Below are 55,626 nucleotides of genomic sequence, written 5' to 3'. Positions count from 1 at the left end.
ACGGACGAGGGCACCGAGTCCCCGGCCGAGTAGCGCGAGGAGAGAGTCGTGAGTGGAGCCACGGGCGCCGGATCCGCCGCAAAGAGTGGAACCGGCAAGGAAAGTGCCCGTGGCTCCGCCACAGACGCACCCGACTCGCATGAGTCTCATGGATCCCAGGGGGGGACTGTGACGGACACCCGAGGCCGAGCGGGTTCGGGCACGGACACCGAAGGCGGGGCCTCCGGCGCGCTGCCCGACGACGGTCTCTCCGGTGCGCTGCCCGGCGAGCGGCAGCCCCAGCAGAACAGCAGCCAGCCGTACCACCCGCCGCAGGCCTACCAGGCGGCGCCCGCGGGCGCGGTCCGGCGCCCGCGCACCGGGGCGCGCACCACCCCGCGCACGCGCAAGGCGCGGCTGCGGGTGTCCAAGGCCGACCCCTGGTCGGTGATGAAGGTCAGCTTCCTGCTCTCCATCGCGCTCGGCATCTGCACGATCGTCGCGGCGGCCGTGCTGTGGATGGTCATGGACGCGATGGGCGTCTTCTCCACCGTCGGCGGCACGATCTCCGAGGCCACGGGCTCGAACGAGTCCAACGGCTTCGACCTGCAGGCGTTCCTCTCGCTGCCGCGCGTGCTGTTGTTCACGTCGATCATCGCGGTCATCGACGTCGTCCTCGCGACGGCTCTCGCGACGCTCGGCGCGTTCATCTACAACCTCTCGGCGGGCTTTGTGGGCGGCATCGAGCTGACGCTGGCGGAGGACGAGTAGCGACTGCGCGTCGCGGCGTCTGAGGGGTTCCAGTGGCTGCTCGGTGGGTTATCGGGCAGCCACTCAGTAGGTGACCAGACAGGTGCCGAGTGCGTGCCGCGGGCCCGCGTAGACCCTCCGGAACTATCGATTTTGGGACTGGCCCGGACGTGCGCTAATCTTCAGAGGTCAGCGCGCGGGGCGACCCGCAGAGCGCGGCGGGGCTATAGCTCAGTTGGTTAGAGCGCATCCCTGATAAGGATGAGGTCCCTGGTTCAAATCCAGGTAGCCCCACAGCGGCCAAGAGCCCGTACGAAGACCCGGTGGATCGATGAGATCCACCGGGTCTTCGCGTTTCCCCCTGCTTCTCCCCCCTGCCGCGGTGTGTGGCGAAGGCCACAGCTCATGGAGTGCGGAAACGAAGAAGACCCCCAGCCCGTCCCGGCTGGGGGTCTTCTTCAGTTGAGCGCCGTGTCGGTTACGGCTCCGCGGCCAGGTTCCCCGCCGTGGGCTCCTGGTCGTCGTCCTGGGCTTCCGTCTCCGTCGTCGGCAGGTGGCGGCAGCTCGGTGTGGCGCCGTGCGCCTCGGCGCGGATGCGTTGCTTCATCGTGGGGGGCAAGGACCGTTCGTACGCAGCCGCCCACAAGGCCGCCATCGGGGCCGTCAGGCTCGGGGCGCTCGTGCATGAAGCCGAGGCGCTCGTGGCCTGCTGTGCCGGGGCGGCCGCCGTGGCGGTCGAAGTGAGGCCGAGCGTCGCGAACAGCGCGAGCACGGCGGTGACGATCGTGGTCCACAGCTTCATGGCCTTGGTGGCGGTCATGGCCCCTCGCATTCAGGTTGGGCGATTTGCGTACTTTCCTCATGATGTGTACGCGGGGCCCGAAGTGCGGGAGCGACGCCCCCGCCGCGTCGATGTTCCGATGAACACCACCCGGATGGGCGCAAGTACCCCGAGAAAGCCCTGAAGCAGGGCATAGGGCGGCGAACGTCACAGTGGACGGAGCGTAGGCGGAGCAATTCGATCCGCTTCTACTGCGGTGTTCGGTCCGGGAGTTGGGGCCGGGAGTCGGGCCGATCCAGGTCACCGATCGGTATCGGGCGGTGTGTATAGTCGGGCGGCAGAAGTCCCCTACGTCAAGGAAAGACGAGGTCGCGCGGTGAAGAAGCTTCTCCTGGTCGCACTGGCCGCCATCGGCGGGCTCCTCGTGTACCGCCAGATCCAGGCGGATCGCGCCGAGCAGGATCTGTGGACGGAGGCGACTGACTCCGTGCCCACGGGTTCGTGAGTATCGACAGTCTCGTCGCAGGGCCCCGGTCGCTTGAGCGGTCGGGGCCCTGTGCTGTCCCGGGGGCTTTTTGTCCCGCTTCTTCTGCGGGTGCCGCCGGTTCTGCTTGATCTGCTTCTTCTGCCGGTACCGGTTCGGCCGGCTCTGTGGGGTGGCGGGGATTCTCCGTCGCGTGTACGGGATGTCCCGGCGGGGCGTGCATCCTGCTGTCGTGAGGGCGGGGCCCTCTTCCCGGCGTGACCGCGACGGCGTCACTCCTTTGGTTCACTTGCGCAATTTCATTCCTTGCTTGAGCAAATTCGGTGGAGGGTGAGGTGCAGAGCGGCGTGATGCTGCGGGCGGTGGGCTCGGTCCTGGGGGTGGCCGCTCTGTGTGCGGTGGCTCTGTCGCCGGACGGTGCGATGGCCAGGACCGGGCGTGTGGTCGCCGCTGAGACGCCGAATCCGTACGCCTTCGCCGAGGACGCCAAGGAGGTCGACGGGGCGACGAGCACGGCCGGGAGCCGGATGCTCGTGCCCGGGGGGACGTACAAGAGCTCGATCGAGCATCCCCGGGCCGGTGCCTCGGGAGCTTCTGGGGCGTCAGGAAGCCCTGGTGCCACAGGCGCTGCGGGGAGTGAGCTCTACTACCGGCTCGAACTCGGGGCTCGGGACAACGTGTACGTCTCCGTGACCGCGCTGCCCGGCGTCGGGAGCCGCGTCGCCTACGCCGACGGGATCAGGGTGTCCGTGCAGGACGCCGACGGCTTCGACTGCGACTACGCGTCCGCGCGTTTCGGCGCCTCACGCAGCCCGCGGCCGCTCACCGCCTCCGCGACGCGCAAGCTCGCTCCGGACGAGCGGCGGTGCCAGACGGCCGGGACGTACTACGTAGTCGTGGAGCGGACCGTCAACTCCAGGTCGCCGGTTTCGTCCGCAACGGAACAACCGTCCTCTACGGAGAAGTGGGATTTGGAGCTGTACGTCGCTTCGGAGCCCTCCTTGGCGAAGGCGGGCGCGACGACGCCGCCGCAGGACCCGGACTCCGGCTCCGATTCCGGTTCTGGCTCCGGTTCCGGCTCGGCGACGCCTGTCCCGCCGGCCGGGCGGCCGCTCCCGCGCGCGGGAGGCAGCAGTTTCGGCACGGCCAGGGCCTTGGGCAACGGCGTGTGGGGCGACCGGGTCAAGGCCGGGCAGACGCGTTACTACCGCGTTCCCGTCGACTGGGGACAGCGACTCTCGGCCACCCTGGAGATCGGCAGCGGCTCGCGGAGCGGTGACTTCGTGACGTCCGGGCTGGTCGCGGAGGTGTTCAACCCCGTGCGCGGGCTGGTGGAGGACGCCGACGCCGCGTACGACGGCCGGCAGCGGACGACCGTGATGCCGACGCTGCCGCCGGTCGCGTACGAGAACCGGTTCGCGCCCCTCGACCGGGACTCCGGGATGCGGTTCGCCGGTTGGTACTACCTCGCCGTGCACCTGGATCCGGACGTCGGTACGCGGTTCGGCCAGGACACGTTCGGCCTGACGCTGCGGGTGGGCGTCGCCGGTGAGCGGCGGGAGGGGCCCGTGTACGCCGGGGCGGCGCGGCCCGCGGACACCTTCGGCGTCACGGAACGCGACGAGGCGGCGGCGCGGGACGGGGCGGGCGGGTCCGCCGGGGGTGGGGCGGGGGAGCCTGGTGCGGACGCCGTTGCCGCTGGCGGTTCCGGCGGGGGTGATCCCGCGATGAAGGTGCTTGCGGTGGCGGGGATCGGTACGGGGACCGTGTTGCTGGCGGTCCTTGGGGTGTGGCGGGCTGTGGGGCGGCGGAGGGTGGCTCGGGTCGGCTAGTCGGGTCGGACCGGTTCCTCGGGTGCGGCGTTCGTCGGGCTCGCCGGTTTCTCAGATGCGGGTGAGGGCCCAGAAGCCCACCGCGAAACAGGCCAGCGCGGCCAGCAGCATCGGCAGGGCCACCTTCGTGGGCGGCCCGGGGCGCGGTGAGCGCGCGGCGGATCCGGCGGCGTGGCGGCGCTGGGGCCGTGCGCGAGGCTGGAGTTCCGGAAGAAGTCCCGGTAGCGGTCCCGGAATTGATTCGCCGTGAGCTGGAACCTGATCGGGCTGAGCGGTGTATGGAGAAGTAGGGGCGTATGCGTGCTGCGCGGCGGCGGGGGCTGTGGCGTGGGAGGGGGTGGACGCTGGGGCGGCTGTGTGGGCTGGTGTCGGCGTCGGAGTGGAGGGCTGGGCTGGAGCGGTCGCCGGAGCCGGTGTGGGGGTCGGGGTCGGTGTGTGCGTGGGGGTGTGCGGGGGCGTTGAGGTGAGGGCCGGGGGTGGGGTCGGCGTGGCTGCCGGGACCGGCGTCGGCGTAGGGGGAGTGGGCGGTTGCGGGGGTGGGGTGTGCGGGGGCGGGATCGGCGGGGGCAGGTGGAAGCTGCCGGTCTCCGACATCGGGGGATGCGCGGGGATCGACGGCGGTCGTACGGGATAGGGGGTGCCGGAGGAGTTGGGCTGGGCCTGGGACGGGGGCGTGTGCGGTCCCGCGTGGGCCTGGGGCGAGGGAGTGTGTGGTCCCGGGTGGCCTGGGGATGCCGCGGAGCCCGCCGTGGGCGGGTGGGACGGCGGTGGCTGGATGGAGCGCGGTTGCTGAGCCGACAGCGGTTGCTGGGCCGAGAGCGGCTGCTGGGCCGGGACCGCCTGGTGAGCCGACGGTGGCTGTTGAGCCGGTGGTGGCTGTGGGGCCCGGGTTAGGGGTCCGTCGGGGCCGAACCCCGTGGGCAGCGGGCCGAGTTGGTCGAAGATCTCGACGAGCTCGTCGTCGGGCCCGGGCTCGGGCAGCATCTCGACGGCGGAGGCGAGCGCCTTGCGCGCCCCCGTGGCGGTACGGAACCGCGCCTGCGGATCGGGCTGCAGCAGCGTGGCGATGACCTGCCACAGCGGCTCGGGCACACCGACGGGCGCCCCCGGCGTGCCGTGGGCGGCGAAGTGCTCGATGAGGGCCTTGGCGTCGGGCTTGGCGCCCTGCAGCAGATACAGCGCGACAAGCCCGACGGCGAAGAGGTCGGCGGTGAAGTCCGGTTCGGCGCCCATCATTTGCTCGGGCGCGAAGTACCCGGGGGTGCCCACCACATAGTCCGTCTCGGTCAGCCGTGGCTCGCCCTTGCGCATGGAGATGCCGAAGTCCGACAGGCGCAGGTGCGGCCGCCCCGTTCCGGTGGCCTCGAGGAGTATGTTGGCGGGCTTGATGTCACGGTGTACGACTCCTTCGGCGTGCACCGCGGCGAGACCGGCGAGGAGCTGGTCGAGCAGGGTGCAGGAGAAGTGGGCCGGCAGCGGTCCGTAGTCACCGATGACGTGAGCGAGGGAGCCTCCGGTGATCAGGTCCATGGTGAACAGGACCTGGTCGTCGTCGGCCGCCCAGCTCGCGGGAGCGAGCACATGCGGATGGTCGATCCGCAGCGCCTGCTCCCGCACGAAGCGCAACAGAGTGTGAGCGTTGCGCTGCTGAAGGACCTTCGCGGCCACATATCTGCGCCGGCGATGGTCCCAGGCACGCCATACGGCTCCTACTCCCCCGCGTCCGACCGGGTCGACGAGTTCGTACCGGCCGGCGAAGACCTCACCCATGGTCGTGCCTCGCTCCCCTTCCGGGCCGCCCGGCAGCGGCCCGGCCGACGGCTCAGCTCTGGTGCGCCTCGTAGTGGGCGACGGCGTCCGCGGTGCGGCCCGCTCCGTACACCCGGAGGAACTCTGCCAGCTCCGGGTGGGTCGGGGCGAGCGTGTCCGCGGCATCGATGATGTCGCCCGCCGCCGCGACGGAGCGCAGCAGCGACTGGATCTCACGCACCACGCGTTTCACCGTGGGCGCACCCGAACTCGTGGTCGTCTGGGTGGTGTTGGTCAGTACGGAACCCCCCTGTGACTTCTTGATCTCGTCCATGCGATCCGTGGCCTCGGCAGCGCTCACGCTGCCGTCCGCGACCTGCCCGGACAGCTCCTGCAGGAGCTGGACGCGCTGGACGACGGCCGGATTGCCGATCTTCGCGCGCTGCCCGCTCATGAGCTGCGACAGCATGGGTGCGGACAGTCCGAGCACCCCGGCGAGCCGTGCCTGGTTCAGGCCCAGATCGTCGATGAGGCGACGGAAGAGTGCCCCCAGCGGTTCCCCGTACCAATTCCGCTGGAGCTCCCGTGCTCTTGCTGTTGATTCTTGTTGTGCGGCGTCCATGTTGCGTCTCCCCATCGCTTCCCCATAGGACCGCGGTTCGCTGCCGCGAACCACGTCGAGCATCTTACGGAGAGTGGTCGCCCACGGGGACCCCCAATCCTTTTGTGAGATCCGGGGGACGACCCGGTACTCTGGTCTGCGACGCCCGCCGAAGCGTGATTTTTTCGCACCGGCGTCGGCGGCTGCGGGGCCTTAGCTCAGTTGGTAGAGCGCTGTCTTTGCATGGCAGATGTCAGGGGTTCGACTCCCCTAGGCTCCACGTGATTGCACCCCTCTGACCTGCGGAAACGCGGTCAGGGGGGTGTTTTTTCCCGCTTGCTCGTGCTTGCTCGTGTTTCCAAGGGCTGCCGGCAGCCTCCGGCACCCTCCGGGAGGCAGTCCACGCCCGGTCTTGCTTCTCGCCCGCCTCGCTCTAGCATGCGAAGGAGAGAAGGCCCCCGGACCCGGGCCTCGGCACTCCCCCTGCATGGGGCGGCCGGAGCCGCGCATGCGCCGACGCACGGCGGTTCCGGCCTTTCGTCCTCCCGGCCTGTTCGAGCCGGGGTGTACTCCCGCGCACTCCGGGTGCCGGTGAGGACGGTGGGTGCGAGGACTGCGCGGAGGGGAGCCGCGCGGTTCCCGCGCCTGAGGCCGCCGCCGACGTTGGCCCACGCCACCGGCGGCGGCCGTCATGTACAGCTGGGGGTGCTCGCCGCCGGGGTGTCACGTGAGGTGCCTCGACCGAAGCGGCGGGCCGCGGAGCGGGAGCCCGGAAGGCGTTCGGGAGGCAGTGGGTCGACCGGGGACCAGGGCCGCACAGCCACGGTAGTACGAGGCAACGCGGCTCGATAGGGCGTGGAGCCACAAGCCTGACAGGGCCGCGAGCCAAGGCTTGGCGTCAGCTCTGCTCGGCCTCGTCGGTGTCCAGGCGCAGCCGCTGGGCGAGGACCGCACGGGCGATGGCGAGCAGCCGCTGGTCGTGGCGGAAGGCGTGGCCGCGCAGTCGGGCCAGGGCCTGGGCGCAGTCGATGCCGAGTTGGGCGGCGAGCATGCCGGTGGCCTGGTGGACCTCGGCGAAGTGCGGGCTGGTGCCGTCCAGGAGCCGGCTTGCCTCGTCGGCGTCGGTGGCGTGGCTGGTGAGGTACTGGGCCAGCAGGTCGGCCAGCACCAGCGCGGCGGTGAGCTGGTCGGGGGTCATCGGTCCGGGAGTGGTGCGGTGGCCGGTCAGGACTCCGATGGTGACGATGCCGATGCGCAGCGGGAAGGCGAACGCGGCGCGTACGCCCAGCTCCAGGGCGGGCCCTGGCAGGCCGGGCCAGCGGGTGGGGTCGAGGGAGACCAGGTCGGGGACGAGGACGATGGTGCTGCTCAGGGCCGCGTCCGAGCTGGGGCCCTGGCCCTGGGTCAGCTGTAGGTCCTCCAGGGGCGCGGTGCGCTCGCCGTAGGCCTGCACGAGTTCGCCGGTCCTGCCGCCGGGGCTGGCCGGGCCGGCGGCGGGTTCATAAGTCGGTATCCAGCAGGCGGGTCGCCGCGGTGCCGTTCAGGACCTGGCGGGCCACGTCGGTGAGTTTGAACCCGTCCTTGCGGGCATGGCCGCGCATGCGGGTGAACGCCTCGTCCACGGTGGTGTGCCGGCGGTGGGCGAGGTATCCCTTGGCCTGTTCGATGATGACCCGTGAGTCCAGCGCGTGCTGCAACTGTGAGATCACGGTCATCTGCTCGTGCACCGCGCGTTGTTGGAGGATGCCGATGGTGGCGGTGTCCGCAAACGCCTGGGCCAGGCGCAGTTGGCCGCCGTCGAGGGGGCCGAGCCGGTCGCGGAAGAGATTGAGCGCGCCGATCACCTGGTCCTGCCAGCGCAGCGGTGCCGCGACCACCGAGGTGTAGCCCAACTGCAGGGCATGCGGGGCGAAGTGGGGCCATCGGGTGCGGGCGCCCAGGGTGTCCAGGCGGACGTCGGCGATGGGGGCGCGGGTGTGGAAGCAGTCCCGGCAGGGGCCCTCGTCCCATTCGACGCCGGCCAGCTCGAGCGCGCAGGTGCGTTCGTCGGAGGCGGCGGCCTCCACGACCTGGCCCTGCGGGATGCCGAGCAGCACTCCGGCCGCGGCCACGTCCAGCAGGTCCACACAGTGGTCGGTGAGTGTGTGGAGGAATCCGATCACGTCGAAGTCGCGCACCAGGGTGTTGGCGAGTTCGACGAAGGCGGCCGCGAGGCGTTCCTCGCGCGGCATCTCGGGCATGGCGGTCGCACCGCACCTTCCCCAGTGGAAGACCTCGCGGAACGACCGCAGTTGAGAGCCGCGTACGCCGATCAGGCAACGAACCGCCCAGCGGAGTGTGAGTCAACGGCCGCACAGGGCCGGGAACTTCCGCTGGCGAAGGGTTCTCTCTCCTCTTACGTGTCGTCGCCGAACACCGGCATCAAGATGATGTCTGCACGTTGGTGGAGGTATCCACGGAGTACTCGTCACCGTACCGCGAGTCGCCGCCGCGAAACGGGGGACGACCGCCTCACTGAGCGAGTTGGCTGCCGCACAACGCGAGGTGGCCGCCACGGACGTCGTGGCGGCCACCTGGTGCGCGGTGCCTGCGGGGGCGTGGGAGGGGCCCCCGCGTCGGTCAGTGGTTGCCCGCGCCGTTGCCCGAGAGGATCGGGATGTCGCTGAGGATGTGCGACAGCGGCTCGTCGCCCTTGGCCTGCGTGGAGTTCTCGGTGCACTGCTGGTTCTGCGGGGCCGACAGGACGTTGATGTCCTGGACCGCGATCGGCACGAGACCCACGAGGGAGCCGGCGTTGAGCTTGGCGGGCAGGCCGATGCAGGGCTTGTTCAGGGAGCCCTGGACGAGCGACATCTGCGGGCTCATGTTGCCGTGCGTGACGGAGTTGCCGAACGTCTGCTCCGCGCCGTTGCCGCTGATGGACGTCGTGCCCGTGTCATCGCCGATGGCCATGGCCGGGGCGACGGTGACGGCGGTCATTCCGGCTGCGGATGCGGCGATCGCGGCCGTTGCCAACATCTTCTTCATGGTGATGCTTTCCCTTCGGAGACAGGCTCCGTTGCGGAGCCGCATGGTGACCAACTGATCGACAGAACTGTGGTTTCGGCTATTAGCTCGGTCAGCGGATTAATGTGCTGAACCCAGAAGCGGAAAAGCGGCCCTTATTTCAAGATTCCAAGATTCCAAGAAAACAGCGGGCCGCCGAGGAGAGGTGGCGGCCCGCTGGCTGGATGCCGGTGTCAGTGGTTCTTGACGCCGTTGCCGGACAGCACCGGCACGTCCTCGAGCAGGTGCGACAGCGGCTCGTCGCCCTTGGCCTGCGTGGAGTTCTCGGTGCACTGCTGGTTCTGCGGCGCCGACAGGATCGGGATGTCCTGGACCGCGATCGGCACGAGGCCCACGAGGGAGCCGACGTTCGCCTTGGCGGGCAGCGCGATACAGGGCTTGTTGAAGGACCCCTGGATGAGCGCCATCTGCGGGCTCATGTTTCCGTACGTGGCGGAGTTTCCGTACGACTGCATGGCGGCGTTGCCGCTCGCCGTCTGGGTGCCGCTGTCGTTGCCGATGGCGGAAGCCGTGGGCGCCGCGGCAGCCGACGCGCCGACGACGGAAGCCGAAACCGCGGCCGCGGCCATAACCTTCTTGAGCACAGCATTTCCCTTCTGGATATGAACCCCGTCCCTGGAGCACCCTGAGCAACTGTGCTTACGGTGCGGGGTTCCTTCCGTTCACTCCGATGGCCCATTTGCGGGCGTGTCAGAGACCCCTTTCGGTCTCTTCATACGCGGTGATGTGCGGATAATCCGATCGTTCCGCGTGACGGTGCGCGTCGGCATTCCATGAATGCGTCGGGGTGCCGCCGGGTCGACGAAAAGATCCGATGGAGTGAATGAGCGGAACCAAACGTCCGAAGGTGAGTTGAGCAGCCCGCAGTAACCTGTGCGTCTGCCCAGAAAAGGAACAGCAAATGCTCAAGAAGGCAATGGCAGCGGCTGCGGTCGCAGTCTCTGTCGTCGGTATGTCAGCCACCGCCGCTCCTGCCGCGATGGCCATCGGCGACGACGGTGGTACCCAGTCGGCGAGCGGTAACGGCGCCAAGCAGGCGTTCGGCAACTCCGCCACCAAGGGCAACATGAGCCCGCAGCTGTCCCTCGTCCAGGGATCCCTCAACAAGCCGTGTGTCGGCCTGCCGCTCAAGGCGAACGTCGGCTCCCTCGTCGGCCTTGTTCCGATCGCGGTCCAGGACATCCCGATCCTCTCGGCGCCGCAGAACCAGCAGTGCACCGAGAACTCCACGCAGGCCAAGGGCGACGAGCCGCTGTCGCACATCCTCAGCGACATCCCGGTGCTGTCCGGCAACGGCGAGCACAACGGCTGATTCTCCGCCGCAGCAGCGACCGTCCGGGCCGCCCCGACTCCTTCGAGCCGGGGCGGCCCGCGCGGCTTTACCAGCCGCCGGACGGCCGCTATTCCAGCGTTATTCGGCCGTCCCGGTCGGGCTCCCGATTCGGCGCCCAATAAATATGTAGAAAGCATTCGAGTGAACTTACGAATGCCGGGGGCATGCCGGTTTCTTCCGGTCTTATCGATCGTTGTTCAGGACTCAGGTCGCGGTGCGGGTGAAGATGCTGCCCGCCCGGCTCCCACCGCCGTTTAGGCGCGACCCGACAGAAGGGAAAAGCTGTGAAGCTCAAGAAGAGCGCAACCGTCATTGCCGGTGCCGTCCTGGCACTGAGCTTCGGGGCCCCGGCATTCGCCGACGCGGATGCCAAGGGTGCGGCCGCCCACTCCCCGGGCGTCCTCTCCGGCAACCTCATTCAGGTTCCCGTCCACGTTCCCGTCAACGTGTGCGGCAACACCATCGACATCATCGCGCTGCTGAACCCGACGTTCGGCAACTCCTGCGTCAACGACTGACGTAGCGACTCGGCCACCAGGCCGTGTCTCCGCCGGCCTTGGCAGGCCCCCGGGCCCCAAGGCCGGCTCTCCCTTCGCTCACGAGGAAGACCAGTAGATTGCGACAGGCCCTAACCAAAGGGGTGCTCTCGGCGGCGGCCGCCACGAGCATCCTGTCCCTGCCCGGCCAGACCGCGCTCGCCGCCGATGCGCACGGACAGGCCACGGGCTCGCCCGGCTTCTTGTCGGGCAACAATGTGCAGGCACCGCTGGAGGTGCCGGTCAACGCCTGCGGCAACTCCGTGAACGGGGCGGCCGCCCTCAGCCCGTCGTTCGGCAACTCGTGCGCGACCTCCTCCGCGTCGTCCGACGAGCCCGCCCCGGAACGCGCGGCGGCGCCGAAGCCCGCGCCCGTGGCAAAGCCCGCGCCGGCCCCGATGCCCGCCCCGGCGCCGAAGCCGGAGCGTGTGGCCGCGCCCAAGCCCGCCCCCGCCCCGAAGCCCGCGCCCGCCCCCGAGCCGGAGCCCGCCCCGGAGCGTGCGGCGGCGTCGAAGCCCGCACCCGCCGCCAAGCCCGCGCCCGCCCACAAGGCGAAGCCGAAGGCGAAGTCCGCGCCGAAGCACGCGGCCGCACCCAAGCACGCGGCCGCGAAGCCCGCCCCGGCCCCGAAGCACGCGGCGGTGTCGAAGCCGGCCCCGGCCCCCAAGCCCGCCCCCGCCCCCGCCCCGGAGGCGAAGCCGAAGCCCAAGCCGGAGCCCGCCCCGGAGCGCGCGGCCGCGCCCAAGCCCGCGCCCAAGCCCGCGCCCGCGGTCAAGCCCGCGCCCGCGCCCGCCCACAAGCCCGCCACCAAGCCGGCGACCCCGCACCACGGTTCGCACGACGACGACGGTGGCGCCCTCGCCGCCGGCGACGTGCTCCACGCGCCGGGTGTGCTGGCCGGCAACCTCCTGAAGACCCCGCTCGACGTGCCGGTCGACGCGTGCGGCAACTCCGGGGGCGTGGTCGCAGCCCTCGCGGGGGCCCTCGGCAACAAGTGCGACGACCCGGCTCCCGAGCCGCGTACGCCGCACGAGCCGAACAAGCCCGTGCCGCACGAGAACCCGGTGCGGCCTCCGGTCAAGCACGTCACGCCGCCCGAGCAGCCTCAGGCGCCGCGCACCGTGCCCAGGGCGTCGGAGTTCCTCAAGGCCTCCGCGACCGCCAGGCCCGCGGCCCGCGCTGCGGCTCCCGAAGCGGTCGAGGGGAAGCAGCTCGCCGCGACCGGCATGGAGGAGAACGTCCTCGGGGCCGCGGGCGCCGGTGCCGGACTGCTGCTCGGCGGGGCACTGCTCTACCGGCGCGGTCGCCGCGCCTCCTGAAGGAAGCCACGCGCGCCTGCTGAGCAAGCGCTGGTGACGGACAACAGCAAGAACGCAACGCAGGTGAGGAAGAGGCGGGGCGGGCCGGTGGCGGCCCGCCCCGTCAGTGTGTGAGGGCCCGGCTCAGTGCGTGGGCGTCCCGCTGTCGTGCGGCGCCTGCCCGTCGGCCGAGTGAGCGGACAGGCGGGCGGACGGGACAGCGTCCGCCCGCCGCACCTGCCCCGCCTCACGCCCCTGCCGCCGCACACGCCGCCGCACCCCGCCCACCAGCCGCTCCGCCGTGAACCCCGCGCCCTGCACGAAGCGCATCGCGGGCCCGAAGCTCGACGCGGTCGGCAAACCGGCGACGAACAGGCCGGGCCAGGAGGTCTCGAACCCGCCGCCCACGTAAGGGGACCCGTCGGGCAGCGTGCGCAGCCGGTCCCGTACATCCGGTGCGAGTACGTCGATCCGGTGGGCCTCGGCGCGGAAGCCGGTGGCCGCGAGGACGTGGTCCGTCTCGAAGACCGAGGTGGTGTCCGGGCCGTGGGCGGTCAGCCGCACCCGGCCGTCGGTGAGCCGGGCCGCCACGATCCGGTGCCCGGTGACGATCTCGACCCCTACGGGTCCCTCTGCCCCACCCGCCCCGCCCTCTACGCGGTCCCGCACCCACCACGCCCCCGCCGGGCCGAGGGCCGTCGCGCAGACCCGGGCGCGCACCGGTTCCGGGAGGCGGTGGAAGAGGCCGGGGCGCTCGGCGTAGAACCAGTTGCGCCAGCCGCAGCCGAGGCCGCTGTGCGGGGCGCGGGCCGACTGCCACCAGGGGCGCTGCCAGGCGGGCGGCAGGGTGTTCCAGCGCACGTGTGGGGCGCGTGCCAGGACGCGTACGCGGGTGCCCTGTTCGGCGAGGAGTGCGGCGGTCTCCAGGGCGGCCTGGCCCGCGCCGAGCACGGTGACGTCCTTGTCGCGCAGAGGGCGCAGGTCGGCGTGGTCGCTGCTGTGCGAGACGTGGGCGGGGCCCAAGTCACGTACCACCACGGGGATTTCCGCGAACGGCAGGACGCCGACGGCGAGTGCCACCGTGCGGCCGTGGAAGGTCTCGCCGTCGGCGGTCGTGACGGCGAAGCCGTCCGGCGCGGGGCGCACGGAACGGATCAGGCGCTCGTCGACCGGCGGGGCGGCGCGCGCGGCGAACCACAGGCCGTACGCGGCGAAGTGCTCGACGGGCAGTGGCACCCCGTGCTCGGCAGGCAGCCCCTCGCGGGCGCAGTACGCGGCCAGGCCGAACCGCCCGCCGGGGTCGGAGAGGTCGGACGCCCACGGCTCCGACTTGAGGAACATGCCGCGCGGCATGTGATCGCGCCAGGAGGCCATGGGGCGGCCGAAGACGCGTACGCCGAGGCCGGCCGCGGCGGCGTGCGCGGCGATCGACAGGCCGTAGGGGCCCGCCCCCACGATCAGCAGGTCATGCATCGGTGACCGCCCGTTCCGTGTTCGTCGTGCCGGGGAGGAGGGCGGGGGAGGTCTCCCGCGCCCTGGTGGACAGCGTCAGCAGGGTGTTCTGTACGCCGACGGCGAGCCGCGCGCCGGAGCGCTTCAGGACGTGCCCGCGCCACCGCCGCCACAGGTCGGCGGCCGGGGCCGGGTCGTCGGGGTCGTGCCAGGCGAACTCGGGGGCGAGGGGTGGTTGTTGGGTACGTCGATGGGTCCTGGCGCGCAGTGCGGTCAGTGGTGCGTGGTGCTCGACCACGAAGGTGCGGCCTGGCAGCGGGGCCGGTGCGGGCACCGGGCGGTGCGTCAGGTCCAGGTGCGCGGCGCGCACCACGTCCGTGCCCGCGCCGTCCGCGAACAGGCGGAACTGGGCGCCGGGGCGGGGGTTGAAGTCGAGCAGGTGGTACGTGTCCGTGCGCGGGTCGCGGCGGAAGTCCAGGTCGAACACGCCCCGGTAGTCGAGTGCCGTGAGCAGGCGGCGGGCCAGCGCCCACAGCCGCGGGTCGGGTGCCCACTCGCCGACCGCGGTCGGCCCTGCGGTGCGGGGGCGGGCCCGGCGTTTGCGGCCCGTGCCGCCGCCGAGCACCGTGCCGTCGCGGGCGACGTATCCGTGCGCGAACCAGTCGGCGTTCCGGCCGCCGGGGACGTACGCCTGGAGGAGCAGGCGGCTGCCCGCGTCGGGGGCGCGTTCGTGGAGGGCGGCGGCCTCGCGCGGGGAGCGTACGAGGACGGCGCTGCGCAGGCCGCTGTCGCGCGGCAGGAGCCAGGGGCGGCTCCACTTCGCCACCGCGGGGGTGCCCAGGGCGGAGACCGCGGCGGCCGCCTCGGCGGCGGAGGCGGGCGTCATCGTGGGCGGGTGGGGCACGCCGAACCGGGCGCAGAGTCCGGCCAGCGTGGCCTTGTCGGCGAGGCGGTCGGGCAGGCCGGGCAGGCCCGGAGCGGGCGGGGGCAGCAGGTAGCGGTCGGTGAGCGCCTCGCGTACGGCGTCGACGGCGAGGGCACCCGCGTCGTCCAGGGGGATCAGGACGGCCGGGCGGCCGACGCGCGCGGACACCCGCAGCAGGGCCGCGCGGACTTCGCTGGGCGTGGCCGTGGCGGGTGGTGGCGGGTGCAGCCGGTACAGGTGGCGGGAGCGGGCGACCGGGCCGTGCTCGTCGTCGGCCACGAGGTGGACCTCGACCCCCGCGCGGCCCAGGGAACGCACCGCGCCGAGCGTTCCGTGCGGAAAGGGATTGCGGTCGAGCCGCAGCAGGACCGCGGGGACGCGGATGTCCAGGGAATGCAACGTGGACCTTTGCTTGTCGCTCGCCCAATAGGGGCGATGTGTGGTCGAGGAGGGTTAGGGACTCGATTGGCGTAAAAGAAATACATATGACGGAGCGTCAGTATCGGTGTCTTTGATGACGCCGGTAATGGCGTCGGAATGTGTGGCCCGGTCCTCGAGGAGCAGTCATGACCCCATGGCGTGGCCAGCGCCGAAAGCGGCTGGCTTTTGTCGCTGCCGGAATCATCGCGTCGACGGCCCTCGCGGCCGTGCCCGGACACACCGTGGGAGCGGCGCCGCGCGACGGGGAGCCGACGCCGGCCCCGGCGCCGTCCGCCGCGGCGGACCCGGCCGTCCCCGCGGTCCCCGCGGTCCCCTCCACCCCGCCGATCCCGCCCGCCCCGGCCTCGCCGGTGGTCCCGGACGCCCCCGCCATCGGCGCCTACCTCGACTACGGCCCCCTCGGCGTCGACCGCATGGCCGAGCTGAGCAAGTGGCTGGACGGGACCGAGCTGCGGGTCGGGCACACCTACCTGCCGGGTGACCGGTGGAGCAACATCGAGGGCGCGCCGCGCTTCCTGGAGAGCTGGGCGGCCTGGCGCAAGGCCAAGGACGACCGGCTCTTCGTCCTGAACGTGCCGATGCTGGAGCGCAACGAGGACCACGTGAGCGACTGGGAGGTGCGGTCGATGCTGCGGCGGGGGGCGGCCGGCGACTACGACGAGCACTTCCGCGTCCTCGCCAAGCGCCTCGTCGACCTCGGGGTGCCGGACACGGTGGTGGTGCCCGGGTGGGAGATGAACGGCACGACGTACACCCACCGTTGCGGCCCCGACCCGGAGTCCTGGAAGGCGTACTGGAAACGCATCGTCACCGTGATGCGCGCGGTCCCGGGGCAGAAATTCAAGTTCGACTTCACGCCGAACCGCGGGCGGGACGCCATTCCCTGGACGCAGTGCTATCCGGGCGACGACGTGGTCGACATCATCGGCATGGATTCGTACGACCAGCCGAACGGCATGACATTCGACCAGCAGGTGGGCGAGGAGTACGGGCTCCAGCATCACGTGGATTTCGCGAAGGCCCACAAGAAGCCGATCTCGTATCCCGAATGGGGACTCTTCCGCAACGGCGACAACGACGAGTACATGCGCCGGATGCTGAAGTGGATGGACGAGCACAAGCCGCTGTACAACACGGTCACCGACTACTGCCCCCACGGGGTGTGGCAGTGCAAGGACAACCCGAAGTCCACGAAGGTGTACCGCGAGGCGCTGTCCGGGCTGCCGACGAACCCGACGCCGAAGCCGACCGAGCCGGTGCGGCCGCCGAACTGCTCGCCGCTGAACCTGGGCGACTGGGTCGAGTACTGGCTGGGCGGGAAGCTGTGCGTGCGGTTCGACTGGTGGGAGCGGAGGGAGCAGCGGGCGCGGGGGTGAGGGGCGGGGACTCGGGCGGCGGGGTCACGACTTGGCTCCGCCGGCCCGCTCCTGCCGTTCGGTTCGTTCGGTTCGTTCGGCTCGTTCGTGGCGTTCCTGGCGCACCCGCCGCGCCCACCCCCGTGCCGCCGCCTCGCCCGCCGCTGCCGCAAGGAGCGGGGCCGTGTGCGTGCGGGCAAGGAGGAAGCGGCGGTTGGTGACCGGGTCGGGGCGCCAGTGGTGTTTGTACGGTTCGTCGCCGCGCAGGAGGCTCAGGGTGCGGGGGTGCTCGCCCGAGGTGTGCCGGGTGCAGGCGTCGAGGAGCATCGTGGCGACGTCCACCTTGCGCTCCCGCAGCTGTGGATGGGCGCCGTAGAGGTAGCCGCCGGCGAAGCGCGGGGACAGCAGCGTCACGTCGGCGGCGAGCACCTCGCCTTCGACGTGGAACTCCGTCACCACCGCGTCGCCCGCCGCGACCATCGGCCGCACCGAACGCAGCAGGTGCTCGCGGAACCGCGGCCGCAGATGCTCGGAGGTCACCTTCCTGCCCTGCCACTGGAGTTGGTGAAGGCGCAGCAGGGTGCCGACGGACGCCTCCACCTCGTCGGCCGGTACGACACGGCTCCGTACCCCGGCCGCGGTCAGCTTGCGCAGCTTGGCGCGGGCGCGCTGGGCGGTCGTGGTGGGCAGCCGCTTGAGGAGTTCGTCGACGGGCAGCGGGGGCAGTTCCAGGCAGCGGGAGTCGGCGAGTTCGCGGCGCGGGCCGCGCCACCGCTCGTACACGCTCTCCGCGCAGCCGCCGGGACGCACCTCGCGGAGGTCGATCAGGGCGGTGCGGGCGAGGCCGCGCAGGCCCTCGGTCAGGGCGTCCGCCGCGTGCTCGCGGTGCCCGGCGCCGAGCAGCACGTCGGCGAAGTCCGAGATCGCGCCGCCGAGCGGCCGCAGCGCGGGCACGGGTCCGTGCACCCGCATCAGCGGTGCCGCCGCGATCAGCTCGCCGCCGTCGCGCACCAGCAGCACCCGCAGCCGCCCCGGCCTGCCGTACGACCGCCACCACGAGGTCAGCCACGCGTGGCTCTGGAACGGCGTCGCCTCGGGGCACGACTGGTACAGCCGTCGCCACGGCCCGGCGAGGGACTCGAACTCGGCCTCGTCGACGCAGAGTCCGACGCGGAGGCCGAGGCGGCGTCCTGTGCGGTGGCCGGTGTGTCCGGTGTGTCCGGTGCGTCTGGTGTTTCCGGTGTTTCCGGTGTTCCCGGTGCCGAGTCTGGCGGTGGGGGTCATGCGCCGCTCCGGACCTCGGCGGGTGCGGGGCCCGGCACGGCGGCACCGGGTGCGTCGGGCGTACCGGGCGTACCGGAGCGTGCGGGGCGGGCTCCCGCGCGGGGGCGCACCAGGAGCGCGAGGCCGCCGAGCAGTCCGCCCGCGCACAGGCCTACCAGCGCGCTCACCGGTGTGGAGAGCGAGGAGGGGGCGGTGGGCGCGACGGCGCGGGAGAACGGCAGGAGCTTGACCTGGGTGCTGCTCTTGGTGTGGTTGGCGCTCGTGGTCAGCGCGCGGGCGACCGCGTTCGCGAGGGTCGCGGCCTCGTCGGGGCGGGTGGCCGAGGCGGCGACGGAGATCATCGGGGCGTCGGGGGACGTCGCCACCTTCACACGGTCCTGCAGCTCGGCGGGCGACACCCGCGCGGCGACCTGCGCGTCGCCGAGCACCGCGAGCTGCGTGGCGACCCTGCCGTACGCCTGCGCGAAGCCCAGGGCCGTGGCGGGGTCGCTCTTGGCCTGCGGCACGGCGACGACGTAGCTCGTGGCGGTGTACTCCGGCGTCTGCAGCAGCCCGTACGCCCCGCCCGCGAGGGCGCCGAGGGCGGCGCAGGCGGGGAGGAGGGACCAGCGGGGTGGTCGGGGGAGGGGGGTGAGGCGCGTGAGGAAGGGGCGCAGGGGGTGCAGGGGGCGCGGAAGGCGGCTTTCGGGGGCGCTCGGCGTACCGGGCGCACTCGGCGTACCACTGGACGTGGACGTACCGCCGTCGGAAGGCGTCGAAGGACCGGGCGAAGAGCTGGGCGAAGAGCCGGACGGAGAGCCGGACTTGGTGGGTGAGGGGGCGCTCGAAGGGGCGCTCATCGGGGGGTCACCTCCTGGTTCGGGCCGGAGAGCACGGACGCGTACACGTCCATGAGCCGACCGGCGCTGCGGGTGATGCTGTAGTGCCGCACCGCGGCCGGTGCCGTGCGGTGCGGCGAGGGTCCTGACTGACGCAGGCCGTACAGGACCTGCGCGAAGGAGTCGGGGTCGCTCGCGCAGTACGCGGAGTTGGTGCGCTCGCCCCGGGGCAGTCCCTCGATGGCGGGGCAGGACGCGTACAGGACGGGCAGCCCGCAGGCCAGGCCCTCCACCAGCGCGAGCCCGAAGGCCTCCTCCGGAGAGGGCGAGGCGAGGGTGTCCATGGCGGCGAGCAGGGAGGGCAGGTGGGCGGCGGCCCGGCAGGACCGGTCGGCGTTGCCGTCGCCGACGAGGCGCCCGTCTCCCCCGTCGCTCCCGACACCCCCGTCCTCGTGCGCCGTCTCCCCCGCGAACCGCACCCGCTCGGCGATCCCGAGGCGCCCGGCCAGGCGCCGCAGCTCCGGCTCCTGCGGCCCGGTCCCCACCAGGAGAACCCGTACGTCGGGCGGGAGTTGGGCAGCGGCCCGCAGGAGTACGTCGAAGCGCTTGCCCTCGGTGAGGCGGCCGACGCCGCCGATGACGAACGCGTCCTCGGGCAGGCCGAGCTGGGCGCGGGCCGCCGCGCGGGCGGCCGGGTCGAAGCGGAAGCGGTCGGCGTCGATGCCGTTGGGCACCACGCGGATGCGCTGCCACGGCACGCCCCACCGGTTCAGGCGGGCGCCGACGGCCGGGGAGACGGCGACGGTGACGCGGCCGAGCCGCTCCCCGGCGAGGTACAGGGCCCGGACGCCGGAGGTCAGCGGGCGGCCCTCCAACTGCGAGTCGCCCAGGGAGTGTTCGGTGGCCACGACCGCGCGCACCCCGGCGAGGCGCGCGGCGATCCGGCCGTACAGGCAGGCGCGGTAGAGGTGGGTGTGGACGACGTCGTAGCGGCCCGCGCGGATCTGCCGGACCAGGCGGGGCAGGACGGCGAGGTCGCGGTTGCCGGCCATGCCGAGGTCGGTGACGCGGGTGCCGTCGGCGGTGATGCCGCGGGCGACGGTGCCCGCGTTGGTGAGGGTGAGGACGTCGCAGGTGGCGGGCACGTGGCGGAGCAGCAGGCGCAGTTGCTGCTCGGCGCCGCCCATGCCGAGCCCGGTGATGATGTGCAGGACCCTCACGCGGTCACCGCCGCCGGGAGCGGGGCGTGTTCCGGGCGCAGGGTGCGGCCGCGCGACCGGTTGGTGGCCTGTTTCAGGGTCAGCCGCCAGGCCGTGTCGTTCTGCCCGATGTGGATGCGGGGCAGGGCGAGGGGGCCGGTGAGTTGGCCTGGGGCGATGGCGCAGGCGTACGTGTATCCGGCGGCGCGCACGGCGTCGAGGACGCGCGGGTCCGCGTGGCCGTACGGGTAGCAGAATCCGCGTACGTCGCGTCCGGTCAGGTCGGCCAACGCGGCCCGGCTGTACGCGACTTCGCGGCGCAGGGTGGAGTCGTCGGCCCGGGTGAGGTCGACGTGGGTCAGGCCGTGCGAGGCGACCTCCATGTCGTGCCCGGCGGCCCGCCGCACGCCGTCGGCGTCGAGGAGGGGCTTGCGGGGGCCGAGCGGGTCCCAGGCGTTGTCGCCGCCGAGGCGTCCGGGCAGTACGAAGACGGTGGCGGTGCAGTCGTGGTGGCGCAGCAGGGGTACGGCGTGCGTGAGGAAGTCCGCGTACCCGTCGTCGAAGGTCAGCCCCACGAGACCGCGGCCCCGCCCGCGTCCGCAGGCATCCAGGAGCCGCTCCATGGAGACTCCGCGCAGGCCCCGTCGGCGCAGCCAGGCCAACTGGGCGTCGAGGCGGTCGGGGGAGACGGTGATGTGGTACGGGTCTTGGGCGGGGTCGGCGATGGAGTGGTACATCGCGATCCAGGGCAGTGTGGTGGCCGTACCGGCTGGGCCGGCCATGCTTGCCGTGGCCTCGTCGGGCCGCGTGGAATCAACCGTCATGGCGTCGCTTTCGTGTGGTGGAGCGGACGGCGCGGAGGCGTACGGCGACGGCGCGCGGCAGGGGTCCGCCCCGCCGCACCACACCCCCGCACCACCCCACCGCGCCCCCGCACGGCTTCGCCCCCACTCCCCACCCGATGGCCACGAACGACACCCCCACCACGAGCCCGCCCGCCAGGACGGCCAACGCGGGCGGCTCGACGTGGCGCACGCACCACGCGCCCAGCGCCGCCGACCCCGCCGCCGCCAGCCCGAGCCGGGCCAACTGGCCGCCGACGGCACGGGTACGCAGCGGCACGGCGCGCGGCCCGAGCGCGTGCAGCAGGAGCAGCGCGGTCACGCAGATCCCCGCCGCGTTGGCGCCCGCGATGCCGTACACGCCCCAGGTGCCCACGGTCAGGAAGCCGAGCCCGGCCGTCGCGACGATGCCGACGGCCATCGCGGCCAGCGGCGCCCAGGTGGTCCGGCCGACGGAGAAGTGCGCGCGGGCCAGCGCGCCCACCAGGGTGTGCCCGAGCAGGCCGAGCGCGTACACCCGCATCACACCGGCCGTCGTCGCGGTGTCCGCACCGGTGAACGCGCCCCGCTGGAAGAGAAGTTGGACCAGCGCGGGCGCGCACGCGACGATCGCCGCCGCGCCGCACAGCACCACGCACCCGGCGAGCACGAGGTCCCGCTCGACGCGGTCGCGCGCCTGCTCCGTGCGGCCCTCGGCAAGCGCCCGCGCCACCACCGGAAAGGTGACCGTGCACAGCATCAGGGAAAGCACCATCGGCATCTGCGCGACCTTCTGCGCGTAGTTCAGATGCGAGATCGCCCCTGCGGGCAGCGACGACGCGAGGAACCGCTCGATCAGCACCTGCGACTGCCGGCACAGCGCGAAGAGCAGCACGGTCCAGATCACGGCCGTCCGCAGCCGCGCGGCGGCAGCTCCGTCCTCCGTACGCGTCGGGAGCGAGGCCGCGAGACCCGGCTCCCCGCGCCGCAACTGCCGCCACAGCGACGGCGCCTGCACCACGACCATGCACGCCCCGCCGAGCGCGACACCCACCGCCGCCGCCCGCACCCCGAACGGCGCGGCGAGCAGGACCAGGGCGGCGATGATGGCGGCGTTGTAGACGACGTACACGGACGCGGGTGCCACGAAGCGCTGATGCGCGCGGAGCGCGGCACTGCAGTAGCCGGCCAGGCCGAACGTCAGCGTGCAGGTGGCGGTGAGCCGGGTGCAGTCCACGGCGAGCCCCGGGTCCGGAAGTCCCGGCGCGAGCGCGGCGACCAGGAGCGGGGCGGCGGCGATGAGGACGAGGCCCGCGGCCACGAAGCACAGGGCCATCCTGGGCAGCGACGCGGCGACCAGGGCACGCACCGGATCGGGCCCCGCCCCCGCCGCGCGCCGCGCGAGGGCCAGGCTGAACGCCGGTACCAGGAAGAAGGCGAGCCCGTCCTCGATGAGCAGCGTCGCCGCCATCTCCGGCACGGTCCACGCCACCAGGAACGCGTCGGTGTCGCTCCCGGCCCCGAAGAAGTGCGCGAGCACCTGGTCGCGCACGAGCCCGAGGAGGGACCCGGCGACGGTCAGCACGGCGGTGACGACGGCGGCCTTGGCGAGGAAGGCGTTGCCGGGGTCGGCGGGCGGGGTCGGCCCGGGGGCCGGTTCCACGGGTGCTGCGGGTGGGGGTTCCGCCTTGGTGCCGGGCAGGATCGTCATCGCGCCCCCGCGGTGACGTTCGGCGCGCCCACGTCGTACGTCTCACAGGCCTCGTACGCCGCATGCGTCTCGTACGTCTCGCACTCCTCGTACGAATCCCGAGGCCGCAGCCCCCACCAGGCGCACCCCCCGAGCGCCACCGCCGTGAGCACCGTGGACGGGCCGCCGATGTCGGCGTACATGAAGTCGACCAACTGCCAGACGAGCAGTCCGCAGGCGGCGAGGGCACAGTCCAGTTCCCCGGCGCCGGACGGGCGGCGGCCCGGCCGCCGCACGCGGGCCCACCCCCGCACCGCGCACACAAGGAGCGCGAGCCACCCGCCCGCGAGCGTGAGCAGGCCGAGGAGGCCCTGTTCGCTGAGGATGAGCAGGTACATGTTGTGCGGGGAGAGCAGCGGCTGGCGGCGGAACTCGGCGCCCGCGCCCGCGGTGTCGCTGCCGGAGGACAGGGCCAAGGAGGCGTGGCTGTCGCGGTGTTCGGGGAAGCCCTTGAGGCCGACGCCGGTCACCGGGCGGTCCCGCCACATGTCGACGGACGCGGCCCACATCGCGTACCGGTCGGTGACGGACTGGTCGGGGGCGTCCGTGACCTGGGTGATGCTGCTGAGCCGTTCCTGGAGCAGCTGCGAGCCCATGCCGAGCCCGGCCACGAGGACCACGGCGGCGGCCGCCGCGGCGAGCGCGGCCCGCAGCGCGCGGCGCACGCCCGCGAGCAGCAGCACCACCGCGCAGGCCGCGGCCGTGGCGATCCACGCGCCCCGGCTGAAGGACAGCGCCAGCGGCACCGTAAGGAGACCCGCGCAGGTCAGCGCGGCGGCCCGCTGCCGGGGCGCGTCCGGCCGGAAGGCGAGGGCGAGCGCGGCGACGAAGCCGTACGACACGACCGTCGCCATCCCCATCACGTCCGTCGGCCCGAACGTGCCCACGGCCCGGATGTCCTCGCCCATGTACGAGGCCCCGGTCCCGGTGAGGTTCTGGTGCACGCCGAGCGCGCCCTGGAACAGCGCGAGCCCGACGAACGCCCAGGCCAGCACCCGGAATTGACGGGCGTCGCGGATCAGGACGAGGACGGCGGCCGGTACCAGGACGAAGACCTGGAGGTAGCGCGCGGCCCCGGCGAGCCCGGTGGCCGCAGAGGCGGAGGCGCAGGCCGCAGCGGTGATGCCGACGACCGGGAGGCCGAGGATCACGGCGGCGCGGCGGGTGAGGGGGCGGCGGGCGGTGCGTACGACGTGGAGGAGGGCGAGGCCGACGACGAGGGCGGAGAAGGCGTCGGCGGGGGAGCCGGTGCCGCCGCCCTCACCGGCTTCGGCCGGGACGGGCAGGGCGAGGAGGGCGACCAGGAGGACGACGGGGAGGACGGGCGCCAACTGGCCGAGCCCGCCCAGGGGTTGGGCTCTCGCATACGCGGGCGCGTGATCCACGAACCTCAGCTCCCCGTGCGGCGCAGCAGGCACCCGACGGTGCGCAGCAGGATGCACACGTCCTGCCAGAGCGACCAGCTGTCGATGTACGCGTTGTCGAAGCGGCACCGGTCCTCGATGGAGGTGTCCCCGCGCAGGCCGTGGATCTGGGCGAGCCCGGTGATGCCGGTCGGTACGCGGTGGCGCTGGGCGTAGTGCGGGTAGTGGCGGCTGAACCGCTCGACGAAGAAGGGCCGTTCGGGCCGCGGGCCGACCAGGCTCATGTCGCCGCGCAGGACGTTCCAGAGCTGCGGCAGCTCGTCCAGCGAGGTGCTGCGCAGGAAGCGGCAGAACGGGCTGATGCGCTGCTCGTCCGCGACGCTCCAGCGGGTGGCGGACTCCTGGGAGTCGGCGGGGCGGTGGGTACGGAACTTCAGGACGGTGAAGGGGTGGCCGTCCTTGCCGACGCGTTCCTGCCGGAAGACGACGCCCGGCCCTTCCGTGGCGCGCAGGACGAGGGCGCAGGCCAGCAGTACGGGTCCGGCCGGCAGCAGGAGGGCGCCCGACACGGCGATGTCGAGGGCGCGCTTGCCCGCGCTGGTACGCCGCTCCTGGTGGGCGCCCACCAGCGCCTGACACCGGAACCCGGCCACGTACACCGGCCGCCGCCCCCGCCCCACCGGCACACCCGCCGACCCTCCCGGGTCGAGCTCCCACAACTCACACCCGCTCCCCCGCAGCACGGCCAGCCGGTCGTCGTGGGCGACGTCGCGTCCCGCGAGGAGGAGGACGGTTCGGACGTCGTTCTGGATCACGGCTCGGTGGAGTTCGTCTTGGGTGGTGAGGAGGGGGAGGTCGGGGGCGGGGCTGGGGCTGACGCCGGTGCCGGTGCCGGTGCCGGGGCTGTGGGCTGGGCCGGGGCCGCTGGGGTGCGGATCGCTTTCGGCGCTGGGGCGCGGTTTGGTGTCGACGCCGGTGCGCTGTTCGGGCTGGGCCCCGGTGCGCTGTTCGGCCTCGGCCTGGGCCCATGGCTCGGCGTCGGAGGCCCACTGGTCGGTTTCGGCGTTCGTACGTCGCTCGGTCGCGGTGGTTGTGCGGTGCTCAGTTGCGGTGCTCGTGCGGTGCTCGGTCGCGATGGCTGCCAGGTGTTCGGCCCCGGCCCCCGCAAGCCGTTCCGCCCCCGCCCCGGCCCACTCCTCCGCCCCGACACCGGCCCACTCCTCGGCCTGGGCCCCCACCCGCCGCTCCGCCCCGCCCCCGCCACCCCACTCGTACGCGTACTCGTCGGCGGGCTCTCCCACCACGCCCACCGGCCGCAGCCCGCACCGAGGCCGTCGCAGCAGCGCCGCCGCCACGCTCCGGGCCTGCCCGCCGTGGCCGAGCACGAGGACCGGCCGGGGCCTGCGCCGCACGACCGCCCGCCGGTGCCAGTGCACCAGGGCGCGACCGCCGGCACCGAGTACGCCGTGGAGGGCGGCCGCGGTGAGCAGAGGGGTGAGCGGGGGCGCGGCGGCCGGGGCGAGGGCGGGGAGGAGGACGGCGGCCACGCACCAGGCGAGGGCGATCCGGCCGCTGAACGCGGGCAGTTCGTCGAGCAGGTAGGGCGCGAGGGTGTCCTCGTACAACCGGCCCTGGACGTTGAGGGCGAGGACGGCGACGAGGAGCAGGGCCGTCAGCACAGGGGAGCGGTGCGGCCCGGGGAGCAACAGGGCGGCGGTCACGGCGGCGAGGGCGTCGACGGCGACCAGGGCGAGGACCAGGTGACGTCGCCGCGCGGGCGGCCGACCGCGAAGCCCGACGCGACCACCCGCCACACCACGGGGCGCGACGACAAGCCGCCCGTTGCGCGGCCGCCGGCTCGGCTGCGGCTGCTTGGACGTCGACTCACCTTGCCGGGGCGGTGTGGCCGTCGCCTTGTCCTGCCGAGCTTGCGCCAGCGACGGTTCGTCCTGCTGCGGGGGCGTTGACGGTGACTTGTGTTGCCGTGGTTGTGCGAGGGACGGCTCGTCCTGCGGGGGCTGTCCGGGCGCGGTCTCGCTGTGCTGTGGCGGCGTTGACGGTGACTTGTGTTGCCGTGGTTGTGCGAGGGACGGCTCATCCTGCCGTGACTGTCCGGGCGTTGGCTCGTCCTGCTGCGGCGCGGCTGTCGGTTCGTCCCGCCGTGGTTGCACGGCTGATGCCCCGCCCCGCCGAGGCTGCGCGGCCGACGCCCCGTCCTGTGCGGAAGCCTCCCCGTCCCGCCCGGACTGAGCGCCCGACGCCCCATTCCCCCGAGGCTGCGCGGAAGCCGCCTCGTCCCGCCGCGCCTCGCCGCGAGGCGACTCGTCCGGCTGGGGCCGCGGCTCCCCGTCCCACGACGCGTCCTGCCGTGGCTCCCCGGCCGAAGAAGTGACGGTACGTTCCGCGCTCACGTGGTCCTGCACTCCCTGTGCTCGGTGGGCGCCGTGCCCAGAAGTTCGCGGTACACCGCTTCGACCGCGGCCGCCGTGCGGCGTACGTCGTGGTGGTCCAGGACATGCGCGCGCCCCCGGCCGCCGAGGCAGTCGCGCAGGGGCGGGTCGCGGAGGAGGGCGGTCAGGGCCCCGGCCAGCGCGGCCGGGTCCTCGGGCGGGACCAGGGCGTGGGCGTGGTGCGCGACCGGCAGGCTCTCGCGGGCGCCGTCCACGTCGGTGAGGAGTACGGTCCGCGCGCAGGCCATGGCCTCCAGGGGCGCGAGCGCCATGCCCTCCCAGCGGGACGGCAGTACGACCACGTCGGCCGCCTGGTACCAGGGCGCCGCGTCGTCCGCCGCCCCCGCGAACGTGACGGATGCCGAGGCCACCGGCCCGAGCCCCCGCGCCCGCTCCCGCAGCGCGTCCGCGTCGGGCCCGTCGCCGACCAGGACGAGCCGCGCCCCGGGCAGCCCCGCGACCACCTCCGCCCACGCGCGGAGCAGCACGTCCTGCCCCTTCTGCCTGCACAGGCGGCCGACGCACACCACGAGAGGCGCGTCGGCGGACAGGTCCGGGGGCAGGAGGCGGACCCGGGCCGCACGCGCGTCGGCCGGCACGAAGCGCTCCGGGTCGATGCCGTTCGGCACGACCGAACACGACCCGGCGATGCCCGCGCGGCGCCCTGTGTCCCGCTCCGCCTCGCTGACGCACAGGGTCCGCGCCGTCCAGCGCGCCGCGTGCCGCTCCCACGTGCGGGCGAGCAGCGCGACGCTGCCGTCGACCGCCTCGAACGACCAGGCGTGCGGCTGGAACACGGTCGGAACGCGGCCCCGCACGGCCACCCGGGCGGCGAGCCCGGCCTTGGCGCTGTGCGCGTGCACGAGGGTCGGCCGAACGGCGTCCACGACCCGCGCGAGGTCGCGTACCTCGGACCGCAGTCCGGGCCCGGGGGAGCGGGCAGCCGCCCACGAGTGGACGGGGACGGGCGCCGCCGACCGGGCCAGGGTCCCGCCGTCCGGGCAGGCCAGATGCACGTCCATGCCCGCCGCGCGCTGCGCCCCGACCAGGTCGGTGACGACGCGCGCCACACCCCCGTCGACGGGCTGGCTGACGTGCAGGACCCGCGGCGCGGGCGAGGAATTCGAAGGCAGGTGCACGCACGACTCCTTGAGTTCCTTGGACCAGGACGACGGGGGACAGGCCGACGGGATCGGGGGGGGGGCGGGGGCAGGACCGCGGGACCCAGCACTGCCGAAGCCGCCGCACACGCCCCCCTACCGCCCCCGCACATCCACCGCCGCGAACACCACACCCGTCCAAGCCGCGTCCCGCCCCGCGGACATCCGCACCGTCAGCTCCCCGCGCTGCCCGCGCAGTCGGTCGCCGAGGCGCAGCACGTCGGAGTCGTAGCCCAGGGTGTTGGCGTACGCCGGTTTCCGGCGGGCCGGTGCGCCCGGCCCGCTGACGGTCGAGTTCAGTACGTCGTCGGCGGGGTTGGCGCGGTCCGAGAGGGGGACGGGCCTGCCGCGGCCCGCGGAGACGTGGACCGAGTCGCCCCTCAGCCCCCGGTCGCCGTCGTACGCCACGAACCCGGCGATCCCGTCGGCGCCGGGCGCCACAGGCACGCCCTTCATGCGGACGGTGTGCACGGCGCGCGGGAAGGGCCGGTTGGTCCCGGGCCCGCCGAGGGAGCCGAAGCCGTCCCAGACGGCGATCGAACGCAGCGGGTGCGCGGCGTTCTCGTACGCCACGACCAGCGTCCAGCCGCCCCACGTACCGGACTTGGAGTGCCCCTTGGCCACGTTGACCTGCGCGACCGTGTACAGCCCGGCACCGGAGGTGCGGACCACGCCGGTCACGTCGGCGGACGCCTGGAACACGTCCGCGCCGCCGCCGACGCGGTGGGCCGCCAGGGAGTCGGCGAGGACGGCCCGGTAGCGCCCGCCGGGCTCGGCGAGCAGCACCCGGCCGTTGTCCTTGGGCGGCTTCTGCTCCCCGGCCCTGAGGTTGCCGCCCCAGTAGAGGCGTGCGTACGACACCTTGGACCCGGCGGGCAGCCGCACCTCGCCCGCCGTGGAGTTGTAGGTGTTCGGGTCGGTGTCGATGTCCGTGTAGAACATCTCGAAGTCGTGGTTCGCGCCGGCCCCGCCGCGCCGCACGTCCGCGCAGGACCCGACCGCGCGCGGCGCGGGCCGGGACACGGGCCGGTCCGCCGGACGGCGGCAGGTGACGGCCGAGTTGGCGGCCCGCACGAGCCCGCCGTGCTGGACCGCGTGGTAGCGCTGCGCGAAGGCGATACGGTCCCGCTCACCGCCGGGGGCGGGTCCGGGAGTGGCGGCGCCGGTGCCGTTCAGCGCGAGGCAGCCGGTGAGGGAGAGCAGGGCGACGAGCACACGACGCGGGCCCAGAAGATGACGCATGACGGCACTGGCCTTCCACGGTGTGAAGAGTGCTGGTGCTGAACCACAGCTGTGGGGAGTTTCCGAACCACAGCGGGAAAGGTCTGTCGCATTAGTTGCATGGGATGACTGATGAATGAGTGATGTGTGCATCTGAGTACCTATGACGCAAATAGACTCAGAAGGAAGCGCAACAGTAGCGTTTATTGCGTGAGTTTCTGCCTACTTGGCGGCGTGTGTCGGATTGGTGAAGCGTGTGGCCGATCCGCAAGGGATACATCACTCATCTGGGCGCACAACCACCCGTCGGGGAACCCAGTTGATCCCCACACCGGGCATCACGCACGGCTTCCGCATCATCAGACCAAGGAGCAGAACTCCATGTCCCGTACCAGCAAGGCCTTCGCCCTGACCGCCGTCGCCGCCGCCGCCGTGGCCGGTGGCGCCGGTGTCGCCGCCGCCGACGCCGGCGCCCAGGGTGCGGCCGCCCACTCCCCCGGTGTCATCTCCGGCAACGCCATCCAGGTGCCGGTGCACGTTCCCGTCAACGTGTGCGGCAACAGCATCAACGTCATCGGCCTGCTGAACCCGGCGTTCGGCAACCAGTGCGCCAACGACTGACGCAGTTCGTCTGACGCAGGTCGTCCGACGCAGAGTCGGCACAGCGGCGGCCGTCCCCGGATCGGGGGCGGCCGCCGTTTCCGTGCGCGCCGCCGTTTGCGGCGCGTGGCCGCGTACGGCTACTCCGGATGGACGTTGCCCGCCGCGGGCATCGGGCGCCCACCCGGCTTCCTTCTCACCTGCGCTGATGCCGTTTCAGCCGATGCGGGGCGGTGACGTCACGTGATCGCTCGGTTGCGGAAAGCTGGTCCCGTTTAGACGGTGATCACAGGATCCGACGCATCACCGAAGGGAAACTGACTTATGCGAGCTCTGCCCGTACGGCGTATCGCGACATCCGTCCTGTGCTCGGCGCTGCTGCTCGGCACCGCGGGGCCCGTCTACGCCGCGGCCCAGGACGACACCGCGCGCGAAGTGGCGGCGGCCGCCGCGCCGCAGGCACCCGTTCCCGGCGCCGACGCGCTGCTGGCACAGGTGAAGACGCTCGGCGACATCGGCGGTGTCCTCAAGCCGGTCACCGATCTGCTCGACACCGTCCTGAAGGCGGACAACGGCCAGCTGCCCGCGGCGGACGCCACGAAGCTCGGCGACGCCGTCAAGGACGCGATCGCGAAGGTCACGGCGGCGGCACCCAAGGGCGCCGAGCTCCCCGCGACCCCGCAGCTCCCGGCGACGCCCCAGCTCCCCCTGGGCGGCGCGCCGGCCGCGCAGGCGCCGATGGACATCAAGGGCGACGCCCTGGCCGCGTTGCAGAAGGCGGTCGACACCCTCCTCAAGGCCGCCACCGGGGGTGACGTCGCGGCAGTCCTCCCGGCGGCGACCGCGGTCGTCACCGGTCTGGTCAACGTCGTCGTCGCCACCGTCCTCGGCGGCGGTCTGCCGGTGCCGAACCTGCCGGGCCTGCCCGCGCTGCCCAAGCTGCCGACCGACGGTCTTCCGCTGCCCAAGCTTCCGGTCTGAGGCCGGGCCCCCGCACCACCGACGCCACCCGCCGCTCCCGTACCCCGGGACGGCGGGTGGCGTCGTCAACCCCGCCCGAAAATAGGCCTGTTGATATGAGAATTGCGGGCCCGCTTTCATCCGTGCGGGCCGGGGAAGTTTCCTTGCCAGGGGTTTCCGTACCGTCCTGCGCTCGTTAGGCGTAGTGAACAGAGACGACAGGCAATCACTGCCTGAACGGTGCCCTCCTGGGCGACCGATGTCGCCGAAGAAAGGAACACGATGAAGTCCCTCAAGGCTGCCGCTGTCCTGGCCGGGTCCATCGCCGTTGCCGGTGCCGCCACCCCCGCTTTCGCGAACGGCCTGACGCCCACCAGCCTGAACGGCGGCCTGGAGACCGTTCTCGGGCAGTCCGCTCTCGACACCAAGCCGGTGAGCACGAACATGCTGGACACCGAGAACAAGGACTCCGTCGTCAACACCGTCACGGACGCGGCCGAAGGCGTGAACGCCGGCGGCGGCCCCACGAAGCTGCTCGGCGGACTTCCGCTCGCGAAGTAGGTTCCTCAATTCGCTTGACCCGGCGCTGTATTGGCCCGAACGGGGAATGGGGCCGCCTGGGCGTGTTATTGCGATGTTTTCCGCATTCATGTCCATAGGCTGGAGTAAACCCAAGGAAAGGTTTTGATCATGAAGAATGCCAAGAAGGCCGCGTTCGTCGTCGCCGCCGCCGGTCTCGCCGCCGGTGCCGCTTCCGGTGCGGCTTTCGCCAGCGGACACGACGGCGCCAGCGCCGAGGGTGCGGCCGTGCACTCCCCGGGCGTCGTCTCGGGCAACCTCATCCAGGTCCCCGTGGCCGTCCCGATCAACCTCAGCGGCAACTCGGCCAACCTGGTCGGCCTGCTGAACCCGGCGTTCGGCAACACCGCCGTCAACGACTGACGCACCCTCGGGGACGCCTCCGCGACCGGAGGCGAAAGGGCCGGTTCCTGCGCTTGGCCGCCGGACCGGCCCTTCGGCGCCCTCGGACAGCCGCAGCCGAACAGCCGCAGCCGAACGGCCGCGTCAAGCGCGCGGCCCGCGTGCCCCCAAAGTGTGGTGCCGCGTCCGGGATCCGCCAGACAGGTGACAAAGCCGTTCGGACGGCCCCCGGGCGTCTATAGCGTGCAGCCCATGACCTCAACCTCCAACGAACAGCGCACTTTCCGCGTGACCGACCTCGGCACCCTCGCCGTCCTCGCCTGGAGCGGCGAACACCCGGAGGACGAGAAGGACATGGCCTTCCTGCTGGCCTACTCCCTGGGCGACACCGAAGGCGGCCCGGAGGCCACGGCCGAGGCCATGCGCACCCTGCTGCGCGACGCGGCACTGCCCATCGGCGGCCCCGTCCTCGACGGCGCCCGCAACCCCTCCCTGCCCGTCGGCCTCCTCGTCGAGGCCGAGCAGGCCGTGGTGAACATGCCCCTCGTGAAGGCGCAGTGCGTCGTCCCGCCGGAGTGGCTCGCCGCCGTGCACCTGCGCGGCCACGCCTACTTCATGATCACCACCCGGGCCTGGCCCGAGGGCAAGCCCGGCAGCCCCGTCGACGAGGACGCGCTGCGCGACTTCGCGGGCTCCGAGGAGACCATGCTGAACGCGGCGCACTGCCTGCTGCCCGTGCGCAGGCTGCGCGGCTGATGCGCGCCGTCGCACCGGCGGGCCTCGTACCGGCGCAGGGCTCCGCCGCCGAGGCCGCCGCCGGGTCCACGACCGCTCCCGCGCAAGGCCGCTCCCGGACGGCCGGGAGCGGCCGTGGGCTCGCCCTGCTGCTCGTCCTTACGGGGGCGGCGGGGCTGCTCGCCTCCTGGGTCGTCACCCTCGACAAGTTCAAGCTGCTCCAGGACCCCGACTACGTCCCCGGGTGCGGCATGAACCCGGTGGTGGCCTGCGGCAGCGTCATGAAGAGCGAGCAGGCCGCCGCGTTCGGGTTCCCCAACCCGATGCTGGGGCTCGTCGCGTACGCCGTCGTCGTGTGCGTCGGCGTGAGCCTCCTTGCCGGGGCGCGCTTCCCGCGCTGGTACTGGCTGACGCTGAACGCGGGCACGCTCTTCGGTGTCGCGTTCTGCGCCTGGCTGCAGGCCCAGTCCCTCTACCGCGTCAACGCGCTGTGCCTGTGGTGCTGTCTGGCGTGGGCGGCCACGCTGCTCATGTTCTGGTACGTGACGTCGCACAACGTGCGCCACGGATTCCTGCCCGCGCCCGCGTGGCTGCGCGTGTTCATGAACGAGTTCACCTGGGTGCTTCCGGTGCTGCATTCGGGGGTCATCGGCATGTTGATCCTGACGCGCTGGTGGGATTTCTGGATGGGGTGAATTCCCTTGGTTCCGACGTACGGAGCGGTCTTCCGTGCGGAACGATCCGACGCATGGAGGAGATCGCCGCTGTGCCGTCCGCACGCACCGTCCCCCGCCTGACGCGCCGCCATCTGATCGCGGCCGCGGCCACCGCCGTCCTCGGCGCCGTCGGCGCCTTCCGCGGGCTGCGCGGTTCCGACGAAGCCGACGAAGAGGGGCAGCCGGGGGCGCCGGGCGGGCCCTCCCTCGACTTCGACGAGACGTACCGGGGCCGCCGCATCCAGGGCGAGCCGGTCACCGGGGACGGCGCGCACGGCCCGGAGGGCTGGCGGGTCAGCGTCGACGGGCAGCCGCTCGGCCTGATGCGCCGCGCCGACGGCAGCTATCTGAGCATGGTCGACCACTACCAGTCGTACGCGACCCCGCTGGCCGCCGCCCGCGGCGCCGTCGACGAACTCGGCACGCACCAGACCCTGAGCGGCCGCCTCCACTGAGCGTCGCCCGACCCCCCTGCGAACGGCGCACCGCGAACGGACGACCGGAGAACGGACGGACACGGACCTTGGTGTACACGCGAAAGAACCAGAGCAGCCTGAGCCGCGCCGAGCGGCGCCGGTTCGTCGACGCCGTACTGAAGATCAAACGCAGCGGCGAGTACGACGAATTCGTGCGCACGCACATCGACTACTACGTCTCGGACGGCGAACACCGGCTCCGCGTCGCCCATATGACCCCCAGTTTCCTGCCCTGGCACCGCCGCTTCCTGCTCGACTTCGAGCGGGCGCTGCGCCGCGTCGACCAGGGCGTCACCGTGCCGTACTGGGACTGGACGAAGGACCGCACGCCCGCCTCCTCGCTGTGGGGCGAGGACCTGATGGGCGGGACCGGGCGGCGCGGTGACCGGCGGGTCACGACCGGGCCGTTCGCCCGGGGCAACGGCTGGGTCGTCAAGGAGGGCGTCACCGACGGGGACTTCCTCACCCGCGCTCTCGGCCGCCCCGGCGACCCGCTGAAGCTGCCGACCCGGCAGGACGTGGCGTGGGCGACGGCGGAGACGGTGTACGACGTGTCGCCCTGGGACTCCACCTCCTCGCGTGGCTTCCGCAACCGCTTGGAGGGCTGGACGTCCGGCGTCGGCAGCGAGCGCTGGCGCAACCACAACCGGGTGCACCGCTGGGTCGGCGGGCACATGCTCGGCGGCGCGTCCGTGAACGACCCGGTGTTCTGGCTGCACCACGCCTTCGTGGACCTGCTGTGGACCCGGTGGCAGCGGCTGCGGCCGGACTCCGCCCCGTATCTCCCGGCGCGGCCGCCGGAGTTGGGCGATTCGCAGTTCGAGCGCATCGTGGCCCGGCGCCAGCCGATGCCGCCGTGGCGGACGACGCCGCAGGACATGCTCAGCCACAAGGGGATCTACAAGTACGCCGAGTAGCGGCGGCTGCGTCAGGTGGCGCGGGGCCGGACGGCGGGTCGCGGGTCCGCACAGGGGAAAGCCCCCGGCAGCTGCCGGGGGCTTCGCCTCGCTGCGGGTCAGCTTCCGTAGCCGTGCTGGCCGCCCTTGTTGACGCACTTGTTGCCGAAGGTGGGGTTCAGCAGGCCGACGACGTCGACGGTGTTGCCGCAGACGTTGGCCGCGAGGTTGACGGGGACCTGGATCAGGTTGCCCGAGACCACACCGGGGGAGCCGACGGCCTTGCCGTCCGCGCCGGCGTCCGCCGAGGCCAGGCCGGCGCCGCTGAACACGACGGCACCCGCGCCGAGCGTGACTGCGGCTACCTTCGCGATGCGAGACATCACGTTCTCCTTTGACTGGGGGAATGCGGCCGGGACGACCGCGTTCCTCTAACGCCGCGCGCGGACACGAGGTCACGGCGGGCGGGGCCGCGCGCGGTGGGCTTCCTGAGTGACAGTGCCGTGCGAGCCGTTTCCTCCGCCGCGGCCGGGGCGTTTTCCAGGCCATGACATCAGCACGCCGACTCATGGCCGCCGTCTCGCTCGCCGCCGGTGCCGCGGCGCTGGCCGCGCCCGCCGCTCACGCGTCCACCGATGCTCAGGCGAAGCCCAGCCTCTCGGTCCTGGACACCATCGACGACCTGCAGACGTCCGGCCTGCCCGCCGAACAGCGGCACATGGTGCCGACCGTCGCAGGGCAGCTCGGCGGCATCCACCAGCTCAACAAGCTCAACCAGCTGCACCAGCTCACCGACCTGGCGGCGCCCGTCACGGGCCTGCTGCCCGCCGTCCAGTAGCCCGCGGCGCGCGGCCCGGACCAGTCGGCTACACCAGCCGCACCCCTCGCCTGGCCAGGTAGGAGACGGGGTTGATGTCCGAGCCGTAGCCGCGCCGGGCCCGTATCTCCAGATGGAGGTGCGGGCCCGTGGCACGTCCGGTGGCGCCGCTGTAGCCGATGCGGGCGCCGGTGCGGATGCGCTGCCCCTGGCGCACCGAGATCCGCGAGAGATGCCCGAACACCACGTAGTGCCTGTCCCCCATGCGCACCGTCACCGCCTTGCCGTACGCCCCCGACCAGCGCGCGAGGACCACGACGCCGCTGGTCACGGCGTACACGGGGGTGCCGCTCGGCACGCCGAGGTCGATGCCGGTGTGGTGGCCGGCGGCCCAGTTGCCGCGTACGCCGTAGCGCGAGGTGACGCGGTAGCGGCGGCGCAGCGGCCGGGTGTAGCGGCCCTTGGGGGCCGCGGCCGCGCCGAGTCCGCGGCTGTCCTCCTCGGGGAACATGGCGTCCGCCGCGGCGAGGTCCGCCTCGAACTCCTCGTCGAGGTCCGCGACGCACCAGTCCCCGTGCGCGTCCCGCGCCTCCTCGCCGGTGGCCCAGGCCTCCCGGCCCTGGACCCAGTCGTCCTCGTCCGCCGCGGCGGGTGTGGCCATCGCTCCTGACAGCGCCCCGCCGGCAAGGAAGCCCGCCGCCAGGCCGATCGCGTTCCGTCGGGTGGTGCCCGCTTCGCTGGTGCCCGCTTCGCGCGGGCTGTCTATGCCATAGCCCATAGCTGCAAGGACACCCCCGGCCGTGCGGGTGCGCACGGCCGGTTGGGCCGCATGGGGTACGGCCGGGGGCCCGGGGCGCCGCCCGCCGGGGGAGTCGCCACCCGGTGGGTACGCGCCATCGCGCCCACCTGTGCCTCCGTCGCGCCCACTGCGGCGGCGCCCGCCCGCGCTAGGCTCGACCGTGTGACGGCTCACCAGTCGGCGGATCGGTCGGCAGATGCGAACGCGAAGGGCACGGAGGGCACCTTTTCGGTCGTGGCCGTGGCCGCTTCGGCCGGCGGGGTGTACGGCCTGGGCGTGCTGCTCGGCGGCCTCGGACCCCACCTCTCCGTGCCCGTCCTCCTCGTACAGCATCTGGACCCCCGCCATCGCACGGTCATCGCCGAGGTGCTGTCACGGCGCACCCCGCTGCCCGTGAAGCTCGCGGAGCACGGCGAGTGGGCGCTGCCCGGAACCGTGTACGTCGCGCCGCCCGACCGGCATCTCCTGGTGGGCCAGGACGGCCTCCTTTCGCTGTCCACCAGCGAGCCCGTGAACTTCGTGCGGCCCTCCGCCGACCTGCTGTTCGAGTCGGTGGCGGGCATGTACGGGCCGCAGGCCATCGCCTGCGTCCTGACGGGGACGGGCAGGGACGGCGCGAAGGGCGTCGACGCGGTGAAGGCGCGCGGCGGCACCGTCATCGCGCAGGACCCGCGCTCGGCGGAGTTCACGGGCATGCCCGCGGCAGCCGTGGGTACGGGAGCAGTGGACTTCGTGCTACCCCTGGAGGAGATCGCCGCGTTCGTGCGCGGGCTCGTCGAGGACAAGAGGCAGTGATGGCTGAAGTGCGGGACGCCGAGACGGACGAGGAGCTGGAGGAGCTCCTCCGATTTCTGCGGGACGCCCGGGGCTTCGACTTCACCGGCTACAAGCGCTCCTCGCTCGGCCGCCGCATCCGCAAGCGGATGTCCGACGTCGACATCCAGTCGTACGCGGACTACCGCGACCTCCTGGAGACCAGCGCCGAGGAATTCGGCGCCCTCTTCAACACCATCCTGATCAACGTCACCTCGATCTTCCGCGACCCCGACGCCTGGACGTTCCTGCAGCGCGAGGTCGTCCCCGATCTCCTCGCCGGTCTCGGTCCCGAGGAGGAGATCCGGGTGTGGAGCGCGGGCTGCTCCAGCGGCGAGGAGGCGTACTCCCTCGCGATCATGTTCGCGGAGGCGCTGGGCCTCGACGAGTGCCTGAGGCGCGTCAAGATCTACGGCACTGACGTCGACGAGGAGGCGCTGCGCGAGGCCCGCGCCGCGCTCTACACCGCCAAGGACCTGGAGGCCCTGCCGCCCGAGCTGCGCGAGAAGTACTTCGAGCAGAACGGCGTGCAGTTCGGCTTCCGGCCCGACATGCGGCGCCGGGTCATCTTCGGGCGGCACGACGTGACCCGCGACGCCCCCATCTCGCGGCTGGACCTGCTGGTCTGCCGCAACACGTTGATGTACTTCAACGTCGAGGCGCAGTCCCAGATCATCGACCGCTTCCATTTCGCGCTGCGCGAGCGCGGCTTCCTCTTCCTCGGCAAGGCCGAGATGCTCCTGAACGACGCCGAGCGCTTCGAGGTCGTCAGCATGCGCCAGCGCGTCTTCCGGCGGCAGCCGGGCGACGCCGGGCCGCCCTACCAGCCGGCGCCGCTGAAGATCAGGGCGGGCAGCGGCATGGAGCTGAGATCGGTGGCACGTCACCGGCAGTTGCGCGACCTGATGCTCGACACCCTTCCGCTGGCGGCCATCGCCGTGGACGTCGACGGCACGGTCGTCCTCATCAACAGCCACGCACGGGTGCAGTTCGGGCTCACCGCGAGCGACTGCGGGCGGCTCTTCCAGGACCTGGAGATCTCGTACCGGCCCGTCGAGCTGCGCTCACTGATCGAACAGGTGAAGCACGAGCGCAGGACGCTGCGCGTGAACCGTGTGGAGCGCCGTATGGGCGAGGACATCCAGTACTACGACATCGCGATCCAGCCGCTGTCCGGCACCGACGGCATGCCGTCGGCCACCATCATCACGTTCACCGACGTCACGGCCCTGACCCAACTCAAGGCCGAGGTCAAGCGCGTACGCGAGGACCTGGAGACGGCGTACGAGGAGCTCCAGTCCACCAATGAGGAGCTGGAGACGACCAACGAGGAACTCCAGTCCAGCATCGAGGAGCTGGAGACGACCAACGAGGAACTCCAGTCCACGAACGAGGAGTTGGAGACCACCAACGAGGAACTCCAGTCCGGGAACGAGGAACTGGAGACCATGAACGACGAGATGCGCATCCGCACCGAGGAGCTGGACGAGGCCCGCGCCTTCCTGGAGGGCGTGATGAGCAGCGTCGCGGCGGGCGTGATCGTCCTGGACGCGGACATGAAGGTCAAGAGCTGGAACCGCGGCGCGATCGAGCTGTGGGGGCTGCGCGCCGACGAGGTCATGGACCAGACCTTCTTCGCGCTCGACTTCGGGCTGCCCACCGACGAGCTGCGGCCGATCATCCAGAAGTGCCTCGAAACGGGCAAGCGCACCGAACAGGTCGGGGTGTCGGCCGTGAGCCGCATCGGCCGACCCATCGTGTGCAACATCGTGTGCTCGCCGTTCGACGGGCACAAGGGCGGGGTCGTGTTCCTCATGGATGAGGCGCGGGAGTCCGAGGGCTGATCGCGTCAGGCCACTGCCCGACCGGGGGAGTCTGCGCGTCGGCGTGGTTTCCCTCGTACGGGAGCGGTAGTCCGGGCACCTGCTCCGGTACGGAATCCGGCCGAGATCCGTACGCGGAGCGTCCTGATCCGTCTCCTGGCGGGCCGGATCCTTCCGGCCAATTTGTGGTGAGAAGCCCTGGAACCGCCCACAGGGCCGGAAATCCCGGGCGTAGGCTTCAGACATGACCCCGGGCGACGGCTATGCCGACCAGGCGGCCGCAGCGTGGCAACGCGCAGCGGCGGCGCGGGAGCGCGCGTCGCGTGCCGATGACTCGGCTCGGCGGCACGACGAATGGGCGCGGGAGCCGGGGCGCGAACTGCACGAGGACCTGGCCGCGGCGCTGCGTACGACCGCCGCCTGCCACCGCTCGTCGGCGCAGCTCCAGGAGGGCTTCGCCCGCCGCATGACGCGGTGGGCGCAGGGGCGCGGCGCGCGGCCGCAGTTCATGACCGGAGTCGCGGAGGCGTGCGGCACACCCAGCGCGGCGCTCACCCTCGTCGACTCCGGGCAGGGTCAGCTCGCCGTCGCCGCGTCCGACGAAGTGGCGCGCGCCGCCCAGGAGTTGGAGTTCATCCTGGGCGAGGGCCCGACCAGGGACGCCACCGCGACCGGCCGCACGGTCGTCGCCACCCACATGGTGCTCGAGGAGCGCTGGCCCTGCTGCGGCCCGGCGCTCACCGCGCTCGGTGTCCGTGAGGTGGCCGCCGTACCCCTGTCCACGCCGGACGTCTCGGACGTCTGTCTGGGGGCGCTCGCGGTGTTCGACCCGCGTCCCGGGCTCGTCGGCTCCCAGGCGTTCGCGGAGATCGTCGGGGCGCTGACCCGCACGGTGCTCCTCGACCCCGACGCCGACCCCGAGTTGTACGGCGGGACCGACCACCGGGACGTCGTGCAGCAGGCGGCGGGCATGGTCTCCGTGCACATCGGCAGACGCGTCGACGACGCGCTGGCGCTCGTCAAGGCCCGTGCGTTCTCCCTCGGCATGCCCTTGGAGACGTTCGCGCGGGGAATCGTGTCCGGCGACTTCAGACTCACTCCGGAAGGGCGTTCATGACGACGCCACGGCAACGTCTCGCATCGATCTTCGTGGAACTGTCCGGGGGGAATTCCGGCGCGCCCCTCGACCACCCCGTCCTGCTCACGGCGCTCGCCGTCCGCAGCAGGGAGCTCGTCGGTGCCCGCGCCTGCAGCGTCCTGCTCGCCCCGGCGGGTTCCGAGTCCGGCGAGGTCTACGCGTCCGAGCCGAGGGCCAGGGATCTGGTCCGTGAAGCCTTCAACCGTGGTGAGGGGCCCGGCCCCTACTGCCGCAGGACCGGCAATCCGGTGCCCAGGACCGATCTGCGGAGCCAGGTCGCCCGCCAGCGCTGGCCGCACTATGTGTCGCGTGCCCTCGCCCTCGGCTACACCGAGGTCGCGGCGCGGCCGCTGCGCGGGCGCGACGAGGTCATCGGCGTGCTGGTGCTGTTCGGCAGCGGGGAGGCGCCGCTCACCGAGGAGGCGCTGGTGTTCGGGCAGTCGCTCGCGGACATCGTGGCCATCGCGCTGCTGCGGGACCGCGAACTCGACCGCAGTCGCGTCCTGGCCGGCCAGCTGGAGCACGCGCTGACCAGCCGGCTCACCATCGAACAGGCCAAGGGCGTGCTCGCGGCCCAGCGGTCGCTCTCCATGGACGAGGCGTTCGCGATACTCCGGGGGCACGCGCGGGCTCGGCAGCGGAAGCTGCTGGAGGTGGCGCGGGAGGTGGTGGAGGGGCGGCTCATTCTGTGAGCGAGCTCGTGGGCTGCTCTTTGTGAGCTGCTCCGCGTGGGTTGCTCGTCGTGAGCTGCTCCTCCACTGCTGTCCATGCGCTTGTACGTGTACGTGTGCTCGGCGGGCCGTGCTGTGTGATGTGCCGTTCGGCGGCGTGATGTGCCGTTCGGCGGCCCGTCGCCGTGTTCGTGCGACGGGCCGTGGGGCTCTTGGGGCTCCTGGGGCTCAGCCCCGCTCCTGGCGGCCCTCCGCCTCGGCCTCGGCATCGGCCTGCTTCGCCTGGACCTCCGGGTCCAGGGAGCTCTGGGCGCTGCCGTCGACCGAGGACAGCGGTGCCCGGTCGGGGACCTCCGTCGCGGCGGGCGGCTCGACCAGCCAGTCCGGATTGGCCTGCTTGTCCCACCACTTCCACACGGCGACGGCGCCCGCCGCGAGCACGCCGAGCACGGCGAGGCGCTTGGCGAGGCGCCCGGTGCGGGCGCGGCGTTCGTTCCGGCGGGCCAGCCGCTCGATCTCCCGCGGCGTGACCTGCCCGCGCAGCGCGGCGAGCGCCGCGGCGCCACGGGCGGTGGCCTCCTCGCGGGCCGGGCCCGCCACGGCCACGGCGTGCTCGATGCGCGGCTTGGAGAAGTCGGCGGCCTGCCGGGCGGCCCTGCGGGTGCGGACGGCGGCCTCGTGCGCCGCGTGGTCGACCTTCGGCGGCACATGGCTGCGCGCCTGTTCCACGCGCGGCGCCAAGTGCGTGTCGAACTGCGTACGAGCCTGATCGGCGGCCGTGTGCGCGGCGTGCGACACCTTCGGGGCAAGCCGTACCCGGGCCTCGTGCGCCAGGTGCGTGGCTTTGTCCTTGGCCTCGGCCGCCCTGTCCGCGTACGGGGCCACCACGTCCGCGGCGTGCCGCACGCTTTCCTTCGCCGAGTCGGCCGCGGCGCGCACGCTCTCTTTGCGGGTCACGGGATCCTCCTCCTTGGTGGCGTATAGGTATGTCACCTTTCCACCCTTTCCGGGATCATGCCTGCCGGATGGATCCGGGGCATGCGAGGGCGGGCATCCGGGTCATCGGCCGAGACTCCGTGAACGCGATCAATGCCAGGAACGTGATCAATTCGGTACAAGCGGAGCTTGTCGACGACAATGCCACGGATACGGGCGGCGCGCGCCTACTCGGGAGCTACTCGTCGCAATCCGGTCCGTGCGAGGATCGGGGTGTCACAGAGGACAACGGAAGGCAGATCGTGGCCGAGCAGCTTTACGCCACCCTCAAGACCAACCAAGGCGACATCGAGATCCGGCTGCTGCCGAACCACGCGCCGAAGACGGTCAAGAACTTTGTCGAGCTCGCCCAGGGCGAGCGTGAGTGGGTGCACCCCGCCACCGGCAAGAAGTCCAGCGACAAGCTGTACGACGGCACGGTCTTCCACCGCGTGATCAGCGGCTTCATGATCCAGGGCGGCGACCCGCTCGGCAACGGCACCGGCGGCCCGGGCTACGAGTTCGAGGACGAGTTCCACCCCGACCTGGCCTTCGACAAGCCCTACCTCCTGGCGATGGCCAACGCGGGCCCGGGCACCAACGGCTCGCAGTTCTTCGTCACCGTGTCCCCGACGGCCTGGCTGACGCGCAAGCACACCATCTTCGGCGAGGTCGCGGGCGACGCCGGCAAGAAGGTCGTGGACGCCATCGCGGGCACCCAGACCAACCCGCGCACCGACCGCCCGGTCAACGACGTCGTGATCGAGTCCGTCGTCATCGAGACGCGCGAGGGCTGAGCACCGACGCGAGCTCTCCGGGGGACGGCGCCCGCGCGGCACCTCCCCCGAGGGAACCAAACCGCCCCGCCCATCCGTAGAGGAAGGGCGGGGCGGCGCGTTCACGACGTCCTTCGTAGGTACGGAGAATGAGGGGACCGCAATGGACCAGGCGCCAGGCAGCCCGCAGGAGCCGCGGGACGCGCAGGGCCCGCCCACCTGCTACCGGCATCCGGACCGGGAAACGGGCATCACCTGCACACGCTGCGAGCGGCCGATCTGCCCCGAGTGCATGATCAGCGCCTCGGTCGGCTTCCAGTGCCCCGAGTGCGTCCGGGGCGGCTCGGGCACGGGGCACGCGCCCGCGGCCACGCAGCCGCGCACGCTCGCGGGCGGCACCATCGCCCAGGACCCCCGGCTGTTCACGAAGATCATCCTGGCGATCAACCTGCTGGTGTTCGTCCTGGTGCGGGTGCGGGGCGACAGCCTGCTGAACGACCTGGTGCTGATCGGCCAGTGGCCGCCGCACCCGTTCGTGCCCACCGAGGGCGTCGCGGACGGCCAGACGTATCGCCTGGTCACGTCGATGTTCACGCACCAGGAGATCTGGCACATCGCGTTCAACATGTTGGGTCTGTGGTGGCTCGGCGGTCCGCTGGAGGCGGCGCTCGGCCGCGCCCGTTATCTGGCGCTCTATCTGCTTTCGGGCCTCGGCGGCAGCGCCCTGACCTATCTGGTCTCGGACGCGAACGAGGCCTCGCTCGGCGCCTCCGGCGCGATCTTCGGCCTGCTCGGCGCGACGGCGGTCCTGATGCGCCGCCTGAACTACGACATGCGCCCGGTCATCGCGCTCCTCGCGCTGAACCTGCTCTTCACCTTCACCTGGAGCGGCATCGCCTGGCAGGCCCACGTCGGCGGCCTGGTCGCCGGTGTCGCCATCGCTTACGGCATGGTGCACGCCCCGCGCGAGCGCCGCGCCCTGATCCAGTGGGGCACGTGCGCGGTGGTGTTCGCGGTGATCGTGGTGGTCGTGGTGCTGCGGACGGCCCAGCTCAACTGACGTACGCGGACCGGCGCGCGCACCCTCGTTGTCCACAGTCTGTGCCCGATCTTGTGCACGAAGTGGGGAACGGGTGTTCCTCGCGTCGCCGGTCCGGGTTTTCCCAGGCGGGACAAGGGGTGTGTACGCCGGTGCCGGTAACGGGACCAGTCACACCGGCGTCAACCTCCGGAGAGTTATCCACAGATCTTCAGACCTTTCCCCAGGTCTGTGGATGGCAGTGCTCGCGCTGTGGATAACTCAGGCCAGCGCTTGCGGAGCGGGGCCTCCGGTGAGCGGAACCTTTACTTCCACTGAGTGGAGACGCCGAAGCCGGCCGCGATGAACGCGAAGCCGACGACGATGTTCCAGTCGCCCAGCGGGTCGACCGGCAGCTTCGCGTCCGTGACGTAGTAGAGGACGATCCAGGCCAGACCGATGACGAACAGCGCCAGCATGACCGGGGCCACCCAGCTCCGGTTCGTCAGCTTGATCGTGGTCGCCTTCTTCGACGAGGGCGGCGTGTAGTCGTCTGCTGCCTTCTTGCGGATACGTGACTTCGGCACGAGGGTCTCTCCTGTCGATGCGCTGCGTGGCCGCGCAGGGAACGGGGTGTGGCGTGAGGCGCCGGGGCCGGAACTACGGCACTACGGTGGGCGAAGTCCTCCCCCGGGCGTCCGTTAGCGTAGTGCTTCCGCGGCGGTGAAGGAGATAAGGGTACGTTGAGCAATTCTGCCGACTTCCCGGGAGGGCAGGGCCGGGGCCCCCGCTGGCGGCCGGTGCGGCTGCTCACGATCGCCGTCTTCGCCCTCGCCGGCCTCATCTTCGTCACCAGTTTCAACACGGCCAAGGGCACCAACATCCGCACCGACGCCTCCCTCCTCAAGCTGTCCGACCTCATCCAGGAACGCAGCCGCGACAACAAGGACCTCGAGGAGTCCAACGGCTCCCTGCGCGGCGACGTCGACTCCCTGGCCAAGCGCGACAGCCCCACCAGCAAGGCCGACGACGCCCGCCTGCGCGCCCTGGAGAAGAACGCGGGCACCAAGAAGCTCGAGGGCGACGCCGTCACGGTCACCCTCGCCGACGCCCCGCCCGACGCCACCGCCAAGCTCCCCGGCTACCCCGAGCCCCAGCCCAACGACCTGGTCATCCACCAGCAGGACCTCCAGGCCGTGGTGAACGCGCTCTGGCAGGGCGGCGCCAAGGGCATCAAGGTCATGGACCAGCGCCTGATCTCCACCAGCGCCGTGCGCTGCGTCGGCAACACCCTGATCCTCCAGGGCCGGGTCTACTCACCGCCGTACAAGGTCACCGCCGTCGGCGCCCCGGACAAGCTCAGGAAGGCCCTCGCGGCCTCCCCGGAGATCCAGAACTACATGCTGTACGTCAACGCCTACGGGCTCGGCTGGAAAGTCGACGACGACGGGGCGGTGACTCTTCCCGGCTACTCGGGCACAGTGGATCTCCATTACGCGAAGCCCGTGGAGTAGCCGAGCCGGTGCAGCCTGACGCCGGCAGCCGCTGGGGGAGCTTGTGTCGGTACGAGTGGTCGTCCGGACGTTCAGCGAACTCTGCATCACCGTCGGCACGGTGATCGTGCTCTTTGTCGTGTACGTCCTGTTCTGGACCGGCGTGAAGGCCGACCGTGCGATGGACAGCCAGATCGACCAGCTGCACGACCAGTGGGCGCGGGGATCGGTCGCAGCCCGCACCGACGACAGGTCGCCCGATGCCGCGCCGCCGAAGCCCGCCCCGTACCGGGACGGAAAGCCCTTCGCCGTCATGTACGTCCCCCGCTTTGGTTTCACGTGGAACAAGCCCGTGCTCCAGGGCACCGCCACCGGCACCCTCAAGAAGGGCCTCGGCCACTACGCGGGCACGGCCCAGCTCGGCCAGAAGGGCAACTTCGCGGTGGCCGGCCACCGCCGCACCTACGGCGACCCCTTCAAGGACTTCCCCGAGCTGCGCCCGGGCGACGCCGTCGTGCTGACCGACGGCGCGACCTGGTTCACGTACCGCATCGACAAGAAGCCGTACCGGACCCTGCCCGGGGACATCGGCGTCATCGACCCCGTGCCGCGCAAGTCCGGCTACCGCGAGCCCGGCCGCTATCTCACCCTCACCACCTGCGAACCCGAGTGGGGCCACAGCCACCGCCTGATCGCCTGGGCCCACCTCGATGCCACTCAGCCGGTGGAGCAAGGGAAACCCGAGGCACTGCGCCGTTAGTCTGGTGCTCTACGGCGACGCCCTGTGGCGCCTGACGACGGAAGGGACGGCATGTACGGCTGGATCTGGCGGCATCTGCCCGGGAACGCGTGGGTGAAGGCGCTGCTCTCGCTGCTGCTCGTCCTCATGGTCGTCTATGTGCTGTTCCAGTACGTGTTCCCCTGGGCGGAGCCGCTGCTGCCCTTCAACGATGTGACGGTGGACGGCCAATGAGCGCCCGCATTCTTGTCGTCGACAACTACGACAGCTTCGTCTTCAACCTCGTGCAGTACCTGTACCAGCTCGGTGCCGAGTGCGAGGTCCTGCGCAACGACGAGGTCGAGCTCCGGCACGCCCAGGACGGCTTCGACGGCGTGCTCCTCTCGCCGGGGCCCGGCACCCCCGAACAGGCCGGTGTGTGCGTCGACATGGTCCGCCACTGCGCCGCGACCGGCGTGCCCGTCTTCGGCGTCTGCCTGGGCATGCAGTCCATGGCGGTGGCGTACGGCGGCGTGGTGGACCGGGCGCCGGAGCTGCTGCACGGCAAGACCTCGCCGGTCACGCACGAGGGCAAGGGCGTCTTCGCGGGCCTGCCCTCGCCGTTCATCGCCACCCGCTACCACTCGCTCGCCGCCGAGCCCGCCACGGTCCCGGCCGAGCTCGAAGTGACCGCGCGCACGGCCGACGGCATCATCATGGGTCTGCGCCACCGTGAACTGCCCGTCGAGGGCGTCCAGTTCCACCCCGAGTCGGTGCTCACCGAGCACGGCCACCTCATGCTCGCCAACTGGCTGGTGGAGTGCGGGGACACCGGGGCCGTCGCCCGGTCGAGCGGGCTTGCCCCGGTGGTGGGCAGGGCCACGGCGTGACCGTGCACGGTGGCGGGGACGCCGCCGCGCCGGGGGAGCATCCGTCGCCGTGGTTCCGGAGCGGGTCGGCTCCGCCGGGTGGGGAGGTCCCGGATTCCCCGGCCCCGTACACGGCGGATTCCCCGGAGACGTACACGGCGGATTCCCCGGACACGTACACGGCGGCGTACGAAGCGCCACGCGACGACGAGACCATCGGTCTGCGTACGGCTGACACGCGGCGAATAGCCGGCGCCGGTGTCGGGGAGCCGGAGGCGGACGTGGGTGCCGTCGTCCCCGGCGGGCGGGCCGCTCGTCGCAAGGCGGCCGCCGCCAAGCACAGGGGGCGCCGGGGCGCGAAGCCCGCGGCCTCCGGAGCCACCGCGTCCGGGTCGGCCACCGCCACGCCTCCCGCCGCGGGGGAGCGCCCCCTCACCCGCCTCGAAGCCCGCCGCGCCGAACGCGCCGCCAAGCCGGGACCGGCCACCGTGGCCAGCCGCGCCATCGGCGAACTCTTCATCACCATCGGCGTACTGATGCTCCTCTTCGTCACGTACCAGCTCTGGTGGACGAACATAAGGGCCCAGCAGCAGGCGGACGCCGAGGCCCGCAAGCTCCAGGAGAACTGGGCGAAGGGCAAGGGCAAGCCGGGCAGCTTCGAGCCAGGACAGGGCTTCGCCCTGCTGCACATCCCGAAGCTGGACGTCGTCACACCGGTCGCCGAGGGCATCGACAAGCAGAAGGTCCTCGACCGGGGCATGGTCGGCCACTACAACAAGGGCAGCACCAAGACTCCGATGCCGGAGGCGAATCCGGGGAACTTCGCGGTCGCGGGGCACCGGAACACGCACGGCGAGCCGTTCCGCTACATCAACCGCCTCGAACCGGGCGATCCGATCGTCGTCGAGACGCAGGACCGGTACTTCGTCTACAAGATGGCGAGCATCCTGCCGCAGACCGGCCCGGACAACACGAAGGTGCTCAACGCGGTGCCGCCCGGCTCCGGCTTCACGAAACCCGGCCGCTACATCACACTGACCACCTGTACCCCCGAGTTCACGAGTAAGTACCGAATGATCGTGTGGGGCAAGATGGTCGAGGACCGGCCACGCGCCAAGGGAAAGCCACCCGCGTTGGTCGACTAGAAGCTGAGACGGACGGGGCAGACGCAGTGGCAGCCACCACCGAAGAGGACGAGCAGGAGCGGACCGAGGAGTCCGCGCCGAAGCCCGCGCCGCGGCAGCGCGGCCGCGGCCGCATCGCCATGGCCGTCAGCGTCTTCGGCGAACTCCTCATCACCGCGGGCCTGGTCCTCGGCCTGTTCGTCGTCTACTCCCTGTGGTGGACGAACGTGATAGCGGACCGCGAGGCCAAGAAGCAGGGCAACCGCGTCCGCGACCACTGGGAGGCCAAGGGCCCCGGCGCCCTCAACACCAAGGACGGCATCGGCTTCCTGCACGTACCGTCGATGAGCGGCGGCGAGATCCTGGTCACCAAGGGCACCAATACCAAGACCCTCAACCACGGCGTCGCCGGCTACTACACGGACCCCATCAAGTCCGCCCTGCCGCAGGACGAGAAGGGCAACTTCACCCTGGCCGCCCACCGCGACGGCCACGGCGCGAAGTTCCACAAGATCGACAAGATCGACGAGGGCGACCCGATCGTCTTCGAGTCCCGCGACAAGTGGTACGTCTACAAGGTCTACAAAACCCTCCCCGAGACCTCGAAGTACAACGTCCGCGTCCTGGACCCCGTCCCCAAGGAATCGGGCGCGAAGCACGCGGACCGCTACATCACGCTCACCACGTGCACGCCGGTCTTCACGTCCAAGTACCGGTACGTGGTGTGGGGGAAGCTGGAGCGGGTCGAGAAGGTGGACAATGAGCGGACGCCGCCGCCCGAGCTGGATTAGCCGCTGGGTGGACTGGCCCGCTGGGCCGGACTGATCGTTGACGTACGAGGGCCCCGGCACCATCAGGTGCCGGGGCCCTCGTACGTCAGGTGTCGCGCCGCGGGTGGTCAGTCCCGCTCGTGGCGGCCGCCGAAGCCGGTGGCGCCCTCGATGAAGCCGCCTCCGCCGTTGTCACCACCGCCCTGGTCGCCGCCGCCGGGGGTGCCGCCGCCGGTGGTCACCAGGTTGACCGTGGAGCCGGTCTTGACCTGCTGGCCGCCGGGCGGGTCGGACAGGACCACCGTGGCGTCGTCGTCCTGCGGGCCCGTGATGTTGCCGACCGTCAGGTCCGCGTCCTCGATCGCGTCACGGGCGTCGGAGAGCTTCTGGCCCCCGAGGGCCGGAACCGCCACGTTCTCCGGCTCCTCCTCGGCCTTCTTCTTGGCGACCTGGACGGTCACCGTCGAGTCCGGGTCGACCTGGGTGTTGGCCGTCGGCGAGGTCTGGATGACCTTGCCCTCCTCGACGCTGTCGCTCTCGACGTCCGAGCGCTGAGCGGTGAGGCCGCTGGCCTCGATCTGCTTCTTGGCGGCTTCCCAGGTCTGACCGGAGACGTCGGGAACAGTGATCTTCTGCTGCTCCTTGGCGACGTAAAGGGTGATCTTGCTGCCCTTCTGCCGCTCGGTGCCGGAGGTCGGATCCTGTTCGAGGACCTCGCCCGGAGTCTCGGTGGAAATCCGCTGCTTGGTCACTACCTTGAACTGGTACTTGTCGCCCTCGAGCTTCTCCGTGGCCTCGTCGACGTCCGTGCCGATGACACTCGGCACGGCGACCTTCGGCGCACCGGTCGACACGACCACATTGATCGTGTCGCCCTTCTCGGCCTCCGCGTCCGCGCCGGGGTCCTGCGAGCAGATCTCCCCCTTGGGGTACTCCTCGCAGGGCTTGCGCTCGGAGACCTTGAGCGTCAGGTCGACGTTCTTCGCGTTGGTCTCGGCATCGGTCAGCTTCTTGCCGACGAAGTTGGGCACCGTGACGCTGTCGTTGTTGCCGGAGCTCCCGGTGAACGCCCACTTCCCGATGAGGATCGCGCCCACCAGGACCAGGATGCCCGCGAGGACGAGCAGGATCGTCGACGTGTTGCTCTTCTTCTGGCGGCCGCGCCGCGACCCGTCGTCGTAGCCGCCGTCGTCGGGGTTGACCGGCGGCATCATGGACGTCTGGCCGTGGCCGGGGCCGCCGTTCTGCGGGCGGAGCATGGCCGTGGCCTGGTCGTCGGGGTGGCCGCCGTAGCCGACCGCGCCCATGGCGGCGGTGGCCGCGACGGGCTGGCCGTCGAGGCAGGCCTCGATGTCGGCGCGCATCTCGTCGGCCGACTGGTAGCGGTAGTCCGGGTCCTTGGTGAGCGCCTTGAGGACGATCGCGTCCATCTCGGGCGTGATCTCGGCGTCGAAGACGCTGGGGGCCTGGGGCTCCTCGCGGACGTGCTGGTACGCCACCGCGACCGGGGAGTCGCCGACGAACGGCGGCCGCACGGTCAGCAGCTCGTAGAGCAGACAGCCGGTCGAATAGAGGTCGGAGCGCGCGTCGACCTGCTCGCCCTTGGCCTGCTCGGGCGAGAGGTACTGCGCCGTGCCGATGACCGCTGCGGTCTGCGTCATGGTCATGCCGGACTCGCCCATCGCGCGGGCGATGCCGAAGTCCATGACCTTGACCTGGCCGTTGCGCGTCAGCATGACGTTCGCGGGCTTGATGTCGCGGTGCACGATCTGGGCGCGGTGCGAGTACTCCAGGGCCTGGAGGATGCCGACGGTCATCTCCATGGCCCGCTCGGGCAGCAGCTTGCGCCCGGAGTGCAGCAGCTCACGCAGCGTGGAGCCGTCGACGTACTCCATCACGATGTACGGGATGGAGATGTTGTCTACGTAGTCCTCGCCGGTGTCGTAGACCGCGACGATCGCCGGGTGGTTGAGCGAGGCGGCCGACTGGGCCTCACGGCGGAACCGGGCCTGGAACGACGGGTCGCGGGCGAGGTCGACTCGCAGCGTCTTCACCGCCACGGTCCGGCCGAGACGGGTGTCGTGCGCGAGGTAGACCTCCGCCATCCCGCCGCGGCCGAGCACCTGGCCCAGCTCGTACCGGCCGCCGAGGCGACGCGGCTCTTCCATAGCTATTCCAGCCCTCTCCGTCGGTCCCCGACCGCACCGTGTTGCGCGGTCCGGCGGTGTGCTGTCCGGGCATACCGTACCCGGCTCGCCTGACGTGACCCGGCCGCAACCGTCACCCGATACAGGACCGGTATCGCAACGTGCACCGATGTGAAGGGGCCGTGACAGGGGTCACTTCTTGCTGTCGAGAACCGCCTTCATCACGTCCTTCGCGATCGGCGCCGCCAGACCGCCACCGGAGATCTCGCCACGGGCGGCATCGCTGTCCTCGACGACGACGGCCACGGCGACCGGGGAACCCGAGTCGGTCTTGGCGTAGCTGATGAACCACGCGTACGGGTTCTTGCTGTTGTTGAGGCCGTGCTGCGCGGTACCGGTCTTGCCGCCCACTGTGACGCCCGGGATCTTGGCGGCGGTTCCCGTGCCCTCGTTGACCACGGTCTGCATCATGTCCTGGAGCTTCTGCGCGTTCTCCTTGGACAGGGGCTCGCTCATCTCCTTGGGCGAGTGCTTCTCGATCACGTCGAGGTTCGGCGCCTGGAGCTCCTTGACCATGTACGGCTCCATCAGCGTGCCGTCGTTGGCGATCGCGGAGGTGACCATGGCCATCTGCAGCGGCGTCGTGGCGGTCTCGAACTGGCCGATGGAGGACAGCGCGGTCTGCGGCCGGTCCATCTCCTTGGGGAAGACGGAGGCGTTGGAACGGACCGGGACGAACTGCTCCTCGTTGAAGCCGAACTTCTCGGCCGTCTCCAGCATCTTGTCCTTGCCGAGGTCCGAGCCGATCTTGCCGAAGACGGTGTTGCAGGACACCCGCAGCGCCTCACGCAGCGTGGCGTTCTTGCAGGGGATGTTCCCCTCGTTCTTCAGCGGCGTGGTGGTGTCCGGCATCGTCCACGGCAGCGGCGACTTCGTCTTGTCGTCTATGTCCGTGTACAGGCCGTGCTCCATCGCCGCCGCGGCCGTGACCACCTTGAAGGTGGAGCCGGGCGGGTAGGTCTCGCGCAGCGCGCGGTTCAGCATCGGCTTGTCGCGGTCCTTGTCCAGCTTCCCGAAGGTCTCGGCATCCTTGTTGAGGTTGCCGGCGAAGCTGGAGGGGTCGTACGAAGGCGTCGAGGCGAGCGCCAGGATCGCGCCCGTCGACGGGTCAAGGGCGACCACGGAGCCCTTGCCGAGGCCCTTCAGGCCGTTGTACGCGGCCTTCTGGGCGTCGGCGTTGAGGGTCGTGACGACATTGCCGCCCTCCTTCTTCTTGCCGGTCAGCATGTCGAGGCTGCGGCGGAAGAAGAGCCGGTCGTCGTTGCCGGTGAGGATGCCGTCCTCGATGGACTCGATCTGGTTGGCGCCGATGCGCTGCGAGGCGAAGCCCGTCACCGGGGACCACATGGCCCCGTTCTTGTACGTGCGCTTGTACTTGAAGTCGCCGACGTCGACCTTCTTGGAGCCGGTGATGGCCTTGCCGTCGACGATGATGTCGCCGCGCGGCTGGGCGTACCGCTCGATGGACACGCGGCGGTTCATGTCGTGCTTGGCGAGGTCGTCGGCCTGGACGTACTGCAGCCAGTTGTCGCGGATGAGCAGGGCGACGACGAGCAGCCCGCAGAAGATCGCGATGCGGCGTAGGGGCTTGTTCACGGCCGTACCACCTGGGTCATCTCGGCGTCGGGGTTCGGAGCGGGCGAGGGCGCCGGGCGGCGCGCGGTGTCGCTGATGCGCAGCAGGACGCCGATCAGCGCCCAGTTGGCGATCACCGAGGAACCGCCGTACGCCACGAACGGCATGGTCATACCGGTCAGCGGGATCAGGCCCATGACGCCGCCCGCGACGACGAAGACCTGGATCGCGAACGCGCCGGACAGGCCGACCGCGAGGAGCTTGCCGAACGGGTCGCGGGCCGCGAGCGCCGTGCGCACACCGCGCTCCACGATCAGGCCGTAGATCAGCAGGAGCGCCATGATTCCGGCCAGGCCCAGCTCCTCGCCGTACGTGGCGAGGATGAAGTCGGAGTTGGCGGCGAAGCCGATGAGGTCGGAGTTGCCCTGGCCGAGGCCGGTGCCCAGGGTGCCGCCGGAGCCGAACGCCATCAGCGACTGCGCGATCTGGTCGGTGCCGGTCTCCGCGATGACGGTCTTGTTGAACGGGTCCAGCCAGGCATCCACACGCACCTTCACGTGCGGCTCGAACGAGGCGACGCTGACGGCGCCCACGGCCGACATCAGCAGACCGAACACGATCCAGCTGGTGCGCTCCGTGGCGACGTACAGCATCACGACGAACATGCCGAAGAACAGCAGCGACGTACCGAGGTCGGTCTCGAAGACCAGGATCAGGATGGACATCGCCCAGACGGCGACGATCGGGCCGAGGTCACGGCCACGCGGCAGGTACAGGCCCATGAAGCGGCGGCTGGCGAGCGCGAGCGCGTCCCGCTTCACCATCAGATAGCCGGCGAAGAACACCGCGATGACGATCTTCGCGAACTCGGCGGGCTGGATGGAGAAGCTGCCGACCTGGATCCAGATCTTGGCGCCGTAGATGTTCTTGCCGAGGCCCGGCACGAGGGGCAGCAGCAGCAGGCCGATCGCGCCCACCATCGAGATGTACGTGTACCGCTGCAGGACGCGGTGGTCCTTGAGCAGGAGCATGACCGCGACGAACAGCGCTATGCCGACCGCCGTGTACAGCAGTTGCTTGGGCGCGGACGGGCTGAACGCTCCGAAGGAGGCCTTGGCCAGACCTTGCAGCCGCTCCGACTGGTCGAGCCGCCAGATGACCACCAGACCCAGGCCGTTGAGCAGCGTGGCGAGGGGGAGCAGCAGCGGATCCGCGTACGGCGCGAACTTGCGCACCACCAGGTGCGCGACGCCCGCGAGCAGACCGAGGCCCAGGCCGTAGCCGAGCATGCCGGGTGGCAGCTCGCCGGAGATGGCCAGGCCCACGTTCATATAGGCGAACAGCGGGATGACGACGGCGAACGCCAGGAGCGCGAGCTCGGTGTTGCGCCGGCTCGGCGCACCGATGGCGCCGATCGTCGAGGTGTGTGTAGTGCTACTGCTCATGGCGTGCAAGGGCCCCCAACGGCTGCTTACTGCTTACCGCACTGCGGGACCAGATCCTTCTCCTGCTCGGAGAGGCTGGGGCCGGGTGTGGGAGTCGGTGCGGTGGTGGACTCGGACTTTTCGTCCTTGGCGTTCTTCGCGGTCGCTTGCGTCGCGGCCTTGTCGGTCGCGTTCTTGTCGCTCTTGTTGCCGGCGTTGCGGAAGTCCGGCTTCGAGGTGTCGCCGGGGCCGGGCTCGCCGGTCTGGCCGCCCGCCTCGCCCTCGCCGGGCTTGGCGTTGTTGTCGTTCTTCTCGCGGTTCTCGCGGTTCTCCCGCTCGATCTTGCGGCGCTCGGCGTCCTTCTTGCACGCCGATGCCTGCAGACCCAGTTCGTCGATCTTCTTCCGGGCGTCCTCGAGGTTGCCCTCGGAGATCGTCGACTCGACCTGCTTGCGCTGGTACGGCGGCAGGTACTTGAGTTCGATCTCGGGGTGGTCCTTCTCGACCTTCGACAGGCTCACCCACGCGAGGTCCTGGTCGATGCCGCGGTAGAGCGCGACGTGCTCGTCCTTGGTGCCCACGTAGTACTGCGTCTGGGTCCAGCGGTAGCCGCCGTAGAGGCCGCCGCCGAGGACGGCAAGCGCGAGGGCCGTGTACAGCGATCTCTTCAGCCACTTGCGGCCGCCGCCGGGCTTCACGAAGTCCTCGTCGCCATATGCCCCGAAGGAGCCGCTCTCCGGGGCATAGCCCGGGGTGCTGTCGCCGCTTCCGGGCGGGCCGAAGCCGCCTCCGGAGGGGCTGGGGGGCGTCTGGCGGCCGAGGCCGGAGGCGCGGCCCGCGGGCGTCTGCATGGCGCCGTCGTCGTTCGCCTGGAGCTGGTTCTCGGCGACCGCGCCGACGACCACGGGGGTGTCGGAGAGCTGGCCCGCGAGGGTGTCGCCGGTGTCGATGTCCAGGACGTCGGCGACGATCACCGTGATGTTGTCGGGGCCGCCGCCGCGCAGCGCGAGCTGGATGAGCTCCTGCACGGTCTCCTGGGGGCCCTGGTAGCTGGCGAGCGTGTCCTCCATCGTCTGGTGGGACACGACGCCGGACAGGCCGTCGGAACAGATCAAGTACCGGTCGCCCGCGCGGACTTCACGGATCGACAGATCCGGCTCCACGTGGTCCCCGCTGCCGAGCGCGCGCATCAGGAGCGAGCGCTGCGGATGCGTCGTCGCCTCCTCCTCGGTGATGCGGCCCTCGTCGACGAGCCGCTGCACCCAGGTGTGGTCCTGCGTGATCTGCGTCAGCACGCCGTCGCGCAGCAGGTACGCGCGCGAGTCGCCGACGTGTACGAGACCGAGGCGCTGGCCCGTCCACAGCAGGGCCGTGAGCGTCGTGCCCATGCCCTCGAGCTGCGGGTCCTCCTCGACCATCAGCCGGAGCTGGTCGTTGGCCCGCTGCACGGCCGTGCCGAGCGACGTGAGGATGTCCGAGCCGGGGACGTCGTCGTCGAGCGTGACGAGCGTCGAGATCACCTCGGAGCTGGCGACCTCGCCCGCGGCCTGGCCCCCCATGCCGTCGGCGATGGCGAGGAGACGCGGACCCGCGTAGCCGGAGTCCTCGTTCCCCTCCCGGATCATGCCTTTGTGCGATCCGGCGGCGAAGCGCAGTGACAGACTCATGCGCACCTCGCCCGTCGGCTCCGGGTACATCCGCACGGTGCCCACCCTCCGGTCGGGAGCGCGCTGGCGTCCAGGTCCTGGACCGCGTCGGCTCGCTCGCTCCGCTCGCGCTCATTCATGATGTAGCACTACTTCCGCAGCTCGATGACGGTCTTGCCGATGCGGATCGGCGCGCCCAGCGGAACGGGCGTCGGGGTGGTCAGGCGGGTCCGGTCGAGATACGTGCCGTTCGTGGACCCGAGATCCTCGACGATCCACTGGCCGTCACGGTCCGGGTAGATCCTGGCATGCCTGCTGGAGGCGTAGTCGTCGTCCAGGACGATGGTCGAATCGTGCGCCCGGCCCAGCGAGATGGTCTGCCCCTGGAGGGCGACCGTCGTGCCCGCGAGGATGCCCTCGGAGACGACCAGCTTGGTGGGGGCGCCGCGGCGCTGGCGGCCCCCGCTCTGCTGGCGCTGCGGCGGTGGTGCGGCCTGCTGCTGCTGGCGGGCCGCCTGCTGGCGGCCGCCCTCACGGCGCGATCCGCGCTGAGTGACACGCGTACCGAACAGGTCGCTGCGGATGACCTGGACGGCCACGATCACGAACAGCCACAGAACGGCCAGGAAACCCAGCCGCATGACCGTCAGGGTCAGCTCTGACATTGCCCCCGCTTCACCCTTCGGCTTGCCGGTAAATGATGGTGGTGCTGCCCACGACGATCCGCGAGCCGTCGCGGAGCGTAGCGCGGGTGGTGTGCTGCCCGTCTACCACGATGCCGTTGGTAGACCCGAGATCCTGGATCGTCGAGGGCGTTCCGGTCCGGATCTCACAGTGCCGGCGGGATACGCCGGGGTCGTCGATCCGCACATCGGCGTCGGTGCTGCGGCCCAGCACCAGCGTCGGGCGGGAGATCTGATGGCGATTGCCGTTGATCTCGATCCAGCGCCGCACCTGCGCGCCCGGAACGGGGCCGGCTCCCGGCCCCTGCGGCCGGCCCGGCGCCGCTGCGGCGCC

At 71.6% G+C, this 55,626-nt stretch carries 57 protein-coding genes and 2 tRNA genes (1 of these 59 cut by a window edge); 31 read left to right on the top strand and 28 right to left on the bottom strand.

The genetic code is table 11. From position 1 onward, the window contains the following. The 3 genes from gyrA to IEY91_RS13295 all read left to right on the top strand — a co-directional run. Positions 1-33, top strand: partial view of a DNA gyrase subunit A gene (gene gyrA / locus IEY91_RS13305; protein ID WP_164322944.1) — the final stretch only. It extends 2,562 nt beyond the left edge of the window; 33 of the gene's 2,595 nt are visible here — the last part of the coding sequence; its start codon lies off the left edge, out of view; it ends in the stop codon at positions 31-33. Between the two features lie 15 nt (positions 34-48). Beyond that, complete coding sequence (locus IEY91_RS13300; protein ID WP_164322942.1) at positions 49-750, top strand: DUF3566 domain-containing protein; 702 nt, start codon at positions 49-51, stop codon at positions 748-750. Between the two features lie 199 nt (positions 751-949). Beyond that, positions 950-1,023: transfer RNA gene (locus IEY91_RS13295), tRNA-Ile, on the top strand. 184 nt (positions 1,024-1,207) lie between these two features. Here the strand turns inward: IEY91_RS13295 and IEY91_RS13290 are convergent. After that, on the bottom strand, positions 1,208-1,549 hold the full coding sequence (locus IEY91_RS13290; protein ID WP_189174092.1) for a DUF6344 domain-containing protein: 342 nt from the start codon (positions 1,547-1,549) through the stop codon (positions 1,208-1,210). 337 nt (positions 1,550-1,886) lie between these two features. Between IEY91_RS13290 and IEY91_RS41800 the strand changes: the two genes are divergently transcribed. Next, on the top strand, positions 1,887-2,015 hold the full coding sequence (locus IEY91_RS41800) for a DLW-39 family protein (protein WP_003999697.1): 129 nt from the start codon (positions 1,887-1,889) through the stop codon (positions 2,013-2,015). A gap of 314 nt (positions 2,016-2,329) precedes the next feature. After that, a complete protein-coding gene (locus IEY91_RS13280; protein ID WP_189174091.1) occupies positions 2,330-3,826 on the top strand; it encodes a hypothetical protein in 1,497 nt (498 codons plus the stop codon). 51 nt (positions 3,827-3,877) lie between these two features. Here IEY91_RS13280 and IEY91_RS13275 read toward each other — a convergent pair whose 3' ends face one another. Both IEY91_RS13275 and IEY91_RS13270 read right to left on the bottom strand, forming a co-directional pair. Further along, positions 3,878-5,596 carry a serine/threonine-protein kinase gene (locus tag IEY91_RS13275; RefSeq protein ID WP_189174090.1) on the bottom strand — a complete coding sequence of 573 codons (1,719 nt, stop codon included), beginning with the start codon at positions 5,594-5,596 and terminating at the stop codon, positions 3,878-3,880. 52 nt (positions 5,597-5,648) lie between these two features. Next, positions 5,649-6,197, bottom strand: a complete 549-nt coding sequence (locus tag IEY91_RS13270) for a helix-turn-helix domain-containing protein (protein WP_016645122.1) — start codon at positions 6,195-6,197, stop codon at positions 5,649-5,651. Positions 6,198-6,383: 186 nt separating this feature from the next. Here IEY91_RS13270 and IEY91_RS13265 point away from each other — a divergent pair. Continuing rightward, positions 6,384-6,456, top strand: a tRNA-Ala gene (locus IEY91_RS13265). Positions 6,457-7,074: 618 nt separating this feature from the next. Here IEY91_RS13265 and IEY91_RS13260 read toward each other — a convergent pair. From IEY91_RS13260 to IEY91_RS13245, 4 genes are all read right to left on the bottom strand, one after another. Next, positions 7,075-7,629: an ANTAR domain-containing protein gene (locus IEY91_RS13260; RefSeq protein ID WP_189174089.1), complete on the bottom strand. Its 555-nt coding sequence runs from the start codon at positions 7,627-7,629 to the stop codon at positions 7,075-7,077. A 46-nt stretch (positions 7,630-7,675) separates the two neighbouring features. Beyond that, on the bottom strand, positions 7,676-8,416 hold the full coding sequence (locus IEY91_RS13255) for a GAF and ANTAR domain-containing protein (protein ID WP_189174088.1): 741 nt from the start codon (positions 8,414-8,416) through the stop codon (positions 7,676-7,678). 379 nt (positions 8,417-8,795) lie between these two features. Further along, a complete protein-coding gene (locus IEY91_RS13250; protein ID WP_189174087.1) occupies positions 8,796-9,203 on the bottom strand; it encodes a rodlin in 408 nt (135 codons plus the stop codon). Between the two features lie 212 nt (positions 9,204-9,415). Next, complete coding sequence (locus tag IEY91_RS13245) at positions 9,416-9,826, bottom strand: rodlin (protein WP_164322928.1); 411 nt, start codon at positions 9,824-9,826, stop codon at positions 9,416-9,418. Between the two features lie 317 nt (positions 9,827-10,143). Between IEY91_RS13245 and IEY91_RS13240 the strand changes: the two genes are divergently transcribed. From IEY91_RS13240 to IEY91_RS13230, 3 genes are all read left to right on the top strand, one after another. Then, complete coding sequence (locus IEY91_RS13240; protein WP_164322926.1) at positions 10,144-10,554, top strand: rodlin; 411 nt, start codon at positions 10,144-10,146, stop codon at positions 10,552-10,554. A gap of 305 nt (positions 10,555-10,859) precedes the next feature. After that, positions 10,860-11,093: a chaplin gene (locus IEY91_RS13235; protein WP_164322924.1), complete on the top strand. Its 234-nt coding sequence runs from the start codon at positions 10,860-10,862 to the stop codon at positions 11,091-11,093. 98 nt (positions 11,094-11,191) lie between these two features. Further along, complete coding sequence (locus tag IEY91_RS13230; protein WP_189174086.1) at positions 11,192-12,430, top strand: chaplin; 1,239 nt, start codon at positions 11,192-11,194, stop codon at positions 12,428-12,430. 123 nt (positions 12,431-12,553) lie between these two features. Here IEY91_RS13230 and IEY91_RS13225 read toward each other — a convergent pair whose 3' ends face one another. Beyond that, on the bottom strand, positions 12,554-13,882 hold the full coding sequence (locus IEY91_RS13225; protein WP_189174085.1) for an NAD(P)-binding domain-containing protein: 1,329 nt from the start codon (positions 13,880-13,882) through the stop codon (positions 12,554-12,556). Beyond that, positions 13,875-15,185, bottom strand: coding sequence for a carboxylate--amine ligase (locus IEY91_RS13220; protein WP_189174084.1), 1,311 nt, complete (start codon positions 15,183-15,185; stop codon positions 13,875-13,877). Before IEY91_RS13220 ends, IEY91_RS13225 begins: the two co-directional genes overlap by 8 nt. Before the next feature lie 167 nt (positions 15,186-15,352). Between IEY91_RS13220 and IEY91_RS13215 the strand changes: the two genes are divergently transcribed. Then, on the top strand, positions 15,353-16,603 hold the full coding sequence (locus IEY91_RS13215; RefSeq protein ID WP_189174083.1) for a glycoside hydrolase family 26 protein: 1,251 nt from the start codon (positions 15,353-15,355) through the stop codon (positions 16,601-16,603). Positions 16,604-16,627: 24 nt separating this feature from the next. On the opposite strand, the gene IEY91_RS13210 is transcribed toward IEY91_RS13215, so the two are convergent. From IEY91_RS13210 to IEY91_RS13170, 9 genes are all read right to left on the bottom strand, one after another. Continuing rightward, positions 16,628-17,866, bottom strand: coding sequence for a GNAT family N-acetyltransferase (locus IEY91_RS13210; protein ID WP_189174082.1), 1,239 nt, complete (start codon positions 17,864-17,866; stop codon positions 16,628-16,630). Further along, positions 17,863-18,705 (bottom strand): YveK family protein, encoded by an 843-nt coding sequence (locus tag IEY91_RS13205; protein ID WP_306309894.1) that lies wholly within the window; start codon positions 18,703-18,705, stop codon positions 17,863-17,865. Before IEY91_RS13205 ends, IEY91_RS13210 begins: the two co-directional genes overlap by 4 nt. Continuing rightward, positions 18,702-19,904, bottom strand: coding sequence for a glycosyltransferase (locus tag IEY91_RS13200; RefSeq protein ID WP_189174081.1), 1,203 nt, complete (start codon positions 19,902-19,904; stop codon positions 18,702-18,704). Before IEY91_RS13200 ends, IEY91_RS13205 begins: the two co-directional genes overlap by 4 nt. Beyond that, positions 19,901-20,707 carry a polysaccharide deacetylase family protein gene (locus tag IEY91_RS13195; RefSeq protein ID WP_373287935.1) on the bottom strand — a complete coding sequence of 269 codons (807 nt, stop codon included), beginning with the start codon at positions 20,705-20,707 and terminating at the stop codon, positions 19,901-19,903. The genes IEY91_RS13200 and IEY91_RS13195 overlap by 4 nt, the downstream gene beginning before the upstream one ends. Next, on the bottom strand, positions 20,697-22,415 hold the full coding sequence (locus IEY91_RS13190) for a lipid II flippase MurJ (RefSeq protein WP_189174080.1): 1,719 nt from the start codon (positions 22,413-22,415) through the stop codon (positions 20,697-20,699). The genes IEY91_RS13195 and IEY91_RS13190 overlap by 11 nt, the downstream gene beginning before the upstream one ends. Then, complete coding sequence (locus IEY91_RS13185) at positions 22,412-23,839, bottom strand: O-antigen ligase family protein (protein ID WP_229696922.1); 1,428 nt, start codon at positions 23,837-23,839, stop codon at positions 22,412-22,414. Before IEY91_RS13185 ends, IEY91_RS13190 begins: the two co-directional genes overlap by 4 nt. Positions 23,840-23,844: 5 nt before the next feature. After that, positions 23,845-25,632, bottom strand: coding sequence for a sugar transferase (locus IEY91_RS41795; protein WP_229696921.1), 1,788 nt, complete (start codon positions 25,630-25,632; stop codon positions 23,845-23,847). Positions 25,633-26,225: 593 nt separating this feature from the next. Continuing rightward, the gene (locus IEY91_RS13175; RefSeq protein WP_189174079.1) at positions 26,226-27,407 is read right to left on the bottom strand and encodes a glycosyltransferase; all 1,182 of its coding nucleotides are present in this window, start codon (positions 27,405-27,407) and stop codon (positions 26,226-26,228) included. A gap of 117 nt (positions 27,408-27,524) precedes the next feature. After that, positions 27,525-28,670: a DUF3344 domain-containing protein gene (locus tag IEY91_RS13170; RefSeq protein ID WP_189174078.1), complete on the bottom strand. Its 1,146-nt coding sequence runs from the start codon at positions 28,668-28,670 to the stop codon at positions 27,525-27,527. 360 nt (positions 28,671-29,030) lie between these two features. Here IEY91_RS13170 and IEY91_RS13165 point away from each other — a divergent pair, with 360 nt between their 5' ends. From IEY91_RS13165 to IEY91_RS13130, 8 genes are all read left to right on the top strand, one after another. Continuing rightward, complete coding sequence (locus IEY91_RS13165; RefSeq protein ID WP_164322907.1) at positions 29,031-29,270, top strand: chaplin; 240 nt, start codon at positions 29,031-29,033, stop codon at positions 29,268-29,270. Positions 29,271-29,573: 303 nt separating this feature from the next. Further along, complete coding sequence (locus IEY91_RS13160) at positions 29,574-30,230, top strand: hypothetical protein (protein ID WP_189174077.1); 657 nt, start codon at positions 29,574-29,576, stop codon at positions 30,228-30,230. A 261-nt stretch (positions 30,231-30,491) separates the two neighbouring features. Then, the gene (locus IEY91_RS13155) at positions 30,492-30,770 is read left to right on the top strand and encodes a hypothetical protein (protein WP_164322903.1); all 279 of its coding nucleotides are present in this window, start codon (positions 30,492-30,494) and stop codon (positions 30,768-30,770) included. 129 nt (positions 30,771-30,899) lie between these two features. Beyond that, positions 30,900-31,151 carry a chaplin gene (locus IEY91_RS13150; protein ID WP_189174076.1) on the top strand — a complete coding sequence of 84 codons (252 nt, stop codon included), beginning with the start codon at positions 30,900-30,902 and terminating at the stop codon, positions 31,149-31,151. Positions 31,152-31,382: 231 nt separating this feature from the next. Beyond that, entirely contained in the window at positions 31,383-31,886 is a 504-nt protein-coding gene (locus IEY91_RS13145) for a DUF5949 family protein (RefSeq protein WP_164322899.1), read from the top strand. Continuing rightward, complete coding sequence (locus IEY91_RS13140; RefSeq protein WP_189174075.1) at positions 31,886-32,560, top strand: vitamin K epoxide reductase family protein; 675 nt, start codon at positions 31,886-31,888, stop codon at positions 32,558-32,560. The genes IEY91_RS13145 and IEY91_RS13140 overlap by 1 nt, the downstream gene beginning before the upstream one ends. Positions 32,561-32,613: 53 nt before the next feature. Beyond that, positions 32,614-33,036, top strand: a complete 423-nt coding sequence (locus IEY91_RS13135) for a tyrosinase family oxidase copper chaperone (protein ID WP_189174074.1) — start codon at positions 32,614-32,616, stop codon at positions 33,034-33,036. A 68-nt stretch (positions 33,037-33,104) separates the two neighbouring features. Continuing rightward, positions 33,105-33,974: a tyrosinase family protein gene (locus IEY91_RS13130; protein ID WP_189174073.1), complete on the top strand. Its 870-nt coding sequence runs from the start codon at positions 33,105-33,107 to the stop codon at positions 33,972-33,974. A gap of 98 nt (positions 33,975-34,072) precedes the next feature. On the opposite strand, the gene IEY91_RS13125 is transcribed toward IEY91_RS13130, so the two are convergent. Beyond that, positions 34,073-34,336 (bottom strand): chaplin, encoded by a 264-nt coding sequence (locus IEY91_RS13125; protein WP_189174072.1) that lies wholly within the window; start codon positions 34,334-34,336, stop codon positions 34,073-34,075. Between the two features lie 164 nt (positions 34,337-34,500). Between IEY91_RS13125 and IEY91_RS13120 the strand changes: the two genes are divergently transcribed. Next, complete coding sequence (locus IEY91_RS13120) at positions 34,501-34,791, top strand: hypothetical protein (RefSeq protein WP_164322888.1); 291 nt, start codon at positions 34,501-34,503, stop codon at positions 34,789-34,791. 28 nt (positions 34,792-34,819) lie between these two features. Here IEY91_RS13120 and IEY91_RS13115 read toward each other — a convergent pair whose 3' ends face one another. Then, on the bottom strand, positions 34,820-35,548 hold the full coding sequence (locus IEY91_RS13115) for a M23 family metallopeptidase (protein ID WP_229696920.1): 729 nt from the start codon (positions 35,546-35,548) through the stop codon (positions 34,820-34,822). Between the two features lie 255 nt (positions 35,549-35,803). On the opposite strand from IEY91_RS13115, the gene IEY91_RS13110 reads away from it, so the two are divergent. From IEY91_RS13110 to IEY91_RS13095, 4 genes are all read left to right on the top strand, one after another. Continuing rightward, a complete protein-coding gene (locus IEY91_RS13110; protein WP_229696919.1) occupies positions 35,804-36,364 on the top strand; it encodes a chemotaxis protein CheB in 561 nt (186 codons plus the stop codon). Further along, positions 36,364-38,226, top strand: a complete 1,863-nt coding sequence (locus tag IEY91_RS13105; RefSeq protein WP_189174070.1) for a CheR family methyltransferase — start codon at positions 36,364-36,366, stop codon at positions 38,224-38,226. The genes IEY91_RS13110 and IEY91_RS13105 overlap by 1 nt, the downstream gene beginning before the upstream one ends. 223 nt (positions 38,227-38,449) lie before the next feature. Further along, positions 38,450-39,322 (top strand): GAF domain-containing protein, encoded by an 873-nt coding sequence (locus IEY91_RS13100; RefSeq protein WP_189174069.1) that lies wholly within the window; start codon positions 38,450-38,452, stop codon positions 39,320-39,322. Next, entirely contained in the window at positions 39,319-40,035 is a 717-nt protein-coding gene (locus IEY91_RS13095; RefSeq protein ID WP_189174068.1) for an ANTAR domain-containing protein, read from the top strand. The genes IEY91_RS13100 and IEY91_RS13095 overlap by 4 nt, the downstream gene beginning before the upstream one ends. 207 nt (positions 40,036-40,242) lie before the next feature. Here the strand turns inward: IEY91_RS13095 and IEY91_RS13090 are convergent, their stop codons facing one another. Then, on the bottom strand, positions 40,243-40,971 hold the full coding sequence (locus IEY91_RS13090) for a DUF5324 family protein (RefSeq protein ID WP_164322878.1): 729 nt from the start codon (positions 40,969-40,971) through the stop codon (positions 40,243-40,245). 281 nt (positions 40,972-41,252) lie between these two features. Between IEY91_RS13090 and IEY91_RS13085 the strand changes: the two genes are divergently transcribed. Beyond that, a complete protein-coding gene (locus tag IEY91_RS13085) occupies positions 41,253-41,786 on the top strand; it encodes a peptidylprolyl isomerase (RefSeq protein ID WP_189174067.1) in 534 nt (177 codons plus the stop codon). Between the two features lie 142 nt (positions 41,787-41,928). Continuing rightward, complete coding sequence (locus IEY91_RS13080) at positions 41,929-42,825, top strand: rhomboid family intramembrane serine protease (protein WP_189174066.1); 897 nt, start codon at positions 41,929-41,931, stop codon at positions 42,823-42,825. Between the two features lie 284 nt (positions 42,826-43,109). Here the strand turns inward: IEY91_RS13080 and crgA are convergent, their stop codons facing one another. Then, entirely contained in the window at positions 43,110-43,370 is a 261-nt protein-coding gene (gene crgA / locus IEY91_RS13075; RefSeq protein WP_164322872.1) for a cell division protein CrgA, read from the bottom strand. 156 nt (positions 43,371-43,526) lie between these two features. On the opposite strand from crgA, the gene IEY91_RS13070 reads away from it, so the two are divergent. Genes IEY91_RS13070 through IEY91_RS13045 form a run of 6 tightly spaced genes read left to right on the top strand, consistent with a single transcriptional unit; the run spans position 43,527 to position 47,778 of the window. Further along, a complete protein-coding gene (locus IEY91_RS13070; protein WP_164322870.1) occupies positions 43,527-44,297 on the top strand; it encodes a DUF881 domain-containing protein in 771 nt (256 codons plus the stop codon). Between the two features lie 43 nt (positions 44,298-44,340). Beyond that, the gene (locus IEY91_RS13065; RefSeq protein WP_189174065.1) at positions 44,341-45,036 is read left to right on the top strand and encodes a class E sortase; all 696 of its coding nucleotides are present in this window, start codon (positions 44,341-44,343) and stop codon (positions 45,034-45,036) included. Positions 45,037-45,087: 51 nt separating this feature from the next. Then, positions 45,088-45,249, top strand: coding sequence for a hypothetical protein (locus IEY91_RS13060; protein ID WP_189174064.1), 162 nt, complete (start codon positions 45,088-45,090; stop codon positions 45,247-45,249). Beyond that, on the top strand, positions 45,246-45,884 hold the full coding sequence (locus IEY91_RS13055; RefSeq protein ID WP_164322866.1) for an aminodeoxychorismate/anthranilate synthase component II: 639 nt from the start codon (positions 45,246-45,248) through the stop codon (positions 45,882-45,884). Before IEY91_RS13060 ends, IEY91_RS13055 begins: the two co-directional genes overlap by 4 nt. Continuing rightward, on the top strand, positions 45,881-47,008 hold the full coding sequence (locus tag IEY91_RS13050) for a class E sortase (protein ID WP_189174063.1): 1,128 nt from the start codon (positions 45,881-45,883) through the stop codon (positions 47,006-47,008). Before IEY91_RS13055 ends, IEY91_RS13050 begins: the two co-directional genes overlap by 4 nt. A 26-nt stretch (positions 47,009-47,034) precedes the next feature. After that, positions 47,035-47,778: a class E sortase gene (locus IEY91_RS13045; protein WP_189174062.1), complete on the top strand. Its 744-nt coding sequence runs from the start codon at positions 47,035-47,037 to the stop codon at positions 47,776-47,778. 107 nt (positions 47,779-47,885) lie between these two features. On the opposite strand, the gene pknB is transcribed toward IEY91_RS13045, so the two are convergent. The 6 genes from pknB to IEY91_RS41790 form a co-directional block, all read right to left on the bottom strand. Then, positions 47,886-49,925 carry a Stk1 family PASTA domain-containing Ser/Thr kinase gene (gene pknB / locus IEY91_RS13040; RefSeq protein ID WP_189174061.1) on the bottom strand — a complete coding sequence of 680 codons (2,040 nt, stop codon included), beginning with the start codon at positions 49,923-49,925 and terminating at the stop codon, positions 47,886-47,888. A 171-nt stretch (positions 49,926-50,096) separates the two neighbouring features. Next, entirely contained in the window at positions 50,097-51,560 is a 1,464-nt protein-coding gene (locus IEY91_RS13035; protein WP_164322857.1) for a peptidoglycan D,D-transpeptidase FtsI family protein, read from the bottom strand. Further along, positions 51,557-52,984, bottom strand: coding sequence for an FtsW/RodA/SpoVE family cell cycle protein (locus IEY91_RS13030; RefSeq protein ID WP_164322855.1), 1,428 nt, complete (start codon positions 52,982-52,984; stop codon positions 51,557-51,559). Before IEY91_RS13030 ends, IEY91_RS13035 begins: the two co-directional genes overlap by 4 nt. A gap of 26 nt (positions 52,985-53,010) precedes the next feature. Then, entirely contained in the window at positions 53,011-54,675 is a 1,665-nt protein-coding gene (locus IEY91_RS13025) for a Stp1/IreP family PP2C-type Ser/Thr phosphatase (RefSeq protein WP_164322853.1), read from the bottom strand. A gap of 83 nt (positions 54,676-54,758) precedes the next feature. Next, complete coding sequence (locus tag IEY91_RS13020) at positions 54,759-55,274, bottom strand: FHA domain-containing protein FhaB/FipA (protein WP_164322851.1); 516 nt, start codon at positions 55,272-55,274, stop codon at positions 54,759-54,761. Between the two features lie 10 nt (positions 55,275-55,284). Continuing rightward, positions 55,285-55,626: FHA domain-containing protein (locus IEY91_RS41790; protein ID WP_229696918.1), on the bottom strand; the 342-nt coding region annotated here is incomplete at its 5' end.

It is taken from the genome of Streptomyces lasiicapitis, from assembly GCF_014646335.1.
GTDB classification, from domain to species: domain Bacteria; phylum Actinomycetota; class Actinomycetes; order Streptomycetales; family Streptomycetaceae; genus Streptomyces; species Streptomyces lasiicapitis.
The sequence above is the reverse complement of the archived record's forward strand: the minus strand, read 5'-3'. Positions and strand labels throughout refer to the sequence as shown.

Bases quoted from the DNA above. Each gene is read 5' to 3' on its own strand.
- IEY91_RS13060 (WP_189174064.1), top strand. From the start codon at position 45,088: ATGTACGGCTGGATCTGGCGGCATCTGCCCGGGAACGCGTGGGTGAAG.
- IEY91_RS13250 (WP_189174087.1), bottom strand. From the start codon at position 9,203: ATGAAGAAGATGTTGGCAACGGCCGCGATCGCCGCATCCGCAGCCGGA.
- pknB (WP_189174061.1), bottom strand. From the start codon at position 49,925: ATGGAAGAGCCGCGTCGCCTCGGCGGCCGGTACGAGCTGGGCCAGGTG.
- IEY91_RS13100 (WP_189174069.1), top strand. From the start codon at position 38,450: ATGACCCCGGGCGACGGCTATGCCGACCAGGCGGCCGCAGCGTGGCAA.
- IEY91_RS13115 (WP_229696920.1), bottom strand. From the start codon at position 35,548: ATGGGCTATGGCATAGACAGCCCGCGCGAAGCGGGCACCAGCGAAGCG.
- IEY91_RS13290 (WP_189174092.1), bottom strand. From the start codon at position 1,549: ATGACCGCCACCAAGGCCATGAAGCTGTGGACCACGATCGTCACCGCC.
- IEY91_RS13020 (WP_164322851.1), bottom strand. From the start codon at position 55,274: ATGTCAGAGCTGACCCTGACGGTCATGCGGCTGGGTTTCCTGGCCGTT.
- IEY91_RS13195 (WP_373287935.1), bottom strand. From the start codon at position 20,707: ATGACGGTTGATTCCACGCGGCCCGACGAGGCCACGGCAAGCATGGCC.
- IEY91_RS13210 (WP_189174082.1), bottom strand. From the start codon at position 17,866: ATGACCCCCACCGCCAGACTCGGCACCGGGAACACCGGAAACACCGGA.
- IEY91_RS13270 (WP_016645122.1), bottom strand. From the start codon at position 6,197: ATGGACGCCGCACAACAAGAATCAACAGCAAGAGCACGGGAGCTCCAG.
- IEY91_RS13120 (WP_164322888.1), top strand. From the start codon at position 34,501: ATGACATCAGCACGCCGACTCATGGCCGCCGTCTCGCTCGCCGCCGGT.
- IEY91_RS13155 (WP_164322903.1), top strand. From the start codon at position 30,492: ATGAAGTCCCTCAAGGCTGCCGCTGTCCTGGCCGGGTCCATCGCCGTT.
- IEY91_RS13205 (WP_306309894.1), bottom strand. From the start codon at position 18,705: ATGAGCGCCCCTTCGAGCGCCCCCTCACCCACCAAGTCCGGCTCTCCG.
- IEY91_RS13215 (WP_189174083.1), top strand. From the start codon at position 15,353: ATGACCCCATGGCGTGGCCAGCGCCGAAAGCGGCTGGCTTTTGTCGCT.
- IEY91_RS13135 (WP_189174074.1), top strand. From the start codon at position 32,614: ATGGAGGAGATCGCCGCTGTGCCGTCCGCACGCACCGTCCCCCGCCTG.
- IEY91_RS13105 (WP_189174070.1), top strand. From the start codon at position 36,364: ATGGCTGAAGTGCGGGACGCCGAGACGGACGAGGAGCTGGAGGAGCTC.
- IEY91_RS13095 (WP_189174068.1), top strand. From the start codon at position 39,319: ATGACGACGCCACGGCAACGTCTCGCATCGATCTTCGTGGAACTGTCC.
- IEY91_RS13170 (WP_189174078.1), bottom strand. From the start codon at position 28,670: ATGCGTCATCTTCTGGGCCCGCGTCGTGTGCTCGTCGCCCTGCTCTCC.
- IEY91_RS13145 (WP_164322899.1), top strand. From the start codon at position 31,383: ATGACCTCAACCTCCAACGAACAGCGCACTTTCCGCGTGACCGACCTC.
- IEY91_RS13150 (WP_189174076.1), top strand. From the start codon at position 30,900: ATGAAGAATGCCAAGAAGGCCGCGTTCGTCGTCGCCGCCGCCGGTCTC.
- IEY91_RS13190 (WP_189174080.1), bottom strand. From the start codon at position 22,415: ATGACGATCCTGCCCGGCACCAAGGCGGAACCCCCACCCGCAGCACCC.
- IEY91_RS13160 (WP_189174077.1), top strand. From the start codon at position 29,574: ATGCGAGCTCTGCCCGTACGGCGTATCGCGACATCCGTCCTGTGCTCG.
- IEY91_RS13275 (WP_189174090.1), bottom strand. From the start codon at position 5,596: ATGGGTGAGGTCTTCGCCGGCCGGTACGAACTCGTCGACCCGGTCGGA.
- IEY91_RS13030 (WP_164322855.1), bottom strand. From the start codon at position 52,984: ATGAGCAGTAGCACTACACACACCTCGACGATCGGCGCCATCGGTGCG.
- IEY91_RS13055 (WP_164322866.1), top strand. From the start codon at position 45,246: ATGAGCGCCCGCATTCTTGTCGTCGACAACTACGACAGCTTCGTCTTC.
- IEY91_RS13080 (WP_189174066.1), top strand. From the start codon at position 41,929: ATGGACCAGGCGCCAGGCAGCCCGCAGGAGCCGCGGGACGCGCAGGGC.
- IEY91_RS13140 (WP_189174075.1), top strand. From the start codon at position 31,886: ATGCGCGCCGTCGCACCGGCGGGCCTCGTACCGGCGCAGGGCTCCGCC.
- IEY91_RS13165 (WP_164322907.1), top strand. From the start codon at position 29,031: ATGTCCCGTACCAGCAAGGCCTTCGCCCTGACCGCCGTCGCCGCCGCC.
- IEY91_RS13240 (WP_164322926.1), top strand. From the start codon at position 10,144: ATGCTCAAGAAGGCAATGGCAGCGGCTGCGGTCGCAGTCTCTGTCGTC.
- IEY91_RS13225 (WP_189174085.1), bottom strand. From the start codon at position 13,882: ATGCATGACCTGCTGATCGTGGGGGCGGGCCCCTACGGCCTGTCGATC.
- IEY91_RS13255 (WP_189174088.1), bottom strand. From the start codon at position 8,416: ATGCCCGAGATGCCGCGCGAGGAACGCCTCGCGGCCGCCTTCGTCGAA.
- IEY91_RS13125 (WP_189174072.1), bottom strand. From the start codon at position 34,336: ATGTCTCGCATCGCGAAGGTAGCCGCAGTCACGCTCGGCGCGGGTGCC.